Below are 57671 nucleotides of genomic sequence, written 5' to 3' on the forward strand. Positions count from 1 at the left end.
ACTTTACCTCTTCTGTCGATTTCAATTTTTTGCAAAGCTGGCATGTTCATTGGGAAAACTCTCTGAACTCCAACATCACCACTCATTTTTCTGATGGTAAAAGTTTTTGTTCCTCCTGTTCCTCTAATTTGTAGAACTACACCTTTAAAGAACTGGGTTCTGGTTTTAGCACCCTCTCTAATTTCGTAATAAACAGTGATCGTGTCACCTGCTTTGAATTTAGGAAATTCTTTTTTTGCAATGTACTTGTCTTGTACGTACTGTAATAAATCCATTTTATTGTAATAAAATTTGTTTTGTCAAGCTAAGCAACGTTCACGTCCTTCGTCAGAGGTTGGTTAACAGGTTGCAAAAATACTATATTTTTTCATTCTGACAAACATTTCATTTGCAATATTTTAAAAGAATTTAGATTGGAATTAATTGTCAGTATTCACAATGCATTCTTTGCGCCCGTTGCTAAGTGAAACGCCCTTGCGCTCGCAATTATTTGCATTACTTTCATTTAAACCTTTGCGTCCCGATGCCTATCGGGATTGCGTTTAAAAACAATTTCTTTTAAACTTAAAATTTTGGTGAATTATCAGTGTACTTAAGTCATACAAGTACTGATATATTTTAAACAAAGGATTTTAATAACATATCTCATTATTTCTATTTAAGTCATATCTTCGTTTTCAAAACTAAAACCTGAAACTGATATTTTAATTCCGTTTTTTGCTCTTCTAAAGTTAAACTATGAATTCTGAAAACCAATGGCCCTTATACATCAGCATCGTTTTGGTGGTTTATATGTGCGTTATTTTATTCTTCGTGATTCGCGGAGCGAGCAAAGCGAAAAGCATCAGCGATTACGCCGTTGGAAATATAGGCTTTCCTTCCTGGATCGTCGGACTTTCCCTGGCAGCCTCAATGACAAGTGCTGCGACTTTTGTAATTAATCCTGGCTTTATCGCACTCTATGGTTTTGGCGGAATTCTTTCCATGGCGATCATTTTACCACTTGCAGCGTTCGCATCGTTAATTTTCTTTACCAAAGGCTTCGCAAAATATGGCAAGTTGATCAAGGCAAAGACCATGGCAGAATGGATAGGGAATCGTTTCAATAATAAAGCCTATAAGTTTTTCTTCGCCGTTGTGGCGATGTTGCTCATCACTTTCATCGTTTTAATTAATGTTGGTTTAACGCAGGTTATTTCCAAATCAATTGAGGTAGAACCATTTTATGTCTTGCTCGCAATCACCATTTTCGTATTCGGCTATATGATGTTTGGTGGGGCGAATTCTATGGTTTATACGAATACGATTCAAGCGTTGATTATGGTTGTGGTTGCTTTAATGATGATCTTTTCCGGCGTTGATTTATTTGAAGGTGGATTCAGTGGTTTTGTTGGAAAACTGAATGCGATCGATCCGAATTTGACCACAACATTTAATACCACAAGTCCGCTTTATCGGGATTTCTTTGAAGTCGTCATCTGCCAGGCAATTGTCGGCGTTGCGATCGTTTGCCAACCACATATCATGACTAAATCTTTGATGTTAAAAAATCCTGAAAAAGTAAACTCTTATTTATTTTTCGCGATTTCTGCCATGATCATATTTTTCATCATTGTGGTTGCTGGACTCTATGCAAGAATCATGTTTCCTGATTTAATGAACGATGGAAGCAAAATGAGAATGGATGAAATTATTCCCAATTATGTGGTTAAAAGATTTTCGGCCGCGGCTGGAATTATCGTGATCGTTGGATTGATTTCTGCAGGATTATCAACTTTAGAAGGATTAATTCAATCCTTATCGATCACCGTAACTTCAGATATTTTAGAGCCTTTATTTGGTGACAAGGTTTCCAATAATGGATTGGCAATTAATAAAGTGGTCATTGTATTTCTTGCCATCGTCAGTTTTTATCTTTCCTGGAATCAAATTAAATCACCCAATTTAAGCGTCGGGATCTTTGGTCAAATGGGTGTTTATGGTTATTTTGCGGCAGCATTTGTTCCCGTACTATTCGGAACTTTTGTAAAAAATGTCAAGTCATCTACCGTATTTATTGCTTCAATTATAGCGATCTTGGTTCACTTCGGAATTTTCTATTTAAAGTTGACTCCTTACATGAAAGGTCCTGTTGGAAATCCTGGAGCTTCTGCCGCGATTGCGATTGTTTCATCGGTTGTTGTCGCAGTGATTTTACATACCTTTAATAAAAATAAAGTGATTGCATGAGTGTTTTAGATTGGATTGCGAAATGGGCAGATTATTCGCCACAAAAAATTGCCGTTGCTGATCTAGAAAGCGGCGAGGAGTTTACCTACCGCGAACTTCATTTGAGAGCCAATGAAATGGTGCATCTTTTAAAAGAAGACTATAAAGAAGGTGACCGAATTGCCGTCTTGATGGAACATTCGATTAATTTGATCGCACTTTTTTCAGCTTGTCAGAGATTGGGTTTAATTTTAGTTCCTTTAAATTATAAACTATCCGCGCCGGAAATTTTAAATCAATTAAAAGATTGCGAACCGTCGTTGGTCATTTATAGTGAGTTTTTTTCCTCCCCGATATCTTTAATCAAAGATTCTTTCGAAACCATTACGCTGGCAGATTTTAATCATCAGGTTTCGAAATTTGCAGGAAAGGATTTGGCTTTATTGAACGGAATTAATGAAGAACTGCCCGTGTTCCTTTTTTACACTTCTGGTACGACAGCCGAGCCGAAAGGTGTGATGTACACCAATAAAATGTTGTTCTGGAACAGTTTGAATACAACAATGCAACTCGGGATTTCTGATGACGATATTACGTTGTCGATTTTACCGCCGTATCATACTTCTGGCTGGAATATTTTTGTGACTCCTTTGCTTCATAATGGCGGCAAGATTTTAATTCTGAGCAAATTCAATGCTGATAAAATTCTGCATCATTTACAGCTTCAAAAGGTGACTTTGATGATGGCGCTTCCAACCATTTTGCAAATGATCTCGAAGTGCGAAGGTTTTTTAACTGCTGATCTTTCTGATCTGCGATTTATTATTTCGGGAGGTGAAGCCATCAGTAAAAATATAATTGAACTCTGGAAAAAAGAAAAGAAAGTAGATATTCGTCCTGGTTATGGTTTAACGGAAGCGGGGCCGAGCATTACTTCACTTCATCAGGATTTCACCTTAACCAAACAGAATTCAATTGGCAAGCCTAACTTTTATGTGGAATTGGATATAGTCGATGACAAAGGGAATTCTTTAAAAAACAATCAGCCAGGTGAATTAAGAATTAGAGGGAATATCATCACGCCCGGTTATTGGAACAATTCTGTCGCGACCAAAGCAAAAATTAAAAATTCCTGGTTTCATACAGGAGATTTGGCGTACAAAGACGAAGATGGTTTCTATTACTTAAAAGGTAGAATCGACGATATGTACATTTCCGGTGGTGAAAATATTTTCCCACAAGAAATCGAAAATGTACTCAATCAACATCAATTAATTTTACGGTCGTTAGTTATTCCGATGAAAGATGATGTTTGGGGAAAAAAGGGCGTGGCTTTTTTGGAAACAAAACAAGAAGTTTCGGAGGAAATTATTCGGGAATTTCTAAAAGATAAGCTGGCCAGATTCAAACATCCAAAAGAATTTGTTTTCTTGAAAGATTTTCCCGTAACTGGTTTTGGTAAAGTTTCCCGTAAAGATCTAAAGAGAATGTATCAAAATCAAAAACAAAAAAGTAATTCTTAATTGGTAATCGTCCTTTTATATTTATAAAAATAAATTCTATTAAAGGTCGGCGATTCCATCAAAAAATAATTAAACATAGATGTCGATATGAAAAATATTGTTCTCCTTTTACTCAGCCTGTTTTTTTTGCAATGTTCTGTTCAAAACACAAAGACTAATACCAACTCGATGAAAGACCTACTTTTACCTTATCATTTTTCCACCAATTATCTTCAGTTAAAAGAGGGTGAAATTGCTTATCAAAAAGAAGGAAAAGGCAAACAGGTTCTGGTTTTTGTTCACGGTCTCAGCAGCAATTCCGATGCTTGGTATAGGAATATTGAAGAGCTTAAAAAGGATTTCATCTGTATCGCAATCGATTTGCCAGGTTATGGTAGATCGTATAAAAATGCGGATGAGTTTACCGCAACTTATTTTGCTGACATTTTAAAAGAATTTACTGAGAAACTGAAAATTAATAAATTTACTTTAGTTGGTCATTCTATGGGCGGACAAGCTTCGATTAAATTTGCTTCAAAGTATCCCGAAAAATTAGACAAACTGATTTTAATTGCACCAGCAGGAGTTGAAGAATTTAACGAGTTTGAAGGCAATGCTATGAAAATGGTGATGAACCCTAAAACGATCATGGCAACTTCCGAAGAACAAATCGACCGTAATTATTTGCTGAACTTTTATAAAATGCCGAAAGAAGCAGACCAAATGATTCAGGACCGAAAGAATATTGTAAAAGCTTCAGATTTTGAAGCGCATGCAATCGCCATTCAAAAAAGTGTAACCGGAATGTTGGATGATAAAGTTAAAGATGATTTAGCTAAAATTATAACATCCACTTTAATTCTTTTTGCTAAAAATGATATGCTGATTCCGAACAAATATTTACATCCAACATTGACGATTGATGCTTTATCAAAAACGGCTCAAGAGTCTTTTAAAAACAGTAAATTGGTCATGATTGATGAAGCGGGCCATTTTCTTCAATTTGAAAAACCTGCGGAAGTCAACAAAGAGATTAAAGAATTTATGCTAGATAAATAATGAAACCGAAATTAAAAGTTTTTGAAGATTTCAGCAAAGCGCTTTTGCCACATGAAGCGAAATATCTGCAAAGTTTAGGTAATTTTCAGGAAGAAGATAAACGGGAGATTTTTCAAAATTTAATTCATAATTCTCTGGAACCGGAAGATGAGAAGTCTTTCAATACAGACTTCGATAAAAGGAAATACCATCACATAAAAACCTGGGCTGAGAAGAAACTAAGCCTGCGTGACGTTGATCAAGTGGCTGAATGGCTGCTTGATTTTAATAAGAAATTAGCACTTGATCTAATCACTTCAGCCGAAGAAAAAGTGCTGATCGACTACGTCAAAAATTACAAAGGCATCACCTTCAATTTTCAAATTTTATATCAAACCATTCGGGATTATCGGTCTTATTTGCTGATCAGAATGCGCTATGATGATCATATTATCATCTCTGATTTTCTTGAAAAATACGGTAAATCCTACGATCGAGCTAAGGAAATAGAGGAGAAGCTTTATCAGGCAACCATCGAAATTACCGACCAGTTTACCCGCACTTCCGAAACTTCTGTTCATTGGGAAAAGTGGCTGAAAAAAGTATTCGAAACTGAAACCATCAATGGAAATAATCGCTACAAAGCTTTTATTCTTTTGGCTTTTATGTACAACACGACTGGGAATCTCAAGCAGTTACAGGAGATTTTTGACCAGATTGATGATTTTTTTAGCCAAGGAAATTTGTATTGCCGAAGACTTTTGTACAACTATTATTCAAGTCGGGTTTTGCTTCATTCCAAACAAAGAAAGTATGAAGAAGCTATTTATTTTGGCAAACTTTCTTTAAGACAAACCAATGAAGATACTTTGATGTATGTCAATAATTTAGTTTCCATTTATTTGCGTCTCAGTCAGCATAAAGACGCTTTAGATTTATTAGAATCCTATCATTCTGTTTATGAAAAAACGCAAAACAGCCTTCAACGAATTATTTATATTTCATACTATTTACGGGCTTTAAGTGAGCTTAATTTAAATAAAAAAGCAGAGAATATCGGCATCTATTTCCTTCAAAAATATGAATCGGAAATCCTAAAATTAAGATGGCATCATTTCTTCACTTCTTATCTGAATGTGTTGTATAAAAATGAAAATTACACCACCATTTTGCAGCTGGATAAAAAGTTTAATCTTCCTGAATTGGAGCGTTTACGCAAAAAATCAGAAAACTTTGTACCTAATCTGCTTTGGGTCATTACGACCGCTTCCTTTTTAGAAAATAAAATTTCGAAAGAGAAATATTTCAATATGTTGACTGAAAGTTTAACCAAGGTCAAGGTCACTGAAAGCAATCAATATCTCATTCAGGAAAACGCAGATCTATTGTCTAAAAATCTTCCGGAACTTAAAACTTTTTTTAAGTCATACCTTAACTAGAATTCCATTTGATAAACGTTTAATGATGGTGATCTTTATTAAATGCTTCCTTTATTAACCAAGTCATACCTTAAAATTTTTAATTCTGTTAATTTTCGTTAATGAACTTCGCTTATCATTGTACAGATAATTAAAAAAATTAATAGGATTATGAAAAAATCAGTCATTTTAGCATCTTTCTTGAGCGTCGTTTTTACGAGTGCACAAGTAGCTGATACCGTAAGAGTAAGAGATATAGACGAGGTAACTGTTTCTGCCAGTAAGAAATTACAGAAATTGGTAGATGTTCCTGCAACCGTAAATATCATCACCGCGAAAGATATTGCACAGTTCACCAGTTTCAATGTCGGTGAATTGGCTGCGAGACAGAAAGGAGTTGATTTTGTAAGAGCTGGTGTTTTAGGAACCGGAATCAATATTCGTGGTTTTAACTCGGCTTTTAACTCTAAAAACTTACAGGTGACTGATGATCGTATTTCCACTTTAATTGCAACCGGACTTCCTTTCGGAACATTCAGTACCGTGATTAAAGAAGATATCGATAGAGTAGAAATCCTGTTAGGACCAAACGGAACACTTTACGGTCCGAATGCTCATAATGGTTTGGTGAATACTTTAAGTAAAAATCCTTTCCGTTCTCAAGGAACGACCATCGCATTAGGGATCGGAAATCAAAATGTATTTACGTCCAGACTTCGCCATGCTCAGGCAATCGGTGAAAAGTTCGCGTTTAAATTAGCTGCTGAACATACGCAGGGAACTGAATTTGATTACACAGATTCTGTCTACGTAAACAATAAAGCGTACAAAGAACTTGATTTAGACAGAGATTTCAACAGTACGAAATTCAATACGCAATTAAATTATAAAGTAGGTTCGTTATCAGAATTGGTGGCGTACTACGGACACAGTAACAACAACAATATTGGAGTGACCAGTGCGGGTCGTAATGCAATTAAAGACTGGAATATTGACGAATTACAATTGAAATTTATTCACCCAAGATTTTTCTTAAATTCTTACTATCAGTGGAGTAATACCGAAGATACGTATGCGATGAACCAAAGAACGCAGAATTATGTGTCGTTCATTAATGCAGGTTTTTCTGATGCTGTTGCAAGAGAAAGATCTTATGACGAACAGTGGTTTGGTGCAACTCCGACGGCAGGTTTAGCCTTGAAAAGAGGCTCGAGATTCAAGGATGATTCCAAAAGATTCGTAGCCGAAGGTCAGTACAATAATACCTGGGGCGCGTTTACTTTAATTGGTGGTGCACAGTTCCAGCGTGATATGGCTTTCACTAAAAATACTTACATGCTTGATTTTGATGGACCGATCAACGTAAACCAAGTTGGTGTTTATGGACAGGCAGAATACAAAATGAATGGCTGGGGATTCTTGGCGGCGTTGAGAGTTGATAACCACGATTATTATGGAACCAACCTTTTACCAAAAGCAGCGATTACCAAAAAATTAGGCGACGGAACTTTCCGTTTAACGTATGGTAAAGGAATGGCAGTGCCTTCATTATTAAATTTAGAAGGATATTTATTTGGAGGTCTGATTCTCGGAAATGGGGTTGGATTTACTTTGTCTGACGGAACGCAAATCAAACCTTTGGAAGTTGAAACCATCAATTCATTTGAAATGGGTTACAAAGGAGATATCGCCAAGAAATTCTACATGGATGTAAATGCTTACTATAATTTATCTGAGAACTTCATCAGTCCATTAACGCAATTAGCAACGAACGGAAGAACGGTTACTAAGAGAGGAGATCAGGCGATTTCTTCGATTGCCGGAGCAAATCCAGGCTTCGTTTTAACATATTCCAACTTCGGAAAAGTGGATACGTATGGTGTAGATTTAGGTTTCAGCTATTATGTTACAGATGCTTTAAAAGCGGTGGTTAACTATTCATATTTCGGACGTAAATTGGATAAAGACGATTTAAATAACGACGGAAATAAAGATGGTAAAGTACTCGATACCGATTTGCCGATCAACACGCCGACCAACAAAATGTCCATTGGATTAAACTATTCTACGCCGACTTTCTTTGGAGCAGTTTACGGAAGATATGTGCAGAAATATGACTTCTTCTCTGGAGTTTCTACCTCTGCAAAAACGCAGGATCTGGACGGTAACGGAACCATAGATATTACAGAAAACGCTTATTATGCAGCGGGAAGAACTTGGAATTACGGACAGTTGGGAGGTTTCACCGTAGATATGAACGCAGGCTATAACTTCAGCAACGGAATGACTTTAGGAGCAAATGTAACCAACTTATTCAATGTTGATATCAGAGAATTTGCAGGTTCACCTTTCATTAAAAGATTGGTTTCACTAGAGTTTAAATACAACTTCGATTTCTTCAAAAATAAAAATAACTAATTTTTTCATCAATGGCTTTAACAACCATTAATGGGATTGATGTAGACTATGCAGATGTAGGAAAAGGAGATGTCGTGGTACTTCTGCATGGTTTAGGATCAACAAAAAAAGACTGGGATCTTCAGATCCCGGTTTTATCCCAGAAGTTGAGAGTGATCGCACCTGATTTTCGGGCCCACGGAAATTCTGAACGGGTTCCAAAAAAACAAGGGGTAGAAGTAATGACCGAAGATATTTTTCAGTTGTTGAAATTTTTAAATATTAAAAAAGCAAGTTTTGTAGGTTTTTCAATGGGTGGCGCAGTTTGCTTTAATATGGCTTATTCGCATCCCGAAATGGTCGATAAATTAGTCATTGTCAATTCTGGGCCAGACTTTAATAATGCGAAAGATTCAGGCGTAGATCTGCTCGCTGCACGAACCAAAATTATTAAAGACCAAGGGTTTGAAGCGCTGGCCGAAACTATTTCCAACGGAATGTTTCCCGAAGAAAGTCAACAGCAATGGCGAAAAGAATTCTACCAAAGAATTATCGATAATGATGAAGATGCTTATCTTTATACGTTCGGTTCTTTAATGGAATGGGGTTTAGATGATAAAGTTTCAGAAATTAAACATCCGACTTTAGTGATCGCGTCCGACATGGATTATACTTCGGTGGATTACAAAAAAGGGTACGCCAACAAAATGGAAAATGCTAAATTAGTAGTCATCGAAAATTCCCGTCATGGAATTGTTTTAGATCAGGCAGAAAAATTGAATCAAGAATTGCTAAAATTTTTATAAAATGAGTCGTAATGTTTTAATAACAGGAAGCACCAGCGGAATCGGTTTAGGAATCGCCGAGGCTTTTGCGAAGAATGGTGACAACATTGTTTTTAATGGATTGGAAGAAGACGGCGCAGAAATCGCAAAATCGATGGGCGAGAAGTATGGCGTAAAAACGGTTTTCAAAAACTCTAATCTCATGACTCCGGAAGGCGTTCAGGAATTGGTAGATTTCGCTTATGCAGAAATGGGTTCGGTTGATGTTCTCGTGAATAATGCCGGAATACAGTATGTTTCTCCGATTGAAGATTTCCCGATTGAAAAATACCAGCAAATTATTGCTTTGAATATGAACTCGGTTTTCTATGCTTCAAAAGCAGTTTTCAAAAAAATGAAAGATCAAAAATTTGGACGCATTATTAATGTTTCTTCCGTTCACGGAATCCGTGCTTCTGAGTTTAAGTCGGCTTATATTACCGCAAAACATGGAGTAGTGGGTTTGACGAAAGTTTTGGCTTTGGAAGGCGCACCTTTTAATGTGACTTGTAATGCAATTTGTCCGGGTTATGTGAAAACGCCACTCGTTGAAGGACAGATAAAAGATCAGGCAAAAGCGCACCATATGACCGAAGATGAAGTCGTAGAAAAAGTGATGCTGCAAAAACAAGCGGTAAAAAGTTTCGTTCCGATTGAGAAATTAGGAGAAATTGCCGTATTTTTAGCTGCAGAAAATGCAACCACGGTTTCTGGCTCAATGTTTACGTTAGACGGAGGGTGGAGTGCACAATAAAAGTGAAGATTATGATTGATAAAAGAGTAAAAAATGCCAAAGAAGCGATCGCTGGAATCAGCGATGGAATGACATTGATAGTAGGTGGATTCGGCCTTTGTGGAATTCCCGAAAATTCGATTAATGCTTTGGTAGAAAGTAATGTCACCGATTTAACCTGTATTTCTAATAACGCTGGGGTTGATGATTTCGGGTTAGGATTATTGTTACAGAAAAAACAGATCAAAAAAATGATCGCGTCTTATGTTGGAGAAAATGCAGAATTCGAAAGACAAATGCTTTCTGGTGAACTCGATGTAGAATTAACACCACAAGGCACTTTGGCCGAAAAATGTCGCGCGGCCCAACATGGAATACCAGCTTTCTACACGCCGGCAGGTTACGGAACAGAAGTCGCTGAAGGAAAAGAAACCAAAGATTTCGATGGCAAAATGCATATTTTAGAACATGCTTTCAAAGCAGATTATTCCATTGTAAAAGCGTGGAAAGGAGATCACGCTGGAAATTTAATATTCAAAGGAACTGCCCGAAACTTTAATGCGCCGATGGCGGGAAGTGGAAAAATCACCATCGCAGAAGTAGAAGAATTGGTTGCGCCAGGAGAATTGGATCCGAACGAAATTCATATTCCCGGAATTATGGTTCAACGTATTTTCCAGGGCGAGAAGTTTGAGAAGAGAATTGAACAGAGAACAGTTAGAAAAAGAAGTTAAAGTCTTCCAATGAAGATTTTAAATGATGATTGAAACGAAACATTTCCCGAAAGGGAAATGTTTTTTTTGTGGAATAAAAAGTTAATTTTTTTAAAGGTGAATCAGTATCCATTTTCTGATGAAGGATTGTTATAATCTCAACTTCTTCTTTCTCCGCATTTATTTTGTAGAATAAAAAATGTGATTTTATTCGTGATCGGAAATAGTCTTTTCTGATCTTGCTATAATCTTTTCCCGCCTAAGGGTTGATGGCGATATATTCAATTTCGTTAATCGGTAGATTAAAATATCGGTCGGCCTGCTCACTTGACCAGGTTTCAAAAGTATAAAGTCAAATTTTTTCTAAATCTTTTGCAGTCTCTTTACTTACTTTAAATTTTATGATTCAGGAATCTGTTTCTCATGGATGTTATTCAAAAAATTTTCTCGATCAAATTTTTCAATAAATCCGGAATTTTCTCCTTTTTGAAATTCTTTAATCAATTCGGATTTTTTGATTTCTTCATATTCAAAAAGTCTCAAAGCTGCTCTTACTACTTCACTCGTTGAAGAATATTTCCCGGTTTTAATTTGTTGGCTGATAAAAGTATCGAAGTAATCGCCCAACAAAATGGATGTATTTTTTGCCATTACTTTTTAATTTGTACTCAAATATACCGATTTTTGCTATGATGAAAATTTCAATTATATTATAAGCAACGAGAAGTTTGAGAAAAGAATTGAACGGAAAACAATTCAAAAAGGGTTTAGAATTTTAAGAATATAAATAATGATAAGAGTATTTCTCGGCAGAGAAATGTTTTTTTTACAAAATAATTCGAAAATAATTTTTGTTTTAAGTTAAATTTAACGCTTTCCATCAACCATTTTATCAGGATTCTGTCTTGTATCAAAAACATCGCTGATGATGATTTGAGCACCTTCCACTTTATAGATAATCTTGTAATTACCACTCACAATATATCTGAAATCTTTTTTTAATTTTTGAAGATGAATTTCTTTTTGACCTGAAGTTGGATGATTGATGAGTTGTTTTGTAGCGTTTAAAATTTGTACCCGGATCTTATGTGCAACTTTCTTACTGGCTTTGATAGTGTAAAAATCAAAAATAACTTTTAGATTTTCTATGGCGAAATGGGTCCAAATTATTTCCATAGCTTACCATTTAGCAGAAATTTCTTCTAAATCATTTTGAGTTTTAAACTTTCCATTTTTGAAATCTTTTTCCGACTTTTGAATTCTATTAATTAATTCTTCTTCTGTAAATTTCTTAAATTCTGAATTTTTCCCGCTTTTACTGAGAATTAAATTTTCTATTTTCTCGAGAAAATTTTCATCTTGTATTTGAGCGAGGTAGGAAATTAAATTTAATTTTCGAGTTTGTAAATCCATAATTGAATTGATTTATTTCAAATGTACAAATTCTTTCTAAATACAAAATCGACACTTAGAAAAAAGAATTAAGGACAGAATAGTAAGGAAAGTAATTTAAAATTTTCTTAATTTTTCATTCCTGAACAACATAACTCCCACAACGACCATCGTAATAAAACTTGAAAACCAAAGATAAAATCCAGCTCCAAGTTTTGTGATGGCTGTCGTCTTACCACTTTCACCGTCCATTACCGAATCCAACGTTGTAAAGTAAATGGCAAGCAGTAAAGATAAAGTAACTGGTATAACTGCAAATTTCTCCTTATTCAGGACCAGAAAAGCACCAAAAATATAAAGTGGATTTGCCAACCAGATAAGCGTTAGAAACAATCCTCCTCCCAAAACGGCCATCCATCCTGAAAGGAGTATGAAAAACGAACTTGAATAAATATCTGCCTTGGGATTGGCAACATAAAAAGGTGTAAAAAACATGGATAGAATATAGAGTGCGATACTCAAGACGGTCAACCAAACCTGAGGACTTTTTATTTCTTTTTTAAACATGATGGATTAATTTGCAATCATGTAAATCAAATCATTAAAATTTAATTATCCAAATTCTTACGATTTTCGTTCCCCGATCTGCTGACGCCACATGGCGTAATATAAACCTTTGTCTTCCAGTAAATCATGGTGAGAACCCATTTCAATTACCTTTCCACGTTCTAAAACGTAGATCCGGTCTGCATGCATAATGGTGCTTAATCGGTGGGCGATCAATATCGTGATCTGTGCTTTCTCGGCTGAAATTTCTCTGATCGTCGTGGTGATCGCTTCTTCCGTAATGCTGTCCAGTGCCGAGGTTGCTTCATCAAAAATAAGCAAATGTGGTTTTCTCAATAATGCTCTGGCAATGGCAATTCTCTGTTTTTCACCGCCGCTTAATTTAAATCCACCCTCACCAATAACGGTATCTAAACCTTCTTCAGCTCTTTCTATTAAAGCTGTAGCGCTGGATTTTCTCAACGCCATACTTAAATCCTGATCAGTTGCGTTCGGATTGACGAAGAGCAGATTTTCTTTGATCGTGCCGGCAAAAAGTTGCGTATCCTGCGTCACGAAGCCGATCTGGTTTCTCAGTTCATCAATATCGAATTCATTTCCATTGATATTATTGTAATAAATAGAACCTTCATTCGGCCGGTACAATCCGACCAGTAATTTTACCAACGTACTTTTTCCCGCGCCACTCGGTCCCACAAAAGCAATCGTTTCCCCATTTTTTACTTCAAAGGAAATATTGTTCAACGCTTTATAGCTCGCAGACTGATGTTTGAAATCAACTTTCGTGAATTTTAAGCTGTTGATCGCACCAATTTTCTTTGGGTTAACCGGTTTTTCTTCCGTCTTCTTCTTCATCAAAGTATCGAAGTTAAATAAGGAAGCTTCGGCTTCACGATAAGAGATGATGATATTTCCGATTTCCTGCATCGGACCGAAAATAAAGAATCCATAAAACATTAAGGATAAATACTGTCCGGGCGTGACGATGTTTTTAAAAATCAGAAACAGCAAAGTCAACGTGATCATTTGTTGTAGAAAATTCACTAAAGTACCTTGAATAAAACTTAACGAACGAATGCTTTTCACCTTCCTCAATTCCAGACCTAGAATTTTGTAGGTATTGCTGTTGAGTCTTTTCACTTCTTGTTGCGTCAGACCCAAACTTTTTACAATTTCAATATTGCGCAAACTTTCAGTGGTGCTTCCCGCCAAACTGGTGGTCTGAGCAACGATATTTTTTTGAATTTTCTTAATTCTTTTACTTAATAAATTGGTGATAAAAGCAATGAAAAATATTCCCACCACATAAACCGGCATGATCGCCCAATGGAGCTGAATAGCATACACAGAAACGAAAATAATACTGACTAAAATCCCAAAGAAGATATTGATAAAGTTATTGATGAATTTTACCGAATCTTCTCTAACTTTTGTCAGGATCGATAGGGTTTCGCCACTTCTTTGATCTTCAAATTCCTGAAAAGGCAAAGCCATTGAATGTTGCAATCCATCTGTGAAAATATTAGCTCCAAATTTTTGGGTAATGACGCTTGAGGTGTAATCCTGAAAAGCCTTTGCAATCCTGCTGACCATCGCGACACCGATTAACAATCCAATGAAATAAAAGGCGCCGTGGTACATGGAGGTTCCGTATAAATATTCCTCCAGGCTTCGGCTTAAAAGCTTTTCTTTGTCGAAAAAGTTAGGATTGGTCACCAATTGATCCAGGATCTTTCCGGTGATGGCAGGACCAAACAAAGAGAAAACCTGATTGATGGTGGCCAAAGCTAAAGACAAAATCAGCAGCCATTTATGCGGTTTTAAATATCGTAGAAGTGTTTTCATTTTTAAAAATAGTAGGGTGCAAAATTAGAGATATTAATTGGTTTGTTTAGGTCATACTATAGATTGTCTCAATACCATTTGTATAGGAATTGAAAAAGCAATAAATTGCAGTTCAAGTTTACATTATGCTTACAAAAGAACAAATCGCGCAGCGCATCTCCAAAGAAGTAAAAGATGGCTATTATGTTAACCTCGGAATTGGGATTCCGACCTTGGTTGCTAACTTTGTCTCTCCAGATCTTTCTGTGGAATTTCAAAGTGAAAACGGAGTTTTAGGAATGGGACCTTTTCCATTTGAAGGGGAAGAAGATCCAGACTTAATTAATGCGGGAAAGCAAACTATTACTACACTTCCGGGTGCTTCATTTTTTGATTCAGCGTTCAGTTTCGGAATGATCCGTAGTAAGAAAGTAGATCTGACTATTTTGGGTGCAATGGAAGTTTCCGAAAAAGGCGATATCGCCAACTGGAAAATTCCCGGTAAAATGGTGAAAGGAATGGGTGGCGCAATGGATTTGGTTGCTTCTGCTGAAAATATTATCGTGGCGATGATGCACGTTAACAAAAAAGGCGAATCGAAAATTCTGAAAGATTGTACACTTCCTTTAACAGGAGTAGGTTGTGTTAAAAAAGTCGTCACTGAAATGGCAGTTTTAGAAGTCACCCCAAACGGTTTTAAACTTTTGGAAAGAGCGCCTGGTGTTTCCGTGGAAGATATTAAGAAATCTACCGAAGCCGATTTGATCATCGAAGGTGAAATTCCTGAAATGCAGTTTTAGAATTAAATCATTTATGATACTAAAGAAATCCTTTTCAGTTTTGAAAAGGATTTCTTTCATTTTCTCCCGCAGATTTTGAAGATTAAGCAGATTTAAAACTGGAGCGAATTCAATCAGCGTTATCAGCTAAATCTGCTTGATAATTTTCTTATGTATATTCTTTCTAAGTCAGAATAACAAATACACGTATCTAAATATTTGTCATGCTGAGCTTTTCGAAGCATTTTAAACTTTAAACTGCGTTTACAAGGTTCATCCATTACGGCCGATGGTTATTTCGTTTCAGGACAAAAGAAGATGACAAAAGAAGTTATCTCTATTCGTGGGATTCTTCCTTCGTCAGAATGACAAGTGCAGATATTTAAATATGTGTCATGCTGAGCTTGTCGAAGCATTTTAAACTTTAAACTGCGTTTCCAAGGCTCGTCCACCACGGCCGATGGTTATTTCGTTTCAGGACAAAAGAAGATGACAAAAGAAGTTATTTCTATTAGTGGGATTCTTCCTTCGTCAGAATGACAATCGCTCCTATTTAATATTTGTCTTGCTAAGCTTTTTGAAGTATCATTAAAAATATTACTTCAAAATCTCTTTCAAAAACATCAACGTATGATTCCAGGCTCTCATTGCCATCACAGGATTATAATCTTTCGATTCTGGGTTCGTGAAGGTATGTTTCGAATTGGAATAGGTAATGATTTGCCAGTCAGCTTTACCATCATTCATTTCGTTCACCAATTGCATATAATCCTCAGGTTTCACACTTTCATCATCCGCTGGATGTTCCACTAAAATTTTTGTAGAAAGTGGCTCGTTCATTCTTGCTGCATCTTTTGCTAAACCGCCATGAATAGAAACCACACCAACAACCGGCATATTTCCTCTTGCTGCTTCCAAGGCTCCACTTCCGCCGAAGCAATAACCGATTACCGCAATTTTCTCTGGATTGGCACCGCTCTTTTTTAATTCTTCTAAAGCCAAAGAAATTCTTTTTTGATAAGCTTCGTAATTTTGTTTGTAATATCCAGCAGTTTTACCAGCTGAAGCATTATCGGTCGGAATATTTCCTTCGCCGTAGATGTCAGCGATGAAGGCGATATATCCTTGTTTCTCCAATTCAGCCGCAGCCATTTTTGCTTCATCGTCAATTCCTTTCCAGGCAGGTAAAATTAAAACTCCGGGAAGTTTTTTTCCTGCATTGGAAGTTACCAATCCATTGAGTTTTTGAGTGCCGTCTTTGTAGGCGACTTTCTTAAGGTTCTGACTAAAGATCGTTCCTGAAACCATAATTGTTGCTGTTAATACTAGGGTTTTGATCATATTTTCTAATTTTTTTGATTGATAAATTTACATATAAATACAACGGTCTCAACTGAAAAGAAAATAGAATTTATCAATCTTGATTTCTGCCATTTTTATGAACGTGTTTTGTGGAAAAAGATATTGTAATTTATGTAAATTAAAATGCTGATTAAACCAAATCAATGCCTATTTTAATCGAATCTCTGACCAATTGTAATTCCGACGGAATGTCATTATTATAAAAAGTAGATTATACCGTATTAAACGCCGAAGGCGTGATATTTTGAACTGACTAATAAGGATTACAACTAAAATATAATTTCACTCTTACAGAGTTTAATAAATACTCTGATATTTCTTTATAATCATTTTACTCCTTCGGAGTTATTGGTATTGTTTAGCGTCAAAATGAAAAATGGCTAACACCTTATTTCGTATCCTATGCATCAAATTATAAGAAGGATAAGATTTGGGTTTCCCGAGGATAATTCTACTCTTACAGAGTTTAATAAATATTCTGATATTTCTTTATAATCATTTTACTCCTTCGAAGTTATTGGTATTGTTTAACGTCAAAATGAAAAATGGCTAACACCTTATTGCGTACCCAATGCATCAAATTTGAAAAAGGATAAAATTTGAATTTCCCGAGGATAATTCCACTCTTATCGAGTTTAATTAATAATCCGATATTTCTTTATCATCATTTTACACCTCGGAGTAAGTGGCTTTTTAAGTCAAAATAAAAAATACCTAATACCGTATTCACTACCGAATGCGTGACATCTTAAAACGGTTAATAAAATTTGGATTCCTAAAAAAACATTTAACTCTTTCAGAGTTTTAATTAATATTCTCATATTTCTTTTATGATCATTTCAATCTTTCGGAACTATACTTTTTCTCAAGGAGTCCGAAATTTTTTATTTTTCTAAAAGGAGACTTTCAACATTATTTTAATTTGTAATTTTAAGCCTCTTAAATAAAAATCATGTCAAAATATAAAATTCAAAAATCACCGTTTATTGTTCCTACCACTGATGGAAAATTAATAGAAGAAATTTGGGGAAATTCCACCGGAAATTCTGGAATATCCATCGCACATATGGTAGCACCGCCGAACTGGAGCGAACCTTTTCAAACACCAGAATTCGATGAATTCACGTACATCATTAAAGGAAAAAAGCAATTCGAGATTGATGGAGAAGTAGTTGTTTTAGAAACTGGACAAAGTATTATGATTGAGAAAGGAGCAAGAGTTCGATACAGCAATCCGTTTGAAGATCCTTGCGATTATTTAGCAATTTGTCTTCCGGCCTTTTCTATGGATTTAGTCAACAGAGAAGAGGATTAAACACAAAGTCACAAAGAAAACTTTAGAAAAATATTAACAGAAGTTCACAAAATTGAAAACCTATAGATTTTCAAGCTTTTGTGAACTTTTAGAAAGAGAAATCTTCAACTTTTCAAAAATAAAACCTTTGTGACTTTGTAGTTAAAATTGAACCCCTATTTCTCTCAATTCTTTTTCCAAATTGGTGTTCTCTTCAATGTGAACACAGATAAATCCTAAGCTTTTTGCAACCTCAATATTCTTGGCGTTATCATCGATGAACACCGATTCTTCGGCTTTGATTTGATAGCGATTTAATAACAGGTTCCAAATTGTTGGATCGGGTTTGATCAGTTTCTCAGTTCCTGAAACCACAATTTTCTCCTTAAATATTGTAAAGAAATCATAGTTTTCTAAGGCGTACGGAAAAGTTTCTGCCGACCAGTTGGTCAAACCAAAAAGCTCATACTTCGAATGTTCCAGTTTGCGTAAAACTTCAACGTTATGCGGAATGTCAGATTTCAACATTGTTATCCAGTTGTCATAATACGCCCGAATTTCTTTTTCCCATTCCGGATGTTTGGCCACCTGAATTTCTGTTCCTTCCGCTAAAGTTCTGCCACGATCCTGCTCTCCATTCCATTCATCGGTGACGATATTTTTCAGGAAATACTCCATCTTATCATCATCGTTAAAATGATCTTTAAAAAAATAACGCGGATCCCAATCCATCACCACGCCGCCGAAATCGAAAATAATATTTTTAATATTCATTTAATATTTATTTAAATTGTTGACTTATTGAGAGTGAATTCCTTAGTCGTTCTAAATATAATTGAACCTAAAGTAATCACTAAAAGGAGATGAAGATAAAATGAATTCAGCACCAGATCGGTATAACTCATTTTGAAATTGCTCAGAGAAATAAGAAGTAGAATTTGTGCACCGTAAGGAATAATTCCCTGGACATAGCACGCAAATATATCGAGCACAGACGCACTCTCCTGAGGTTTTAGTTCATAGTTGTCGGTAATCTCTTTGGAGACTTTCCCTGAGATTAAAATCGCAATGGTATTATTGGCGACGCAGAAATTAGTAACACTTACCAAACCTCCAATTCCTAGTAAAGCAGTTTTTTTGGAGCTGATAATTTTACTGATGTTTCTTAGAAAAAAATTAATTCCGCCCGCTTTTTCAACCAATGCTGCCAAACCTCCCGTCAGAAGAGAGAGTAGGAATATTTCGGTCATACTGGTAAAACCTTCGTAGGTGTTTTTTGCAAAATCCATGAGTCCAAAAGTTCCGAAACCCATTCCTAAAATTCCCGCGAAAAGCAATCCTGAAAAGAGAACAACGAAAACATTAAGACCAACAATCGAAAGAGCGATAACCAGTAAATAGGGGAGAATGAGTACGAAATTAAAATCCTTTTGTTCCATAACCACCGCCGTCGTTTCTTGGTTAAATCCGATAGCAACTAAAATAATGATGGCAATAATCGCCGCTGGCAAAGCCAGTTTAAAATTAGCTCTGAATTTATCTTTCATGTCACAACCCATACTTTGAGTTGCGGCAATGGTGGTATCAGAAATTACGGACAGGTTATCTCCAAATATTGCTCCCGAAAGCAAAGCTGCACCAATCAAACCAAGAGGAGAGCCACTTTTTTCAGCAAGATCAATTACAATTGGGCCCAGAGTGACGATCGAACCCACCGACGTCCCTGAAGCAAAAGATAGAAAAGACGCGATCACAAATATGCCCACTGGAAAATATTCTGGCGAAATATAATTTAAACCTAAATTGACAATGGTATCTACACTGCCGGTTGCTTTTGAAACGGTTGCAAAAGCTCCGGCTAAAAGATAAATGATGCACATGGTTAATATTTTACCATCGCCGCAACCTTTTAAAAAAGTATCAATCTTCTCATTCACTTTGCCTTTCAACAAAACAAAGGCGGAAACAATTCCGATCAAGGCGGCGATAGGCGAGGGCAAAGCGTAGAAATCATTATTGTAAATACCTGCTCCCAAAAAAACAATTACAAAGAGGAGTAAAGGTAAAATGGAGAGCACGGAGCCGGTCGTTTTTGTCATGGTGCAAAACTAAGGTTCAAAATGTCAAAATGCAATAATCTTACAATTAAAAGTTAATGTAGTGTTGCAAAGAGATCGGCCTTAAAATTCGCCCTTGTAAAATTCATATTTCCCGTCGATTAATTTCGCATAAATATGCTGCAATCCATTACTCAGAATAATTTCTTCTGCCTGTAAAATCGAATTATATCTTGCCGCTTGTTCAAAGGTTTTCTCAGTGAGTTTAATTTCAGGCGCTTTGCATTCGACCAAAACTTTAGCTACCGTTTTTTCGGTGACCATCAAATCAATTCTCTTCGTTGTTCCGTTCAAAACCAACTTTTTTTCTAAAATTAAAGACGATAGATTCCGACCTTTAATGTAATGGAAATAATGCACCCAATGTTGTCGCACCCATTCTTCGGGCGTGAGCATTAACCACGACTTTCGAACCAAATCATAAATAAAAAACTTATCTTTGTCTCTCTTGATTTGAAAGTCAAAATCCTCCTTAAAATTCAGTTTCGCCAGTTCCATTTATGAAAGAATTAGATTTAATCCTCAAAAATATTAAAAATAAAGAGCTTTTACCTATTTATTTTTTCCATGGTGAAGAACCTTTTTTTATGGATGTGGCTTTGAAGTCATTTGAAAACGATGTTTTAGAGGAAGATGAAAAGGCGTTTAATCAAACCGTGGTTTACGGAAAAGATACTACCTTTTCAGAAGTGCTTTCTTTAGCGCGGCAATTTCCAATGATGGGCGACAAACAGGTCATCATCGTAAAAGAAGCCCACGATATTGTGCTTACAGAAGCTGAAAGCAAGGCGTTATTGACCTACGCTGAAAATCCGGTCGAATCTACCATTCTGGTTATCGCTTACAAGTATAAAAAAGCAGATGCACGAAAAGCATTTTTAAAAACGCTGACCAAGAAAAAAATGGTCTTTCTGAGTGAGAAAATCAAAGATTACAATATTGCAAAATGGATTGATACCGAACTTAGAACATTAGGGTTAAAGGCAAAACCCAATATCCCAAATTTACTGGCAGAATATTTGGGAGCCGATCTATCCCGAATTTCAAATGAGTTGTTGAAGCTCAAAATGATTTTAAAAGAAGGAGAAATTCTGGACGAAAAAATCATAGAAACCAATATCGGAATCAGCAAAGATTTCAACGTTTTTGAATTGATTAAAGCCCTCGGAAAAAAAGATGAAATCAACGCTTTCAAAATCTCTCATTATATGGGAAAATCAAAAACCCACACTTTTGTGATGACGACCGGAAACTTGTACAACTTCTTTTCTAACCTCATCATTTTTCATACGATGAAAGCAGAATCTCCACAAAATCAGGCAGCAACCATGGGAATCAATCCTTATTTTTTAAAGGACTTTGGTGAAGCAGCGAGATGGTATAATCTTAAAAGTTGTACGCGGGTGATTTCTATTTTACGCGAAATCGATCTCAAAAGCAAAGGCTTGGGCGCCATTAACATGACGGATAGTGATTTGCTGACGGAAATGGTTTACAAGATTTTGCATATCGATCAGTACAAGGTAAAATTATAATACAGTTTTTTTTGGGTCCCGTCTTAAAGACGACATCTTCCACTCCCACTTTTTTACTCCACTGCGTTTCATAAAAAGAGCTTCATTCAAGCCGGGTCGCAACGTGGATTTACATTAACCCATATTTATAAAATTAAAAAATTGCTCTATGAAGAAACTCGTATTTTTTTCTTTGTTTCTATTTTTGTTTTCGTGTAAAACGAACCGTAATTCGACCATCGAAGATGTTTCCCAGCCTAATAAAAGTGTTGATTATTTTGACGCGTCCAGAGACCGAAAAATTCCGGTTGCTTTTTATTACAACGAAAGTTTAGCATTTAAAAAAATGCCTGTCGTTATATTCAGTCATGGCTACGGCAGAAATAATCCCGACAGTAACTTGGACTACAACTATTTGCTCTCCAATTTAGCTGAGAAAGGATATTTCGTCGCCAGTATTCAACATGAACTTCCAACTGATGATCTAGTTCCTTTAGAAGGTAAACCGCAAGTGGTGCGACGTCCAAACTGGGATCGCGGTGCCGAGAACATACTGTTTGTTCTGAATCAATTAAAGAGAGATTTCACCAGGCTCAATTATCAAAAAGTCACTATCGCTGGACATTCCAATGGCGGCGACATGAGTGTTTTGTTTGTGGAGCAACATTCAGATCTGGTTTGGAAACTGATCACTTTAGACCAAAGGAGATATCCTTTCCCTCATCTCTCAAAACCGAAAATGTATTCGTTGCGTTCCAGTGATCAACCAGCCGACGATGGTGTTTTGCCAACTTTAGAAGAACAGAAAAAGTTAGGAATTACGATCATTAAACTTCCGAATACCATTCATAATGACATGGATAAAAGCGGTACGATAGACCAGAAAAAAGAAATTCTAACCTACTTTGTGAAATTTCTAAACGAAAACTAAAACGGTGCAATTGACAAAATTCATCACCAAAAGCTTCGTTACCCCAAAATAAATCACGATTTTTGACAACTTAAAAATCAATTTTAAATCTAATAATAAATAATGGAAGACAATATTTTAGACTGTGTGATTGTAGGTTCAGGACCAGCCGGTTTTACAGCAGCAATTTATGCAGCCAGAGCCGACTTAAAACCAGAATTATTTACCGGTTTAGAGCCAGGTGGACAATTAACCACAACCACAGAAGTTGACAATTTCCCCGGCTATCCCAACGGAATTACAGGTCCTGAAATGATGATGGATCTGCAAAAGCAAGCCGAAAGATTCGAAACCAAAGTTCACTATGAAATGATCACCAAAGCCGAATTTTCTCAGGAAGTTGGCGGCGTTCATAAATTGTGGGCGGGAAATAGAGAGATCTTGGCGAAGACCGTTATTATTTCCACCGGAGCTACAGCAAAATATTTGGGCTTAGACGATGAGAAGAAGTACATGGGTGGTGGAGTTTCTGCTTGTGCAACATGTGACGGATTTTTCTACAAAGGAAAAGATGTGATCGTGGTCGGAGCCGGAGATACTGCCGCCGAGGAAGCAACTTATTTGGCGAAGTTGGTGAATAAAGTAACGATCTTGGTGCGTAAAGATTATATGCGTGCTTCCAAAGCGATGATTCATCGTGTGAACAACACCGCAAATATCGAAGTGAAATTCAATCATGAATTAACTGGAATTGAAGGTGAAAATAATTTAGTGGAAAGAGGTGTCGTGATTAATAATCTAACTCAGGAAACTTCAAAGATCGATGTTCACGGAATTTTTATTGCCATTGGTCACAAACCTAATACAGAAGTATTTAAAGGTCAGATCGATTTAGATGAAAACGGATATATCAATACTATTCCTGGATCTTCGAAAACAAATTTACCCGGAGTTTTTGCCGTAGGTGATGTTCAGGACAGCCACTACCGACAGGCGATCACTGCAGCCGGAAGTGGATGTATGGGCGCCATGGATGCTGAGAAATATTTAGGAGAACTGGTATAGTTATAAAAGAGCCAGGTAAAAAGAGCCAGGTAAAAAGTAAAAGAAAACCAGATGTAATAGTCCAGACTTTTATTTTATAACTTAAGCTGACACCCAGCACCAAACATCTAACACCGAACAAACCACCCCATCAGAAATCTCTTCTACATATTCATAGGAGGCGGATTAGGAAGTGTATTGCGCTTCCTGATCTCCAACTATACCCAGAAGTTATGGAATGTAAATTCCTTTCCGATGGGCACTTTTGTGGTGAATATCATAGGCTGTTTCCTGATCGGCGTGCTTACTTCTTATTTCCTTAAAGTGGATAATTATCTGAAGTTTTTGTTGATCACCGGATTTTGTGGTGGCTTTACTACTTTCTCTACGTTTTCAGCCGAGAACTTCTCTTTGTATGAAAATGACAACTATCCGATCTTGTTATTTTACATATTATTGAGTGTGATGGTAGGTTTAGGCGCGGTTTACCTCGGTTTACAGGTGGCTAAAAATTAATTTTCACTTTGATAATGAACAGATTAAAATTTTTTTCGAAAATAATTTGGTCACTATCGAAAAGGTCTTTATATTTGCACCACTGAAAAAGAGAAATCAATTTTAGTTGGAGAACTGGCAGAGTGGTCGATTGCGGCAGTCTTGAAAACTGTTGACTGTAACAGGTCCTGGGGTTCGAATCCCTAGTTCTCCGCCCAAAATTCCTAAACTTAATTGTTTAGGAATTTTTTTTTGCTTTTAGGAATTGTTCTCCCGCCGACAATATGAAAAGTTCAACCTGTTATTTTCCGTTTGATGAAGTGTAGAGTTATTCCCGATGTATTCTCCATTGAAGCTGATCAATTTCTGCAATTAATTTGGAAAGATTTCAAATGCCGCTCTTTGTCAATTTTAGCCTTGGACTGACTACTTCCTAAATTTCTACAACGCAAGCTTCTGACTGATTTATTTTCAATTGTTTTCCAGATAATTATAGGTTTCGACCGGATTCCCGAAGGGAAATCGGAGACCTAGTTGGGATTCTAGATGTAGCAATAAACTATGTTGAAGTGATTTCCTCCCGAATTTTAAAAAAAGTATTTTTGCAAACTTTAAGATTTTAAAAAGAAATTCAATCTTCACCTCGGCCTGAAACAAAGAAATGATAAAAACCTCTGCACTCAATAAATCCTTCAATCTTTTACTGATCGTCCTCCTGAGTATTGCTTTACATTCTTGTGGCGCAAACTCGGGTGCTGCTCGCTCTTCTTATCAATCTACAACAGTTTCTTATTACGCAAACAAATTTAACGAAAAAAAAACTGCAAGCGGCGATGTTTACAGACATTCCAAAATGACGGCCGCTCACAAAACCTTATCTTTTGGGACCAAAGTAGAAATCATCAATACCGAAAATTCGAAAAAAGTATTGGTAACAATTAATGATCGAGGTCCTTTAAAATCAGGTAGAGCCTTCGATTTGAGTCAGGGTGCTTTCAAAAAAATTGGGAATTTGAACGATGGGATTTTAAAGGTGAAATATAAAGTACTGCGATGATGACTGTAAGGTAAAAAGGGTTGAAACAGTTTTTATTTGGGATTGCTTATTTTGCTTTAAGTAAAATTTCACTTGGCAACGTGTGATCTTTGTAAATAGTTGAAAACGAGTGTAGTTAATGTTTATTGGTTTTTAAGAGGTTGTATATAGAAAAACCTAGTTCTCCCCATAAAATTCCTAAACCTAATTGTTGAGGAATTTTTTCTTTGATTCCCACGAAGTTTGCCTTTGTTCCGCGAATCTTAAAAGTGCCGGAATGGACATCAAGTCGAACACAATCGAAACTTTGAAGTCTTCATTCGCACAAACGATCCATATTTAACAGATGCTGGCATTTTGCAGTTCGACTAAAGCTGGCACCGGTTCCAATGCGAAAAATCCGGTAGAAAGAGATGTTTTTAGCTACCGATTTCGGAATCATTAATTTTTTATTTTTTTGTATTCACTGTAAAAAGTGAATTACGGGAGAAATGTGTAACTAACATCAATGACTTATTTGCTATAAATAAGGAGCAATCACTTCATGTTATTTCATTGTTTGCATAAATGTACCCTGTTGTACTATCCCTTCACGCGGAATAACCATTTTATTTTCCTATTTTTGAAAGCCTTCAAAAAAACTAAATGACTGCACCTATAAATCAAAACCCGGAACAGATAGCGCGAGATAAAATCGATGCGATGTTGCGTGAAGTTGGTTGGGTTGTTCAGTCCAAAAATAAAGTGGATATCCATGCAAGCAAAGGAGTTGCTGTACGAGAATATCAAACTGATGTTGGTCCGGCTGATTATGTTCTTTTTGTTGATAGAAAACCTGTTGGGATTATAGAAGCGAAACGGGAAGACGAAGGTCATAGATTGACTGTCGTAGAAGAACAATCCGCCAATTATGCCAATGCTAAATTAAAATATTTAAATAACGATCCTTTGCCTTTCGTTTATGAAAGCACTGGAACAATTACCCGTTTTACAGATTATAGAGACCCAAAACCAAGAGGTAGAAATGTTTTTAGTTTTCATAAACCGGAAACCGTTGCCGAATGGTTAAAAAAAGGAAAAAGTTTAAGAGAAAGATTATTTCAGATTCCTGCTTTGGATGAAACAGGATTTCGTCCAGCGAAAATTGTCGCCATCAATAATCTGGAGCATTCCTTCAAAAAAAATAGACCAAAAGCCTTAATTCAAATGGCGACTGGTGCAGGAAAAACTTTTACTGCTGCAAGTTTTGTTTATCGTTTGTTGAAATTTGCTGATGCAAAACGCATTTTGTTTTTGGTTGATACCAAAAATTTGGGTGAACAGGCAGAACAAGAGTTTATGACTTTTCAGCCGAATGATGATAACCGTAAGTTTACCGAATTATACAATGTTCAGCGTTTGTCTTCCAGTTATATTTCTTCTGATAGCCAGGTTTGTATTTCTACCATTCAACGATTGTATTCTATTTTAAAAGGAGAAGAATTGGACGAAAGTTCGGAATTGGAAAATCCCAATGAAAATACGTGGTTGCAAAACAAAATGGCAAAAACCAAAGCCGTTCCTGTAGAATACACGCCAAACGTTCCAATTGAACAGTTTGATTTTATCGTTATTGATGAAGCGCACCGTTCAATTTACAATCTTTGGAAACAAGTTTTAGATTATTTTGATGCTTTCCTTATTGGTTTAACGGCAACTCCCGACAAAAGAACGTTCGGGTTTTTCAATGAGAATGTGGTGAGCCAATATACTTATGAAGAATCGGTAATTGATGGAGTGAATGTTCCCCAAGAAGTTTATCTCATTGAAACTGATATTACCCAAAAAGGTGCTTTAATAGAATCTGGATGGTTTGTTGATCGTCGTGATAAACTCACACGTAGAAAAAGATGGCAGCAGGAAGATGAAGATACCGACTACAAAAGCAACGATTTAGATAAAAAAGTAGTCAATCCAAGCCAAATAAGAAATATCATTCGGGAATATAAAAGAGCATTGAAAACGACCATTTTCCCAAATAGAATTGATGAACATGGCGATTATGAGGTTCCAAAAACTTTGGTGTTTGCCAAAACGGATAGTCATGCAGACGATATTATTAAAATCATCCGTGAAGAATTTGATGAGGGAAATGATTTTTGTAAAAAAGTAACGTACAAAGCCGAGGAAGATCCAAAATCTGTTTTGAACCGCTTCCGAAATTCTTATTATCCACGTATTGCAGTTACGGTAGATATGATTGCGACTGGAACAGATGTGAAACCTTTGGAAGTGCTTCTGTTTATGCGTGATGTGAGAAGCATCAATTATTTTGAGCAAATGAAAGGTCGTGGAACGAGAACCATTAACCCTGATTCTTTGCAACTCGTTTCTAAAACGGCAAAAAGTAAAACCCATTTCGTGATTGTAGATGCAGTTGGTGCTACAAAATCTAAAAAAACGGATAGCCGACCGTTGGAAAGAAAACCTACCGAATCTTTGAAAGATTTATTGGAAGCAGTTACGATGGGAGTTGCAGAAGAAGATTTGTTTTTGTCTTTAGCCAACCGATTGATCCGATTAGAAAAGCAAATTACCGACAAAGAAAAAGACCAATTATTAGAATTTTCTGGTGGTAAAAATTTAAAACAAATTACTAAGGAATTGATTGTTGCTTTTGACCAAGACGAAATTGAAACCAAAGCACAGATTGAAATAGAGAAAGTTCCGGTGCAAGAAAGAACTCCTGCTTTGCTAGAACAAGCCAAGAAAAAAGTGCAGGAAGAATTGATTTTGCAGGCAAGCAAAACCTTCAACGGAAAGTTTAATGAATATGTAGATAATGTGCGAAAACAGCACGAACAAATTATAGATGCCATCAACATCGATACCGTTACCAAAAGCGAATGGGAAACCACTTCTGTAGATAAAGCCACCGAAATTGTAAAAGATTTTACCGCCTATTTGGAAGCCAATAAAGATGAAATAAAAGCATTGAGCATTTTCTACAACCAACCTTACAACCGCCGAAACATCACTTTTAAAATGATAAAAGAAGTGATGGAAAAACTGACATTAGAAAAACCACTTTTAGCACCAGATTATGTTTGGGATGCATATAACACTTTAGATTCTGAAAAAAGCAAACAGCCAAAAGACGAACTCACTGCCTTGGTTTCTTTGATTAGAAAAGCGTGTGGAATAGACCAAAAACTCACACCTTATGATAAAACCATTGATGATAATTTTAATAAATGGATTTTTAAACAACACACCGGACAACACAACCGTTTCTCCGCAGAACAATTGGACTGGTTGCGCATGATTAAAGACCACGTGGTAAGCAGTTACCATATTGAGATAGACGATTTAGACTTCACGCCATTTGATGCAAAAGGTGGAAGAGGAAAAATGCATCAATTATTTGGAAACGAGATGAATGAGATTATTAATGAACTGAATGAAGTTTTAGCAGCGTAGATTTATGGAATTAGAAAAATCAAATGTAATATCGAAATCTACAGCGAATAGATTAGGAAAGGATATTAGAAATCTTATTGAAAATAATCAAGACCCGAGTGAAGAACAAATTAATCTATTACAAAATTACAGGACTTCTTTTAAGGATGACCTTTCTGTAGTGGTATCAATTGTTTCTGATATTGCGCAAATTGGAGGTACAGACAGTATTACAGCTTTTAGAGTTAAAAGAATAGAATCTATTTTATCTAAAATTAAGCGAGAACCCACTATGCAACTAGGAAACATGGGAGATATAGCAGGTTGCAGAATTATCTTGTACAGAGATGATAATATTAATACCGTAATCTCACAATTACAATTAAGATTTAATGTTCTCAGTATAAATGATTATATAAAAAATCCGAAAGAAGATGGTTACAATGGTTATCACGTTTATATAGAAAGTCCAATTAATCCAAAACGCAAATTAGAAATTCAAGTAAGAACTAAAGAAACACATATTTGGTCATCACTTGTTGAAATTATAGATCATGTTTATAGTTTAAAACTCAAAGAGGGAGAAAAACATGAAGATTTACAAGAATTTCTTTTTTATCTATCAAGAAAGAAAAAATTAGACATTACTCAAAAGCAGAAAATAATTAACATTGATAAAAAACATGAAATATACTCTAATTTATTTGGTGTTTTTTTAAAAAACTACTCTAGAATTCGACTTGAGTGGTTAAATGTGACAAGTTTTGAAGATAAAAGGTATTTTATATTTGAAGTGAAAACTGATAATACATCTGCAATATATTCTTTTCAAAACTACGAAGATGCTGAAGAAAGCTATTTTGAATTATTTAAAAAGGAAGATAAATCTAATTTTGTATTAGCTCATATTGAAAAACCTAAATTCAAAAGAATGTGTTTGGCATATGCAAGTTACGTGATGATCCATCATGATTACCTAAATGATTGGAATGATATAATCCTTGATCTTTTGAAATTAAAGCAGATTAACTCTAACGAAAATAATAATAATCTATTAGAATATTTCAAGAGAAATTTACATGATCAAGTAAAATTAATTGAGCAGGAGATGGAAGAAGTAAATAAATATGAACAAAATGCAGATGTTAATCTAGATAGCCTTAAGGAATGGAAAGAAGAGATTAATGAAAAGCTTAATCTTTTACCAAGAAATACTGTTAATGGAAATATTAATAAAGGAAATAAAAGTATGAGCTTTTTTGACAGAATTATGAAAAAAATAAATAGAAGCAGGTGAGAAAAGATTGGGCAGAATGTACTTTTGAAGATTTATTAGATTACGTACAGCCAACAAAATACATTGTAAAAAGTACAAATTACAATGATGATTTCAAAACTCCTGTTTTAACTGCTGGAAAAACTTTTATAAAAGGTTATACAGATGAAACGGATGGCATTTTTGATAATTTACCAACTATTATATTTGATGATTTTACGACTGCAACACAATTTGTAAACTTTAAATTTAAAGTAAAATCATCTGCAATGAAAATATTAGTACCAAAAAGCAAATTGGTAAATATACATTTGATTTTTTATGCGATGCAGGTTAATCAGATTAGAAATGACACACATAAAAGATATTGGATTTCAGTTTTTGCTAAAAAGAAATTCCAACTTCCACCTTTAGTGGAACAAACTGCAATCTTTAAAAAAATAGAAGAATTGTTCAGCAGTTTAGACAGCGGAATTGCCGACCTCAAAAAAGCACAAGAGCAATTGCTTATTTATAGACAAGCGGTTATGAAAAGAGCGTTTGAGGGACAATATACTGAAAGAAAGATTATTGATATTGCTTACGTAAATACTGGTGGTACGCCAAAAAGAGGAAATACAGACTTTTGGAAAAATGGTACAATTCCTTGGGTTACGAGTACTGTTGTAAATAATGATTTTGTTACAGAACCGTCAGAATATATAACTGAAAAGGCAATTAAAGATACGAATTGTAAGATTATTCCAAAGGGTTCTTTACTTGTGGCGATGTATGGTGAAGGAAAAACTAGAGGAAAATGTTCAGAATTAAAAATTGATACCACAACAAATCAAGCATTAGCAGGAATAACAATATTTGACGAATTTAAAGATTCAAAGCAATTTGTTAAATGGTTTTTTATTAAAAATTACGAAGAAATAAGATTACTTTCTAGTGGTGGAGTTCAGCCTAATTTAAATTTATCAATAATAAAAAATACTATAATCCCTTTCCCTGATCCAAAAGAACAAAAAAAAATCGTCCAAGAAATAGAATCGCGTTTATCGGTATGCGACAAAGTAGAAGAAAGCATTGCAGAAAGTTTAGTAAAAGCAAAAGCCTTAAGACAAAGCATTCTAAAAAAAGCATTTGAAGGGAAATTGTTGAGCGCAGCAGAAATTGCAAAATGCAAACTAGATAAGGATTATGAACCTGCGGGAGTTCATGAGAATGTTTCTGTAAAAAATGCAAAAAAAACTGTATTTTGAGTACGTGTAAAATGGGGTCACTAGTTAAAGTGAATGATTGGTTAACAAAAAATCGATCGGAATTTGCTCCTGTTATACTTTGGGAATTGTGCTGTAAAATTTATGAAGAAAAATGCTTCTGCGCGGATGCTTCAATCTTTTTTTCAGAAAGTGATTTACTTTCATCCCTTCTTCATTGTTTACAGACGCTCTGTCTTTCGAAGGGTTAAAAAGAGAATGCCACCCTTTCCGGTGGCATTCTGCTTAGTTATTATCAGGTAAGAAACTGTATTCCTTCGCGTATTTCAGCATCTGTTCCGCAAAAGTTTTAGGATATTTCAAGACATAGTCCGTCGCTTTGCCATTGCTACCGATAACTGGCGTGATATAAGGATTCACAAATCCACGGTAAGGTGCTTCGTCATATTTTGCATTCCGCGCCAGTACTTCTTTGTGAATGGCCTGATCTACTTTCACTCCATAATTCTCCACCAGATTTTTGGCGGCATTATAATCTCCCTCGGATTTGATGCGCTGTGTTTCGCGTAAGAGTTGACCAAACAGATCATGCAATTTACCGTAATCAGTAATGTTGAAATAAGTTTTTCCATTACGTACTACTTTTTCGATGACGTTATCTTTTTTACCTTTCGCAAAAACCCACGCACTGACCCATTGGCGGTTCCGCATGTGTGATTCTTCAATCTCGGCACCCGGGTCAAGTCGCACCAGTTGCATCATCAATCCGTTTCGGATATAATTATCATATGCTGCCATGCCCAATTCTTTCCAGTTGTCTGTTAAACCTAATTCCTGCAACTTCGGATCGTAAAGGAAATAAAGTCCAACCAGATCCGCGCGTCCTTCTTCCATCGTAGAAGCATAACTTTTTAAAGTTTCTTTCGGCGTACCTACACCAGGATTGATCTGGCCCGAAGCGTGACCTACCACTTCATGAAGCGCAGTGTGAAGCTTGCTTGATAGTTCACCATATTTTTCGGCCAGGCGAAGTTCTTCCTCATCGTTAACGAATTCTTTTAAACGACCTGAGCCTCCCGCCTGATTGTAGGCGTCGATGATGTTACCCAACGAGATAGACTTTGAGCCGTGTTCCGCCCGGATCCAGTCTGCATTCGGAAGGTTAACTCCAATAGGCGTACTCGGTGAAGAGTCTCCAGATTCTGAGGCGACGATGACCGTTTTATAACTGACGCCTACCACATTCTTTTTCTTATGTTGCGGCAGTAGCGGCGTATGATCTTCAAACCACTGCGCTTCTTTGGAAAGGACTTCCATCTTTCGCGACATATCAAAATCTTTGATCTGAACTACACTCTCGTAGGAACCTTTATGACCTAAAGGATCGCTGTAGACTTCGATAAAACCGTTATTGTAATCAATATTGCCATCAGTTGCTCCGACCCACGCGATATTATAATCATCCCACGCTTTTAGATCACCGGTTTTATAATATTTGATCAACAGCGCTAAAGCATCTGCCTGCTTTTGATTTTCGGTGACGGTCTTGGCTTTTTCTAACCAATAAGTGATCTTGTCAATGGCCGCTCCATACATGCCGCCACTTTTCCAAACTTTTTCAATTAGTTTTCCGTTTTCTTTAACCAATTTAGAATTTAAGCCAGTAGAAAGCGGACGATTAGTATCCGGACTTTTCATATTGGCATAAAATTGTTCAGCTTCGTCAGAAGTGACGCCGTCGCCATAAAAATTAACAGCAGAACCACGAAGTAATCCTTTGCTCAAATCCAGATTCACCTTTTTGGAATCTGTCGTATTAAAAATGATATCAGCGACCTGCGCATCGAGTTTGGTGCCAGTCGTTTTTAAAAGTTCTTCAAAGTATGTTTTTGAAAAAGTAGGTTTGATCTTTTCGTTGGAGTAGTGGTGATGAATGCCGTTGGAGAACCAAATCCTCTTTAGGTAGATCTCGAAATTTTTCCAGTCTGCAGTGTCCTTATTGCCATTATAACTCTGGTAGATATTTTCCAGCGCACGGCGAATTTTCAGGTTGTGTTGATAATTCTGATCATAGCTGATATCTCGGCCTGCATAACCCGCCTGACTCAGATAGTAGACATATTCTTTTTCCTTTAAAGTTAAATCGGTCCAGCCCGGCACCTGATATTTAAGTACTTCGATGTCGGCAAAACGGTCGATGCTATTTCCACTATTTTGGGCAACTTGTTCTTGGGTAGTCGACTCGGAGGCACTATTTTGCTGCACCGTACAGGAAAATAAAAGTACGGAAGCGAGCGCAAGGAGTGTGATTTTGGATTTTTTCATAATCTTTCTTTACACAAATATATTTATTTTAAAATCAATGAAAAACTGATCTTCAAGATTTGAGATCCTTAGAACGCTTCTAAATTGAACCAGAGATTTTCCATCGGAAGATCAATTCTCCAAATACAATTCTATTAAACTTGTAGTTTTTGGCTTTAAGAAAAATAAAGATATGAATCCAAAACTTATCTGCTTTGAAATTTCACCAATTCCCTTTGTAAGACATCCTAACAAAAACTAAAAGGAACGTACAACTTTAACCCGAGCGGCATCTTACATTGAGATAAAAAATAGAAATCGTTGAAACAAAAAGTACGAAATTTAAAATTCAATTGTTATGCTTTATTCTCAAATTTCTACCTTTACTTTTACAGTTATTACATATTCCTTCTTTACCAACTTTAAAATCACCTTATGGAAAAAAATTATGACTACCAGAAAAGTTTTAAAAATAAAGTCTGGATCGCGGCGGGAATTCTGCTTTTAATAATTTTAATCGCCTATTTATTTGCTACGCTTCTCAACTTATTGCTTCTGGTTCTGGCTGGTGCCTTAATGGCTATTTATTTTCATGGTTGTGCAGATCTGCTCAAACGTAAATTAAAAATAGGTTCACCTTATGCTCTTATTCTTTGAGTAGTTTTTAATGTAGTGGTGATCGGACTTTTCTTTTGGTTTGTGGGCGATCGTTTAAATTCACAGTTGGATGAACTATCAACCAAACTTCCGCAAACAGTTGAAAATGCGAAACAATGGCTGTCTGAAAAACCTCTTGGACAAAAAATTCTTAATTATGCTACAAACACTTTGGATTCAGGTAAAACTGGTGCCGTTATTAAGACCTTTTTCTCTTCTACATTTGGAATATTAAGCGATCTTTATATTGTGATTTTATTGGGTATGTTTTTTACAGCCAGTCCTGCAATTTATCGAACTGGAGTTATTCATCTGATACCGACTGGGGGAGAAGCCACTGCCGAAAACTTATGGAACGAAATCCATCAAGTATTAAAAAACTGGTTAAAAGGTCAAATTTTCGGTTTCTTTTTCATCGCTATCCTGACAGGATTAGGTCTCTGGCTGCTGGGACTGCCGTTGGTTTTAGCGCTAGCATTGGTGGCTGGATTACTTAATTTTATTCCGAATTTTGGACCTTTGATCGCGCTCATTCCTGCCACTTTACTGGGATTAATGCAAGGCCCCAACACTGCTTTATTGGTAGTAGGACTTTTCACCTTGATTCAGATTATTCAAAGCACTGTAACGCAACCTTTAATTCAGAAAAAAATGGTCAGTGTTCCACCAGCCTTATTGGTTTTCGGACAGGTTGCGATGGGTGTTATTGCTGGCTTTTGGGGCGTTTTATTAGCAACGCCGTTGGTAGCAATTGTGATGACTTTGGTTAATAGATTGTACGTGGAAAAACAAGAAGATCAATCTGACTAAATTGAAATTTGATGATCTTAAGAATTCATTATTGTTAAAACATAAACAGTTCGCAAGAAATCAATATCTTAAATGTTTAAACAAAATGTTGCGAGCTTTTATTGATACTACTCTTATCTACGTAATGATGGCCAAAAAATCCTGATTTAAATTTGTAAAAATTTCTATTCATCTCTATTTCACGCTTCTTTTTTGAACTTTTGAAAGAAGTACATCAGACAATCTTTGTGACTTTTGTGGTCGCAGCACAATGAATATTAAACTAATTTAAAAAGGCAGATCAATACTTTCCGGTTTCACAAAATCTTTCGAATACGGATTCTCCAGGAAACTTAAAAAAGGTTTTTGAAACTGTATAATATCTTCACTTTGAATTCCGTAAACTGACCAGTAATTGGTGAGCAATTGTGCAAAAACTTCATCATCCCAAAATCCAAACACAGGTCTATCGGCATTTGCGGTGATAGGTATTGCTTCTATTGTAATTCCATTCTCTGTGTTTTCAATTTTGTATTCTGGTTTATACTGCAGAATATAATCGGAGTAATGAAATCGGGCGAACAACTCTTCAAATTGTATTGGATGCAAAACATGACCGTCCATTTTTTCTAGAATTTCTTTCTGCTTTTCGCCAATTATTCCATTATCCTGCAAACACGCAATCAGGCCAAAACCGTTGACACCAAATTGGAACAATAGATTAACGGTATCATCGCGATAACTAAAAATGTCAGCCGAATATTTTAAAGGGAATACAGCAATAGTCCAGGGTTTCTGGTCTACAAAAGAGATAGGCTCGACAATCGATTGCAGCATTAAATGCAAATTTCCAAAACGTTCCCGTAAGGTAGCCGACAAGTCAAAAGGTTCTCTTAATCGCATCATGCGTGCGCTTTCGTAGCGCATTTCGTAATACAACATTCCATAAACCATGCGACCGGTCCAGAGAAAAAGCTCCTCTTCATCGAGAGTCTTTATTCCGTCGTAGCCATTTTGATAGGCAGCCTGAACCTTTTCTTCTAACGCCTCGAATGCTTTTTTTACGCGTGGTGAACATGGCAATTGAAGATCTGCATAAGTGTAGGACTTCGATTTATCCATCATTTCAATTCGGTCGGTGCCAAATTTAAAATGATCCATCAACCACAGCGGATAAACAGTCATTTTTTCGGTGGTTAAATCACCGGTTAAAAAGCAAAATTGATCGTCGAATATTAAATCCTGAAACGGATTATAAAGCGCTACTGACATAAATAAATTGAAAATTAAGTGTAAACTTTTTGCAAAGATAACCATTAACTCCCGCTTCGTTTATAGGAATAGCACAGAAATAAAGTTTGAAATAAAAAAATCAAGGAATTGTTGAACAGACTAATTTTGAAACGTAAACTTTAATCACAAAAAGAATTTGCGTTAGTATCTTTCGAAATGCAGCGTTTTACCGATCCATTGCCATTTCCAATAGCCGCGAACAATCAATTCGCCATCCGCTCTAATTTCGGCGTACGAGTCCCAGGTTCTACCGCTGGAGGCATCATAAATTTTTCCGTTTTCCCATCTTTTGGTGGCAGAATTAAAGTGCAGACCGTCCAAAACTTCCATTCCAATTATTTTTCTATGTCTCATCTTGGGATTAGGATTGCGGTGGTCAACACTGGCGTGCATGGGTTTTCCACTTCCCAGTTTAATGTCGTACCAGATTACTTTGGCCTTAAATGTCCCACCTTCTTTATATACTTGAACTTTTACACTTTTATCGGTGGCCATCCAGTTTCCTAAAATATCATCCATTTTAGTTTGAGCGTTGACCGTTGAGCATAGTATTAAAAGAAAGAAGATTGAAGATTTGATCATTGTGATTTTAAGTTTTAAAAGTAATAACGAAGGACATAGTTGTTTTATGATTTTCAAAAAGAATACGATTATTATTTTAATTTAATTTTAAAAATAATACTCTTTTTTGAGAAAGTAGTGGCTGAAATAGCACCTATCCATTATCGAGCCATTTCTTCGTCGGCAAAAATCGCATTATTTTTGATATTTCCAAAGAGGATATTTTAATTTTTACATCAATTTTATTTTTAATCAGCCGCCGCTAAACTTTAGAGAGGGAGTGAAGACCAATATTCCGGACGCAAAGACATGAATTTATTCGTGCCGATATGAAGTAAATGATTGATTATTTGGTTTTAAACTGATAAGCTTTTCTCAATTCACGAATAGATTCTTTGTAGCGATTTCTCAATTTTCAGCGAAGTGTTTAATTGATTCTTTGGACTCATCTTATTAAAAAATGAACAAATTAAAATTTATTGAACTAGTTCAACATGTTCTTTTTCGTCGCCGACCTAACTTTGCATCATCATAATAGAGGTAGAAATATTCGTTGAAAATTATAAAGTATTTCAGATAGATTTACAACAACCTCCTTAATACAAACAAAAATTGATGAAACAAGAAATTAACAACAAAACGGCCTTACTGCTGATCGATATTCAAAATGATTATTTCCCAGGCGGAACCATGTAATTATCAGCGCCCAGTGAAGCGGCAGAAAAAGCAGGTAAAGTGCTTTCCTTTTTTAGAAAAAACGAAATGCCGGTTATTCATATTCAACATATCGGCGTTCAGGAAGGAGCGACTTTCTTTTTACCGGAAACCAAGGGTGCCGAGATTCACCAAAGTGTAGCTCCCTTGGAAACGGAAAAGGTGATCGTCAAAAACTACCCGAATAGTTTTAGAGAAACTGAATTATTAGACTATTTAAAGGAGAAATCTATTTCAAATTTAGTAATTTGCGGCATGATGACCGACGTTTGTGTAAGTTCAACGACAAGAGCTTCTATGGATTTTGGTTTTCACAATACAATCATCACAGATGCAGTGACCACGAGAGATCGGGAACTGAATGGCAAAGTAATTCCAGCTGAACAGATCACCGAATCTTTTTTGGTGGGACTGAATGCCTTGGGCGGATTGTATGCAGCACTTGAAACAAGTGAAAGCTACATCAAACAATACTGAAACAATATGGGGTCGTTCCCTTCTTTTGAAAAAAACATTCTGAAATACGTTGATTTGTCGGAAGATGAGTTAGCCCATTTTATATCTTGTTACACGCTTGAAACCGTAGAAAAGAACAGAGTTATTTTAAATGAAGGCGAAGTGTGCTAATTTGAAAGCTATGTGCTCGAAGGTTGTTTTAAAGTTTTTTATCAGGACGAAAACCTCAAAGAACATATTCTTTATTTTGCAATTGAAGATTGGTGGGTTTTAGATATCGGCAGTTTTGTTTCTGGCAAATTTTCGAAATTAAATATTCAGGCGTTGGAAGATTCTGTGATTTTAAGCATCGATCGCGCTACGAAAGAGCAATTGTATATAGATATTCCTAAAGTGGAAAAGCTCTTCCGAATTATGAATCAAAAGTCTTTATCCTCCATGCATCTAAGAATGATCAGCATGCTTCACAAAACGGCGGAGAGAAGGTATCTTGATTTTATGGAAAGATATCCAACCCTTAATCAAAGAATTGCGCAACATCAGATCGCTGCCTATTTAGGAATTTCTCACGAATTCCTGAGTAAAGAAAAAAAAAGGCTCCTGCGTAATTAGCAATTAAATTTCCTACTTAAAAATTATTAAAGATTAAAAATACCGTTCACGAAGAAGGTGCAGTATAGCACTATGCCTTCAATTAAAATTTTTACAATGATGATCATACGAAAAAACATTTTTATCACAACTTTGCTACTTTTTATGACCTGCATGGTGTCGGCGCAATATGTACAGAAAGAAAACAGTCTGAATCAGGCGGGAGCTTTAAAGTTAGCAGAACAAGCCGGACTTGAAGCTCAAAAATTAGATAAAAAAGTATCGGTTGCTGTCCTTAATTCTTCTGGCGTGACCCTTTTACTTCTGAAAGCAGATAACGTAGGACCACACAATACAGAGGCTTCCCGAAGAAAAGCGTTCACTTCATTATCGACAAAAACGGCAAGTTATGACCTGATGAAAAATGCAGCAGGTAACGAAAGTGCGCGAAATTTAAATACCCTTCCAGAATTACTTTTATTAGGAGGCGGAACACCAATCTGGAAAGATGGTGAACTCGTAGGAAGCTTAGGCGTTTCCGGCGGTGGAAGCGGCGAAAATGATCACAATATCGCCTTGAAAGCCGTACAACAGTTAGGATTTAAAACAAGTAAATAAATAAAATAATTAAAATGAAATCAAGAAATTTTTTAATCGTACTTATGCTTGCCTTTGCAAGTTTCAGCTTCGCCCAAGAAGCAAAATTTCAATTGTCAAGTCACATCTTAGATGTTACTAAAGGCGAACCCGCTCCCGGTGTTAAGATCGCTTTAGCAAAACAGGACAAAGCCGGAAACTGGATGACTGTAGACGAAAAGGTCACCGATAAAAATGGTCGGATCACCGATTTTTTAAAGGAAACAAAAGGAGTTTCTAATGAAGGAATTTATAAGTTGACTTATTTTACAGCACCTTATTTTAAAAGTTTAAACCAAAATTCTTTTTACCCTTTTATTGAGGTCGTATTCGAGATCAAAGGTGAAAACCATTTCCACGTACCGATTACCTTATCTGCCTACGGATATTCTACGTACAGAGGGAATTAATATTTTTCATAATAATCAATCAATTTCAAAACCCTGGTTATGCTGGGGTTTTGTTGTTCTCAAATTTAAAAACAATGTTTTTGACTTACAGATAGATCATGAGATTTTTCTGTCTATAATGATTATTTTAAATGAACATCGCGCTGATAATAATGGTTCGCTGATTCTCCCTATTTTTGCACGCTGAAAAAACAGCCATCTACCATCCCTAAACCACATTCTCAGGAAAGAATTTTACTTCATGAAAAAACACAAAGCCGCTCGGTTTTTGATGATATCAACTGTTTTATTTGTACAGCTTATATTTTTATTAATGATTATTAAAGAGCAATATGAATCGAATAATTTTGCGACCATCCTTTCCATAATCGCAGTGACCTTAGTACTGATATCAGGGTATAAATATTTGGATTTACATCATGAAGAATATGTTTACGAAAATATTTCTGTCGTAGTTTGGGTACCGATTGGAGCGGTGATTTGCTATTTGTTGAATACATCAACCGATCTCGGAAGTGTTTTATCAGTCGGCATTACGGGTGCAGTTGCTTCCTTGTTACCTTCCATCGATAAAAAATCAGACTATTTTAACAAGTTACCAGCCGCTATTTATTGTGGAGCTTTCATAGGAATGTCGAGTGTCAAAATTGCACCATCGATTGGTTTTGTCATTGCTGCCGGAATTTTAGCAGGTCTCTTTTTTATGCTTGCAAAAAATCTATTCGTTGGGATTGGCGGAAAATTCGGAAGTATTGCCTTCGGCAGTATGGTCATTATCTCTTTAATTAATTGGTTACTATGAACGATTTAATCATGACAACCGTCGCTGGAATTCTCGGTGCGACACTTACTTTTTGTGTAAGTGAACGTTATCAACTGGGTCCGATTCGGTCTTCCGCTTTGCTGTCGATTGCGGTCGGATTGTTTTTCTACAGTTTCCCGAACATCTTTAATCCTTATCTCACCAAAAATATTCCTTTGGTCTTTATGGGAACTTCCTTCATCGGTATGGTTTCCGCTAAATCGTACGGAAGTTATTTTCGTTTGGCTGTTGCCGGCAATTTATTCAGTATTATTTACTGCAACAAAAGTCTTTTCTTCGAAGGTTTTGGTGGTGCGCTTGGAGCCCTGGCTTTTATTTCTTTATTAACGGTCATCAGTGTGTCTGATTTAATTGCCAGAAAAACGAAAATGAAAAGAGTTTACGTCCGCGTTAGAAGAAGAGGTTGGACGTATAAAAATTAGCATCGATTAAATCATATTTTCAAACGCAGCATATTATTTTTCAAACATTTTTTTAGAATTAAATTTTCTTTGCGCAATCTTATACACGATAACTCATTATTAAAAGGTCAGCTTTAAGATTTTAAAATTTTTAAAAGGTGGTCAAACTCTTGCTAAAATCGATTGTGAATTTAGATAGTTTCAATCGAATTACTGAAATTTAAAAATGAACGTTCATTCTTTTTTTTGTATCTTTGTACTATCAAAAAAAGTAAACGAAAATGAAAGTAATTTTTTGGGTGATTGTAAGCATCCTTTTAGCAGTGTTAATGATGGTTGCCGGCATTCAGCATTTATGGAATCCCGAATTCTATCTGCCTTTTGTGCCGTCCTATTTACCTTTTCCGCTAGCCATCGTTTATTTATCAGGAGTGGTGGAGTTGCTTTTGGGAGTGGTCACTTTATTTTTAAATCAAAAATATACCAAATATGGCATTTTAGGAATTGCGATATTAATGGTGATTTTCTTACCGCTTCACATTGAAGATGCTTTGCGGGAACAACCTGTTATTGGAAGTCCGACTTTTGCGTATATCAGATTAGCAATTCAGTTTCTATTAATTTGGCTTTCTTGGAATTCTTACAAGTTTACTTCATCTAAAAAGGTTTTAAACAATGCTTAAGAAAGAAAAGATCACCGATAAAAAAAGTGCTTTATTGAATGCGACTTTGACTTTGGTCAATAATCACGGCTTTCATAACACCCCAATGTCTAAGATCGCCAAACTTGCGGGCGTGTCACCAGCAACGATCTATCTTTATTTTGAACATAAACAGGATTTAATTAATACGCTTTATTTAGAAGTAAAAGAATCGTTCAGTGCCTGTGCTTTTGAAGGCTATCAAGAGGAATTGTCCGTGAAAAAAGGCTTTGAACTCATTTGGTTTAATATTGCCAATTACAAATTAAAACAAATAAACGAAGCGACTTTTTTGTCCCAATGTGACAACAGTCCCATGATTGATGAGGCGATCAGAGTAGAAGGATTAAAACATTTGCAGCCTTTACTTAATCTTTGGGAAAAAGGAAGAAAGGAAGGAATCATTAAGCCACTTTCTGATTACATTCTTTATGCTTACACCATTTATCCGCTTTCTTTTTTACTGGAAATGCAAGACCGTGAAATTTATAGCGTTAATGAAAAAATCAAGAAAGAAACTTTTCAAGCGGCTTGGGATGCGATTCGGATATAATATTTTTTCCACTGAAAAAGAATGAACGTTCAGTTATTAAAGCTGTTTCAATATTTTTTGACAATAAGAACTTTTAATTTTAAAATTATAAAAATGAATAAAACAATCATACTCAATAGTCGTCCGGTTGGGAAACCTCAACAGTCAGACTTTAAAGTGATCGAGGAAGAAATGCCAGAAATCAAAGACGGCGAAATTCTTTTGAAAACTAAATTTGTTTCCGTCGATCCTTACTTAAGAGGAAGAATGAGTGATGCAAAATCCTATGTTCCTCCTTTTGAACTTCAAAAAGCAATGAGTTCTGGAGTCGTCGCAGAAGTAACAGAGTCTCAAAATGATCAATTTAAAGTAGGAGATTTTGTCTCAGGAATGTTAGAGTGGAAAGAATTTCAAAATTCAAAAGGAGAAAATCTTTTAAAAATTAATGACCAACTCGCGCCGCTTTCTAATTATTTAGGAGTTTTGGGAATGACTGGATTAACCGCTTATTTCGGACTCACCGAAATTGGGAAACCACAAAAAGGAGAAACTATTGTTGTTTCTGGAGCCGCTGGAGCCGTCGGAAGCACCGTTGGTCAAATTGGAAAAATATTGGGTTGCCGCGTCATCGGAATTGCGGGAACTGATGAAAAAGTAGAATTACTAAAATCTAAGTTTGGTTTTGATGATGCTATTAACTACAATACTACAAAGGACATGACCAAAGCAATTGCCGAAGTTTGTCCGGATGGAGTTGATGTCTATTATGACAATGTTGGCGGAACGATTTCCGACAGCGTGCATGCGAATATCAACAGATTAGGCCGAATTATTGTATGTGGTGCCATCTCCGCTTACAATGATACTTCAATACCGCAAGGTCCGCGTGTTGAACATTTTCTGATCCGTAAAAGTGTCTTGATGCAAGGCTTTATCGTCAGCAATTACGCCGAGAAGTTTCCAGCCGGAATGAAACAATTGTCGCAGTGGTTGTCGGAAGAAAAACTACATTCTGAAGAAACCATAGTTGAAGGTTTTGACAATATTCCTCAAGCCTTCCTCAATCTTTTTGAAGGGAAGAATACAGGAAAAATGATCGTAAAAATATAAACAGAAAAACAAAAATATGAACAATTTTAAATACAGAAATCCAACAAAAATATTGTTTGGTAAAGGTCAGATAGAAAATCTTTCGACAGAAATCCCTGCTAACTCAAAAATACTGATGCTTTACGGAGGCGGAAGTATTATGAAAAACGGAATTTACGAACAGGTTACAAAAGCACTTTCAGAATATGAAGTTGTAGAGTTTGGTGGAATTCCGGCCAATCCAGAATACAGCGTTTTATTAGATGCTTTGAAAGTCATCAAAGAAGAAAACATCACTTATCTTTTAGCAGTTGGTGGCGGTTCTGTGATCGACGGAACCAAGTTTTTATCAGCTGCAGCTTTATATGAAGGCGATACGCCTTGGGATTTATTGACCAACAAAAAACCAGTGACCGAAGGTTTGCCTTTCGCAACGGTGTTGACGCTTCCTGCAACAGGTTCAGAAATGAATTCAGGATCGGTCATTACGAGAGCTGAAACGAAAGAAAAATTAGCGTTTGGTGGACCAGGATTGTTTCCAATATTTTCTGTTTTAGATCCGGAAGTTATCAAATCGATTCCACAACGTCAACTGGCGAATGGGATTGCTGATGCGTTTACGCACGTTTTAGAACAATATATGACGTATCCAATTGGTGCGAAATTACAGGATCGTTTTGCCGAAAGTATCATCCAGACGTTGGTTGAAGTGGCTCCGACAATTATGAAAGATCCATCCGATTATGAGGCAGCATCCAATTTTATGTGGAGTTGTACCATGGCTTTGAATGGCTTAATTCAGCAAGGAGTTCCTGGCGATTGGGCAGTTCACTCGATGGGTCACGAATTGACAGCGCTTTATGGCATCGATCACGCCCGAACTTTGGCCATTTTAGCTGGAAATCATTACCGTTATAACTTCGAAAACAAGAAAGAAAAATTAGCGCAATATGCTGAACGCGTTTGGAATGTTACGGAAGGAACTTTGGAAGAAAAAGCGCACGCTGGAATTAACAAAACCGATGAGTTTTTCAAATCGTTGGGAATCGATATTAAATTATCAGATTACACCAAGGATTATGAAGAAACGGGTAGTATCGTTGCAAAACGTTTTACCGAAAGAGGCTGGGATGGTTTAGGAGAACACAAATCTTTGACTCCGAATGACGCTCAGAAAATTATCGAAATGAGCTACTAGAAAGTAGATCTTACAAGAAATGTATTGTGAATTTCATTGCGGACTTTGCTAAGTGCAACGCCTTTGCGAACTTAAATAAGGATGTGAAACAGTATTTTTAAAAAAATCTTTGCGACACTTTGCGTTAAAAATTTATTGTTCAATATGAATATTCAAAAAATTATTAAAATTTAAACACTTAAAAAAAAAGATATGAAAATATTATTTGTCTTAACATCTCACGATCAATTAGGAAACACCGGCGAAAAAACGGGGTTTTGGATCGAAGAATTTGCAAGTCCTTACTATTATTTAGTAGATAAAGGCGTTGACGTTATTTTAGCTTCTCCAAAAGGTGGACAACCACCAATTGATCCTACGAGCGACAAGCCAGAAAATCAAACTGAATCTACAAAAAGATTTAAAGGTGATTCAGCACTTCAGGAAAAATTGAGCAAAACGCATCAACTTTCTGAAGTTTCATCAGATGATTATGATGCCGTATTTTATCCAGGTGGTCACGGACCATTATGGGATTTGGCAGAAAGCGAAGTTTCCGCAAAACTGATCGAGAGTTTTTACAACTCCGATAAACCGGTTTCTTTTGTTTGTCACGCGCCCGCAGCTCTGAAACATGTAAAGAGCACAAATGGAGAACCTTTGGTTACAGGTAAAAAAGTAACTGGATTTACCAATACAGAAGAAGCTTTGGTACAGTTAACCGATGTTGTTCCATTCTTGGTAGAAGATATGTTGAAAGAAAATGGCGGAATCTACAGTAAAGCTGGCGATTTTGAACCGTATGCTTTAGAAGATGGTTTATTGATCACCGGTCAAAACCCAGCTTCATCTGAAAAAGTAGCTGAAATATTATTAGCTCAACTTCAAAAATAAAAACCATTTAGTTTCGAATAATTAATAAAAAGTTCCAAAGTGGTTTTCTACTTTGGAATTTTTTTTATGATTACGAATCGGTTTAAATATTTTTCAAACAGAAAAGGCATTCTATTATTACCCATTAAAATCTTCGGAAAAGTGTATAAAGAATAGTTTGTATATTTTGCAACCTTTTGATTCAGTTATTTTTGCATTTCTCTTTTGCCACTTTTGTGGTTAAAAAATAAATCTTTTTAAAAGCTTACAAATTCTTTTTGCTACATTCGTTTTTCATAACTAAAGCATGAACGAAAATATTTTAGGTTTGGTCGCGGGTGGAATTACTTCCGTAGCCATGTTGCCCCAACTCATCAAAGTTTTAAAAAATAAAGATGTCGAAGATTTATCTTTATTAATGATTCTATTCCTGATTATCGGACTCTCCTTATGGGTTTGGTACGGTTTCATCAAAGAAGAACTTCCCATCATCTTATCGAATGCTTTCGCCGTTTTGGTCAATGTTTTTCTCTTAATCTCTTATTTCATGTACCGTAAAAAATAATTTTTTTCTTATGATATTTCTGAAATTGGTGTAAAACATTTGTGTTTCTTTTTACTTCTTATTAATCAAATCAATCTCCTTCTTCAAACTCAAAAACATCTCCTTTACCGTCATCATATCCAAAGTTTCATTCTCAAATTCTGAAGTGTTAATACTGCACGCATATTCCCAGATCTCCACCAGCTCAGAAAGCTTAATATCATAAGGTTTGTACAGCGGATTATCGGAACTCACGGTGATGTTTCTAGCTGTTTTCTTTTCAAACCTTTTATAAACAACACCTTCATTTTGGGTAATGAAAATATAAGTTTTATCTTTCTTTAAATCAGTCACATTTTCCACATATTTCCCCACGATGAATGTTCCGTTTTTAAAAGGCGGCATAGAATCTCCACTTGCCGGAAAAGCCCGAAATTTTCCGTTCCGTAAAAAAGGTAAGGAAATCGTTTGCAGCTTTTCAATATATTCAGGATCGCTGTAACCTTGCAAATAACCCATCTGCGCTTTTTCGGGAATAATTTCTATCTTATTTTCCCCTTTTTCATCTACTGTGATTGGAAGGATCGTCCGATTGTCTGGGAGTTTCATCATCTTTTCTAAAGAGTATTTACTTAAGTCCAAACCCACCAATAAATCGATGCTGATTCGGTAGTATTTAGACAGACGAATTAGGATTTCGATAGGCGGTTCACTGGAGCCATCTTCATATTTTGCGTATCGCCCGCGGGTAATTAAAAGGTCATCTGCAATTTTTTGTTGAGCATATTTTTGCTGACCTCTCAGATGCCGCATGTTTTCTGATAAAATTGACATTGCTATAAATTATAGCAACAAATATACAAATTTTTGATATAAAACGTACTAATTTTGTACCCATGAATCGAGCAATTGCACATATGGATTTGGACACTTTTTTTGTGTCCTGCGAAAGATTACAGGAATCAAAACTAGAGGGTATTCCTATCATTATTGGTGGTGGTGACCGTGGAGTAGTGGCGTCTTGCTCTTATGAAGCGCGTCGTTTTGGTGTGCGCTCAGCGATGCCGATCAAAATGGCTTTGAGGTTATGTCCTGAAGCCAAAGTGATCCGCGGAGATTATGAACGCTACTCGAAATTTTCCAAAGAAGTCACCGAAATTATTCAGGAGAAAGTTCCTGTTTTAGAAAAAGCAAGCATCGATGAATTTTATATGGATCTGTCCGGCATGGATCAGTTTTTTGGCTGTTATCAGTGGACGAAAGAAATTGCTGATTCGGTCACGAAAAATACAGGTTTGCCGATCAGTTTTGCTTTGTCCACAAATAAAACCGTTTCAAAAATTGGCACTGGCGAATCTAAACCAGTCGGAAGATTAGAAATCCAGGCTCAAAATATAAAACCATTTTTAAATCCGTTATCCGTCCGAAAAATTCCAATGGTTGGTGATGTCACTTTTCAATTGCTTTCCCGCGTTGGAATCCGAACCATTCAGACTTTAGCCGATATGCCCGTTTTGGTTTTGCAGCAAATGATTGGCAAAAATGGGGGTGAACTCTGGAAAAAAGCGAACGGAATTGATTTGACTCCTGTTGTCCCGTATTCCGAAAGAAAATCACTCTCCAGCGAACATACTTTCACGAATGACACCATGGATCTATTCGAACTCAAAAGGTTAATTTCAGCCATGGCAGAATCTCTCGCTTATCAATTAAGAAAAGAAAAGTGGCTGACTTCCACCGTCGTTTTAAAAATCCGATATGCTAATTTCGATACTGAGACCAAACAGTGCAAAATTTCTTACACTTCTATTGACCACACTTTAGCGCGGGTCGCATTAGATTTATTTGAAAAACTCTACACCCGTAGAATGCGGCTTCGATTGGTTGGTTTGCGATTTACCAATCTCGTTCACGGAACGTATCAGATGAATTTATTTGAAGACAGCGAAGAACTCATGAATCTTTACCAAGCCATGGATCGCATGAAAAATCGGTTTGGCAAAAATGCTCTGGGACGCGCTTCCGGATTTGATTTGGCTTCTGTTTAAATGTATAAAATTGTGTCACACTCAATAATCATCAATAAAATAAATCAGATAGGTTTCGTTATGACGAAACTTTGTTTACCTTTGAATTAACCGAATATCTAATGAAAAATCTTTTTGAAATTATCTTTTTAGAGGAAGCATTTGAGTTTTTAAGTGGACTTGAAAAGAAGCATTATGAGAAAATTCTTTACAATATTCGTAAATCTCAAATCACTCATGATCCCGAACTTTTCAAAAAATTGACCGATGATATTTGGGAATTTAGGACGCTTTATCAAGGTCTTCAATATCGGTTTCTTGCATTTTGGGATAAAACTTCTTCAACACAAACACTGGTTATTTCAACTCATGGATTTATAAAGAAGAGTAGTAAAGTTCCTGATAATGAAATTCGAAAGGCAGTTAATTCGAGAACTAAATATTTTGCAGATCAGCAGTTAAAAAACAGAAAAAAATGAAAACATATACTTTAAACCAGGTTCAGGATCAGTTAATAGGAGAAATCGGAACCACTCAACGTGACCTATTTGAGTATGAACTTCAAATGGATCTAATTGGTAAAGCAATTAAGGAAGCCAGAATTGAAAGGAATTTGACGCAAGAAGAGTTAGGAAAATTAGTAGGGGTACAAAAGGCTCAAATATCACGATTAGAAAGTAATGCCAGTAATGTCACAATAGATACCTTATTGAAAGTTTTTACTGCTTTAAAAGCTAGGGTGAAATTACAGATAGAATTGCCCAACTTAAATATTAGTTTGGGAGAATAGTGGAGTCAAACTATTATTAAATGTATTTTAAAAGATGCTTCGACAGGCTCAGCATGACACTGATATTCATTAGGTGCTGGATTCAATATTTATTTAAAAAGTTACAGAAGCATTTATTTAAAATTTTTTTAAGAGGTTAAAAAAGCCTTTATAAATTTCAATTTTAGAAGGAAATCTTAGTGGTCTTAACTTCTTCATCGAGATCTTAATGGTAAAAATATTTAACCAAACATCGGTCTGACCTCATGCAAATTTCAGAAAATTCTGATGTTTTTTTAAAGATTCAAATAGAAAAAAAGGGAACGTGTTTGATTTCAAATAATACCTCAAATTTTTGTCTCTCATCTATTAGTCTATTATCTCTCATCTAAAAAAATGTTCCTCAATTCCCACACTTATCACAGTCTCCGTTACGGCATTTTATCAGTTGAAGAACTGGTGAAGCAAGCCGTTGATGCTGGTGTGAAAAAACTGGTGTTGACCGACATCAATACCGTTACCGCGATTTATGATTTTAAAAAAGAATGTGAAAAATTTGGAATTAAACCAATTGTAGGCGTAGAAATTCTAAAAGAAAACCAACTCCTTTATATTACTATTGCAAAAGATGAAACCGGAATTGCAGAGATCAACCGTCTATTAACCAATCATAATTGCGATGAAGTAGAACTTCCGCAGATTTCTCCAGATTTTCAGAAAGTGTTTGTTATTTATCCATTGGGAAATATTCCGGAAGTCTTAAAGGAAAATGAATTTGTCGGCGTTCGTGCAGAAGAACTGAACCTTTTAATTCGTCCAGAGTGGCAAATGTTTCTGGATAAAATGGTCGTTTTGCATCCGATTACTTTTAAAACTAAAAAAGAATTTAATCTGCATCGAATTTTAAGAGCTATCGATCAGAATACTTTGATTTCAAAACTCTCGGAAAGTGATTGCTGTTCGCCGAATGAAGTTTTCGAACCTGTTTCAACTATTCTGGAGAAATTCAAAAGATATCCCAAGATGATTCAAAATACCCAATTCATTCTTGATAATTCTGAATTCAATTTTGATTTTAAAACACCGAAAAATAAAATCTACTTTACTGAAAATAAAGAAACCGATGCTGCACTTTTAAGAAAACTTGCATACGAAGGTTTGGATAAAAGATACCCAGAAAGAACGCAAATTGTCATCGATCGGATTGAGAAAGAATTGAAAGTTGTTACTGAAATGAATTTCGCGGGCTATTTTCTAATTACTTTAGATATTGTAAAATACAGTAGGAGTCGTGGTTTTCTGCATGTTGGACGTGGAAGTGGAGCGAACAGTATTGTGAGTTACTGCCTCGGGATTACAGAGATTTGTCCTATTGAATTGAATCTTTATTTCGAACGTTTCCTGAATACCCAACGTAAAAATCCACCCGATTTTGATATCGATTGGAGTTGGCGGGAACGGGACGAAATTCTAAAATATATTTTCGAACGCTACGGAAAAGAACACGTCGCTTTTTGTGGAACGAATGTCGAATTTAAATACCGCTCCATTTTTCGGGAAGTGGGGAAAGCTTTTGGGTTGCCGAAAGAAGAACTCGATGTTCTGGCGAAAAATCCGATGGCGACTCATGATGAAAATAAAGTCGTCAAACTTGTACAGAAATACGGAATGCTGCTGGAAAAATTTCCGAATCAACGCAGCATGCATTCCTGTGGAATTATTATTTCCCAGGAACCAATTACCAATTATACCGCTTTGGAAATGCCACCGAAAGGTTTCCCCATCGTACAGTTTGATATGAATGTGGCGGAAGATATCGGTTTTGAAAAGTTTGATATTCTTTCTCAGCGCGGTTTGGGAACGATCAAAGATACTTTAGACCTCGTCAAGAAAAATCAGGGAATTGATATTGATATTCATAATACGACGCTTTTTAAAAATGATAAAAACTGCAATGATTATTTAAGCATCGGAAAAACAATCGGCTGTTTTTATATTGAAAGTCCCGCCATGAGAGGTTTGCTTCGACGTTTAAAATGCGAAGATTATAAAACTTTGGTTGCTGCTTCTTCCATTATTCGTCCGGGTGTGGCGAAAAGTGGCATGATGAAAGAATATATTTTTCGACATAATAATCCTACAAAGTTTGAATATTTCCACGATGTTTTTAAAGAGCAACTCGGTGAAACCTACGGAATAATGGTTTATCAGGAAGATGTGATTAAAATCGCCTTGCATTTCGGTGGCGTTTCTGCTGATGACGGCGATGTTTTAAGAAGGGCGATGAGTGGAAAAAGTCGGTCGATTCAGAAATTACAGGAAGTTCGGGAGAATTTTTTTAATTCCTGTGCGAGAAAAGGTCACCCCGAACAGCTTTCACAAGAAGTGTATCGACAGATCGAATCTTTTGCGGGTTATTCTTTTTGCAAAGCACATTCTGCTTCTTATGCCGTAGAAAGTTATCAGAGTTTATATTTAAAGGTGAATTACCCGATCGAGTTTATGGTTTCGGCCATCAATAATGGCGGTGGTTTTTACCGCACAGAAGTGTATGTTCATGAATGCAGAATGGGTGGTGGAAAAATTCATAATCCGTGTGTGAATAAGAGTTTATTTGAAACGACGGTTTATGGCGAAGATGTTTTTTTAGGTTTCATGCATATTGAAAAACTCGAAAGCAGAATCGCTAATTTTATTCCGGAAGAAAGAACAAAAAATGGAGATTACATTTCCTTAGAAAACTTTATCAAACGTGTTCCGGTGGGGATTGAAACTTTACAAACCTTGATTTTTGTAGGTGCTTTTCGATTTACGGGAAAACCTAAAAATGAATTATTGATTGAAGCGCGATTGCTCATAATCCATTTCAAACCGGAATATCGCTTGCCGACTTTTTTTGAAACTCCAGTCCAGGAATACCAACTTCCGGTGTTGAAAAGAAATCGTTTTGAAGACGCTTTTGATGAAATAGAAATTTTGGGATTTGCCGTCTCTTGCAGCCCATTTGATCTGTTGCAAACGAAATACCGCAGCATCATCATGGCAAGACATTTACCACAGCATCATAAACGACAAGTGAGAATGTTGGCGTATTTAATTTCGCGGAAACATGTTCCGACTAAAAAAGGAACCATGTTTTTCGGAACCTGGATTGATGCAGAAGGAAACTTTTTCGATACGGCGCATTTTCCGGATAATTTACAAAAATATCCTTTTCAGGGTGGCGGTTGTTATTTGTTGTTGGGACAGGTTGAAGTTGATTTTCATTTTCCTACGATTACCATTTTCAAAATGGCGAAAATGCCTTTTATTCCTGATCCGAGATATGCTGAAGATCAGCAGAAAAGTTATGAAGTTCACAAAAAGATCAATGAAGATGTAAGTATGACGACCAGAAATCCTTATCCACAAGAACATGAGATTGGGTTGCCGCGGAATAAGATGGTGGTCGTGAAATAATAAAATATCTTAATAATTTTTTGCCTCTTGAAATAATCATTACTAAGAATATTATCGTTTTATAAAGACTTTGAGGATAATTTTTAAATTTGTTTAAAACTTTGATGTGATGAAATCTACACGGGAAATTTTCAAAAATAATCCTTCCTTACTTCAAGAGCTAGAAGTGATAGAACTTTTGGAATATTGCGACGAACTGGAAACTGAAATTGTAGAATTCAAATTTGAAAAATCAAACAGCAAAGAATTAGCAATGCTCGATATGCTGCAGGAAGTGATAAAAGGATGCAATGACCTGGAAAAAGAACAGACGGAACATGACCGTTTTGGATATGAAGCGCCGCAATATCAGGAAGCAATTTTAAGTTTAAAAAAATATATTTTGGACCGTTGCAGAGAGGAGAAAATCTGGCTTTAAGATGCGTGATTTTACTTATAACTTATCACTGCTACAATAATTTGGTTTAGATTATTTTCATCTTCCCCCAATCACGATTTTCAAGATGGCCAATATGCCTTTCATCCCAAATTTGAGATATGCTGAAGACAAACACAAAAGTTATAAAGTCTACAAAAAAGATCAATGAAGTTGTGAGTATGACGACGGAAATCCTTATCCACAAGAACATGAGATTGGGTTGCCGCGGAATAAAATGGTGGTGAAGTAAGGTGTTGAGGAATTATGTAAACGCAAAGACAAAAAAATTCGAATAAAAAATGCTACTGAATTACTTGTGCAAAGAGGGCTTTCTAACTTTTTTAAAGTTTAATTTTTACTGAATAGTCAAGTTTATTTTTCGTCCAAGACCAATCTCAATGAGTTTGTAAAGTGTTGAAAGTTGAATGTCGCTGTGTCCATTTTCGATTCTTGAAATAAAACTTTTTTTAGCACCGATTTTATCCGCAAGTTGTTCTTGGGTCATATTGGCAAGTTTTCTTTCTTCTTTAATTAATTCGCCAATTGCAAAAGATTTAGCTTTAATTTCAAAGTTAGTTCTGGTTTCTGTACCTGTTTTACCATGTCTTTTGTCAAGATGTTCGGCGAAGGTTTTTATGTTTTTATTTTTTGTTTCCATCTTTAATGTCTTTTTGGTCGAGAAAGTATTCTTCCATTATTTTCTCTGCTTTATTTAATTCTTTTGTGGGAGTTTTCTGACTTTTTTTCTGAAATCCATTAAACAGTACTACTAAATTTCCTTTATCGAAACAACAGAATATTCTGTAGATATTACTTTCATACTCAATTCTAACTTCAAAAAGTCCTTTTATACCTTCGATACTTCTAAAAAATTTAGTTGGAACCCTCTCAAGAATAGTTATCATAAAAAGTACTTCGTCAATTTTGTCCTTTACTTTATCGGTAAGGGTTTCAAAAAACTCTTCAAAGTAATGTTTATATAAAACGATTTCTCTAATTGCTTCCATGTGCAAAGTTAACTAATAATGGTACAGGTCACAATAGAAAATGATTTTCTTTGGGAAACTAAATTAATAAAAATAAAACGTATCAAATTGTCTAGATTCTTATTTTTAAATTGCATCTACAGGCCGACTTGAGTGGAGCTCATTTTTTTTCGCGTTGGCAAAATCGTTGGTAAAAAATAGCGCGAATCTCGTCCTGAAGACGAGAGAATTGTCCGTCCAAATAATAATTCAGAAATAGCGCTTTTGATTAAAGATGAAAAATCTGAATGAGAACGAAAGAAAAGAAAACCCCTGATTTAAAAATTAAAACTATCTTTAAACTTCAAAAAATTAAACATGAAAAATTCTAAGTATTTAATACTTCCGCTGGCTTTTGCGCTATTGCAAAGTTGTGCCGCCAATCTTTCTTATTCGGGTTCGCCGTTTCAGAAATCATATGAATCGATAACGTCTGATGAGTTGAAAACTCATCTGTACATCGTGGCTTCAGACGAAATGGAAGGTCGGGATACCGGAAGTGAAGGTCAGAAAAAAGCTGGAAAATATTTGATTGAACAGTATCAGAAGATGGGTGTCTCTCATCCGAAATCCATGAGTTCTTATTATCAGATTGTTCCGAAAGAAGCTTTAAATGGACGAAGAGGAAGCTTACCACAATCAGAAAATATTTTGGCATTTATCGAAGGTTCAGAAAAACCAGAAGAGATCATTGTGGTTTCTGCGCATTACGACCACGTCGGAATGTCGAATGGTGAAATTTATAATGGCGCTGATGATGACGGAAGTGGGACGGTGGCCTTGTTAGAAATGGCTCAAGCCTTTCAACTGGCGAAGAAAGCTGGAAACGGACCGAAACGTTCGATTTTATTTTTACACGTTACGGGTGAAGAACACGGACTTTTAGGCTCTAAATATTACGCTGATAATCCGATCTTCCCAATGGCAAATACGGTCGCCAATTTGAATATCGACATGATTGGAAGATGTGATCCGGGAAACTGTGGGAAAGACTATGTGTACGTGATTGGATCGGAAATGTTGAGTACTGATTTGAAGAAAATTAATGAGGCAGCGAATAAAGAAACGGTCAATTTAGAATTAAACTATAAATATGATGATCCCAATGATAAAGACCGTTTGTACTACCGTTCTGATCATTACAACTTTGCAAAAAACGGAATTCCGGTGATTTTTTATTTTGATGGAATTCATGAAGATTACCATAAACCAACCGATACGCCAGACAAAATCGATTATGTGTCTTTGAAAAAACGTACGCAGTTGGTGTTTGCCACAGCGTGGGAATTGGCGAATAGAAAAGATAGAATTGTAGTAGACAAAAACGGGAAGTAAAAATATTTTCAATTACTAATAATTACAGAGAATCAAGTTTAACTTGGTTCTTTTTTTTTGAAGTAGAATAGGGGTGAATCTTTACCAGACTCCGCCCGCTTTCTGTTGCAATCTTTTCCCGCCACTTCGTGTTGGGAAAAGGATTTCCACGTCAATCGGGACTAGAAGAAAGAGCAGTTATTCTGTCAAAGATCCTCAGGAATCTAAGCCTTCCAAAAACTGTTGGGCGTTCCTGAAGTGATGTTCTTTTTTATCAGCATCCATTTTTTGTAAGGAATAATACATCATCGACACGCGCGGGTTGGTTTTGAAAAACTCTTGTTGCTTATTGACGAAACTCCAAAAAAGGCCATCCCAAATTTGATCCCATTCTCCCGCAGGATAATCGCTCATTTTTTTAACATAATTGGAGCCGCTCAAATAGGGTTTGGTCGCAAATGTTCCACCATCTGCAAACTGGCTCATCCCATAAATATTGGGAACCATCACCCAATCGTACGCGTCGATAAAAAGTTCCATAAACCAGCGATAAACTTCTTTGGGATCAAATTCGCAGAGGAGCATGAAGTTTCCGAGAATCATCAGTCTCTCGATGTGATGACAATAAGCGTTCTTTAAAACTTTTTGATGGTGTCATCGATGGGCGGAATTCCAGTCGTGCCGTCATAAAAACTTTTCGGATTTTTCGGGTGAAGTTGAAGAAGTTTTGGGTGCGGGAAAATCTTCCTTAATTCCCTCAAAATGATAATTGGTTGGATGTTCTTTAAAAATAAAGTTTTCTGTCGAAATCATTTTATTTAAAGTTGCAAACTCTCCGACGTAAATTTTTAAATCTGGAATATTCTTAGATAATTCTATGGCGAAATCGAGCGTTTTTTTAGTAACAGGAAATTTTTCGAATAAAGAAGGTTCCAATAGAAGTACTCTTTGGAAATGTTCTGTTTGATGCCAAGTCGGATCTAAATTATAGTAAGTGTAGATCAATGTTTTTTCGTCTACCAAAGAGGGACTTTTAAAACCAGTGAGATCTGTTCGGAGCGAAAATTTCTCTGTTTTTTTTAAAATCTCTGGAGTTTGCAAACTTTCAAATTCCGAATAATCGACATCTAAAAAAGTATTCTTTTCAGTTCCGCCAAAATATTTATTGAGATTATCCTGATTCGCAAAATATTTCTTTTTAGAAAAACTTCCGGCAACCCATTGCCAACTGAGATGATTACTCGCCAGATCGCCGTCCAGCAAATTACTGTACAGCCATTTCGCGGGTTCGGACCAGTGACAATGCGCAATATTACAACAAACGGACGCTAAATACATTCGCAAATGATTGTGAAGATAACCTGTTTCGTAAAGGGTTTTTACGGCGTCATTTAAAATTTGAATTCCAGTTTCACCCTTTACAATTGCGGTGGGAATTCCATGATTTTCTATCTGTTCCTGCGATTGTTTCAGATCGGTAAAGATTTCGTCTCCTTTTTGCTTCCAGACATTTTGAAAATAATCACGCCAGGCTAACTCCTGAACCAAACGTTCGACTTCAAACCACTCTAAATTTAGAGTTTTCACATGGTCGAAAACGTCTCGCGTCGAAATGACGCCACGCGAAATGTAGGGACTAAGTTTTGTGACAGCGCCATCTTTGAAATTTCTTGAACTCCCATATTTAATGGGATCAATTTCTTGAACTCTTTTTAAGATGGAAGGAAGATCTGTGGGAAATTCGATAGCAAGTGTTTTTATTTAAATTGTACCGACTATTTCGGAAGTAGAAATTTAAGAAAAATTATTCAGTTGGTAAGATATTGAACAATAAAGCCAACTTCGAATAGCTGGCTTCAATTATTTAAAATGGAATTTATTTTAACAAAAAATTATTGAGGTATATTTATTATGAAAACGGTAATACTAATTCCCGTTAGATGAATTAATGAAATAACAATTTTTTGTAATAAAGTTATTCTTAATTTAAACCAAACTATTATTAATAAGTAAAGAATGCTCAAAAACATTATAATTAATACAACTAAATCCAATCCAGGTCCGGCTAAACTTGTCGGTGCAAAATTACCCGCTAAACAAAGTAAACCCAGTCCTAATAAATAAAAAATAATATGAATTACTGGTTTCTGTAATTTGGAATTCATTTCAGTTTCTCAATCAAATATTTCCCTGTATGCGATTTCTTATTCTTCACTAAATCTTCGGGCGTTCCGGCGAAAACAACTTCACCACCGTATTTCCCGGCTTCTGGACCGATGTCGATAATATAATCAGCGGTCTTAATAATGTCGGGTTGGTGCTCAATTACAATTACTGAATGGCCCAATTCAATCAAAGCTTGCAGCGATTTTAATAATTTATTAATATCGTGGAAATGCAGTCCAGTCGAAGGTTCATCAAAAATGAACAGTGATTTATCTGTCGTCGCACCTTTTACTAAAAACGACGCCAATTTTACTCTTTGCGCTTCACCGCCAGAAAGGGTAGAAGAGCTTTGTCCTAATTGTAAATAACCCAAACCAACTTCCTGCAAAGGTTTTAGTTTCGTTACTATTTTTGGTTGTTCGTTATCTTTGAAGAATTCTAACGCTTCGTCAACGGTCATGTGGAGAATATCTGAAATATTTTTTTCGTCAAATTTAATTTCGAGGATTTCATTTTTAAAACGTGCTCCGTGGCAGGTTTCACATTCAAGTTCGATATCGGCCATAAACTGCATGGAGACCGTAATTACGCCTTCACCTTTGCAATCATCGCAACGTCCACCGTCAACATTAAAGGAGAAGTGTTTCGGCATTAAACCTTGCATTTTCGCCAGTTTCTGTTTCGAGAATAAATCGCGAATATCGTCGTACGCTTTTAAATAAGTCACCGGATTTGAACGCGAAGATTTACCGATCGGATTTTGATCGATAAGTTCAATGTTTTTAATCAGTTTGGTTGGGAAATCTACCGAATCGTAATCTCCTTTCTTTCCACCCATTCCGAGTTGTATCTGAAT

57 protein-coding genes, 1 tRNA gene and 1 pseudogene (1 of these 59 running past the window's edge) are annotated in these 57671 nt (G+C 36.0%); 39 read left to right on the plus strand and 20 right to left on the minus strand.

What is annotated here, in order from left to right; translation table 11 throughout:
* Positions 1 to 275: 50S ribosomal protein L19 (gene rplS / locus ACEYOS_RS12835; protein ID WP_373797589.1), on the minus strand; the 275-nt coding region annotated here is incomplete at its 3' end.
* 463 nt (positions 276 to 738) lie between these two features.
* Here rplS and ACEYOS_RS12840 point away from each other — a divergent pair.
* From ACEYOS_RS12840 to ACEYOS_RS12875, 8 genes are all read left to right on the plus strand, one after another.
* Positions 739 to 2229, plus strand: coding sequence for a sodium:solute symporter (locus tag ACEYOS_RS12840; protein ID WP_373708133.1), 1491 nt, complete (start codon positions 739 to 741; stop codon positions 2227 to 2229).
* Positions 2226 to 3731 carry a class I adenylate-forming enzyme family protein gene (locus ACEYOS_RS12845; RefSeq protein ID WP_373708134.1) on the plus strand — a complete coding sequence of 502 codons (1506 nt, stop codon included), beginning with the start codon at positions 2226 to 2228 and terminating at the stop codon, positions 3729 to 3731. The genes ACEYOS_RS12840 and ACEYOS_RS12845 overlap by 4 nt, the downstream gene beginning before the upstream one ends.
* Positions 3732 to 3899: 168 nt before the next feature.
* Entirely contained in the window at positions 3900 to 4769 is an 870-nt protein-coding gene (locus ACEYOS_RS12850; protein ID WP_373708135.1) for an alpha/beta fold hydrolase, read from the plus strand.
* Entirely contained in the window at positions 4769 to 6187 is a 1419-nt protein-coding gene (locus tag ACEYOS_RS12855; RefSeq protein WP_373708136.1) for a hypothetical protein, read from the plus strand. The genes ACEYOS_RS12850 and ACEYOS_RS12855 overlap by 1 nt, the downstream gene beginning before the upstream one ends.
* A 150-nt stretch (positions 6188 to 6337) precedes the next feature.
* Positions 6338 to 8584, plus strand: coding sequence for a TonB-dependent receptor plug domain-containing protein (locus ACEYOS_RS12860; RefSeq protein WP_373708137.1), 2247 nt, complete (start codon positions 6338 to 6340; stop codon positions 8582 to 8584).
* An 11-nt stretch (positions 8585 to 8595) separates the two neighbouring features.
* Positions 8596 to 9369 carry an alpha/beta fold hydrolase gene (locus ACEYOS_RS12865; RefSeq protein ID WP_373708138.1) on the plus strand — a complete coding sequence of 258 codons (774 nt, stop codon included), beginning with the start codon at positions 8596 to 8598 and terminating at the stop codon, positions 9367 to 9369.
* A 1-nt stretch (position 9370) separates the two neighbouring features.
* Positions 9371 to 10141, plus strand: a complete 771-nt coding sequence (locus ACEYOS_RS12870; protein WP_373708139.1) for a 3-hydroxybutyrate dehydrogenase — start codon at positions 9371 to 9373, stop codon at positions 10139 to 10141.
* Positions 10142 to 10152: 11 nt separating this feature from the next.
* Positions 10153 to 10854 carry a CoA transferase subunit A gene (locus ACEYOS_RS12875; RefSeq protein ID WP_373708140.1) on the plus strand — a complete coding sequence of 234 codons (702 nt, stop codon included), beginning with the start codon at positions 10153 to 10155 and terminating at the stop codon, positions 10852 to 10854.
* On the opposite strand, the gene ACEYOS_RS12880 is transcribed toward ACEYOS_RS12875, so the two are convergent.
* From ACEYOS_RS12880 to ACEYOS_RS12905, 6 genes are all read right to left on the minus strand, one after another.
* On the minus strand, positions 10838 to 11071 hold the full coding sequence (locus tag ACEYOS_RS12880) for a type II toxin-antitoxin system RelE/ParE family toxin (protein ID WP_373708222.1): 234 nt from the start codon (positions 11069 to 11071) through the stop codon (positions 10838 to 10840). The genes ACEYOS_RS12875 and ACEYOS_RS12880 overlap by 17 nt on opposite strands.
* Before the next feature lie 161 nt (positions 11072 to 11232).
* On the minus strand, positions 11233 to 11484 hold the full coding sequence (locus ACEYOS_RS12885) for a type II toxin-antitoxin system ParD family antitoxin (protein WP_373708141.1): 252 nt from the start codon (positions 11482 to 11484) through the stop codon (positions 11233 to 11235).
* A 216-nt stretch (positions 11485 to 11700) separates the two neighbouring features.
* Positions 11701 to 12009, minus strand: coding sequence for a type II toxin-antitoxin system RelE/ParE family toxin (locus ACEYOS_RS12890; protein WP_373708142.1), 309 nt, complete (start codon positions 12007 to 12009; stop codon positions 11701 to 11703).
* 3 nt (positions 12010 to 12012) lie between these two features.
* Complete coding sequence (locus ACEYOS_RS12895) at positions 12013 to 12246, minus strand: hypothetical protein (RefSeq protein ID WP_373708143.1); 234 nt, start codon at positions 12244 to 12246, stop codon at positions 12013 to 12015.
* Between the two features lie 96 nt (positions 12247 to 12342).
* The gene (locus ACEYOS_RS12900) at positions 12343 to 12792 is read right to left on the minus strand and encodes a hypothetical protein (RefSeq protein ID WP_373708144.1); all 450 of its coding nucleotides are present in this window, start codon (positions 12790 to 12792) and stop codon (positions 12343 to 12345) included.
* A gap of 57 nt (positions 12793 to 12849) precedes the next feature.
* Positions 12850 to 14637: an ABC transporter ATP-binding protein gene (locus ACEYOS_RS12905; RefSeq protein WP_373708145.1), complete on the minus strand. Its 1788-nt coding sequence runs from the start codon at positions 14635 to 14637 to the stop codon at positions 12850 to 12852.
* A 125-nt stretch (positions 14638 to 14762) separates the two neighbouring features.
* On the opposite strand from ACEYOS_RS12905, the gene ACEYOS_RS12910 reads away from it, so the two are divergent.
* Positions 14763 to 15416, plus strand: coding sequence for a CoA transferase subunit B (locus ACEYOS_RS12910; RefSeq protein WP_373708146.1), 654 nt, complete (start codon positions 14763 to 14765; stop codon positions 15414 to 15416).
* Positions 15417 to 15992: 576 nt separating this feature from the next.
* Here the strand turns inward: ACEYOS_RS12910 and ACEYOS_RS12915 are convergent.
* The gene (locus tag ACEYOS_RS12915) at positions 15993 to 16736 is read right to left on the minus strand and encodes a dienelactone hydrolase family protein (RefSeq protein WP_373708147.1); all 744 of its coding nucleotides are present in this window, start codon (positions 16734 to 16736) and stop codon (positions 15993 to 15995) included.
* Between the two features lie 973 nt (positions 16737 to 17709).
* Between ACEYOS_RS12915 and ACEYOS_RS12920 the strand changes: the two genes are divergently transcribed.
* Positions 17710 to 18072 carry a cupin domain-containing protein gene (locus ACEYOS_RS12920; protein ID WP_373708148.1) on the plus strand — a complete coding sequence of 121 codons (363 nt, stop codon included), beginning with the start codon at positions 17710 to 17712 and terminating at the stop codon, positions 18070 to 18072.
* Positions 18073 to 18213: 141 nt separating this feature from the next.
* Here ACEYOS_RS12920 and ACEYOS_RS12925 read toward each other — a convergent pair whose 3' ends face one another.
* The 3 genes from ACEYOS_RS12925 to ACEYOS_RS12935 all read right to left on the minus strand — a co-directional run bounded on the left by ACEYOS_RS12925 (position 18214) and on the right by ACEYOS_RS12935 (position 20666).
* Positions 18214 to 18825 carry an HAD family hydrolase gene (locus ACEYOS_RS12925; RefSeq protein ID WP_373708149.1) on the minus strand — a complete coding sequence of 204 codons (612 nt, stop codon included), beginning with the start codon at positions 18823 to 18825 and terminating at the stop codon, positions 18214 to 18216.
* An 11-nt stretch (positions 18826 to 18836) separates the two neighbouring features.
* On the minus strand, positions 18837 to 20150 hold the full coding sequence (locus tag ACEYOS_RS12930) for a Na+/H+ antiporter NhaC family protein (RefSeq protein ID WP_373708150.1): 1314 nt from the start codon (positions 20148 to 20150) through the stop codon (positions 18837 to 18839).
* A gap of 81 nt (positions 20151 to 20231) precedes the next feature.
* The gene (locus ACEYOS_RS12935; RefSeq protein ID WP_373708151.1) at positions 20232 to 20666 is read right to left on the minus strand and encodes a type I restriction enzyme HsdR N-terminal domain-containing protein; all 435 of its coding nucleotides are present in this window, start codon (positions 20664 to 20666) and stop codon (positions 20232 to 20234) included.
* 2 nt (positions 20667 to 20668) lie between these two features.
* On the opposite strand from ACEYOS_RS12935, the gene holA reads away from it, so the two are divergent.
* The 9 genes from holA to ACEYOS_RS12980 all read left to right on the plus strand — a co-directional run bounded on the left by holA (position 20669) and on the right by ACEYOS_RS12980 (position 31128).
* Positions 20669 to 21703 (plus strand): DNA polymerase III subunit delta, encoded by a 1035-nt coding sequence (holA, locus tag ACEYOS_RS12940; protein WP_373708152.1) that lies wholly within the window; start codon positions 20669 to 20671, stop codon positions 21701 to 21703.
* A gap of 148 nt (positions 21704 to 21851) precedes the next feature.
* Positions 21852 to 22613, plus strand: coding sequence for an alpha/beta hydrolase family protein (locus ACEYOS_RS12945; protein ID WP_373708153.1), 762 nt, complete (start codon positions 21852 to 21854; stop codon positions 22611 to 22613).
* A gap of 102 nt (positions 22614 to 22715) precedes the next feature.
* Positions 22716 to 23657 (plus strand): thioredoxin-disulfide reductase, encoded by a 942-nt coding sequence (trxB, locus tag ACEYOS_RS12950; RefSeq protein WP_373708154.1) that lies wholly within the window; start codon positions 22716 to 22718, stop codon positions 23655 to 23657.
* 153 nt (positions 23658 to 23810) lie between these two features.
* Positions 23811 to 24152 (plus strand): fluoride efflux transporter CrcB, encoded by a 342-nt coding sequence (gene crcB, locus ACEYOS_RS12955; protein ID WP_373708223.1) that lies wholly within the window; start codon positions 23811 to 23813, stop codon positions 24150 to 24152.
* 108 nt (positions 24153 to 24260) lie between these two features.
* A tRNA-Ser gene (locus tag ACEYOS_RS12960) sits at positions 24261 to 24345 on the plus strand.
* 447 nt (positions 24346 to 24792) lie between these two features.
* Complete coding sequence (locus ACEYOS_RS12965) at positions 24793 to 25188, plus strand: septal ring lytic transglycosylase RlpA family protein (protein WP_373708155.1); 396 nt, start codon at positions 24793 to 24795, stop codon at positions 25186 to 25188.
* 624 nt (positions 25189 to 25812) lie between these two features.
* Positions 25813 to 28626, plus strand: coding sequence for a type I restriction-modification enzyme R subunit C-terminal domain-containing protein (locus tag ACEYOS_RS12970; RefSeq protein ID WP_373708156.1), 2814 nt, complete (start codon positions 25813 to 25815; stop codon positions 28624 to 28626).
* Between the two features lie 4 nt (positions 28627 to 28630).
* Positions 28631 to 29902, plus strand: a complete 1272-nt coding sequence (locus tag ACEYOS_RS12975) for a hypothetical protein (RefSeq protein ID WP_373708157.1) — start codon at positions 28631 to 28633, stop codon at positions 29900 to 29902.
* The gene (locus ACEYOS_RS12980; protein WP_373708158.1) at positions 29899 to 31128 is read left to right on the plus strand and encodes a restriction endonuclease subunit S; all 1230 of its coding nucleotides are present in this window, start codon (positions 29899 to 29901) and stop codon (positions 31126 to 31128) included. Before ACEYOS_RS12975 ends, ACEYOS_RS12980 begins: the two co-directional genes overlap by 4 nt.
* A 243-nt stretch (positions 31129 to 31371) precedes the next feature.
* Here ACEYOS_RS12980 and ACEYOS_RS12985 read toward each other — a convergent pair whose 3' ends face one another.
* Positions 31372 to 33411, minus strand: coding sequence for a dihydrofolate reductase (locus ACEYOS_RS12985; RefSeq protein WP_373708159.1), 2040 nt, complete (start codon positions 33409 to 33411; stop codon positions 31372 to 31374).
* A 414-nt stretch (positions 33412 to 33825) separates the two neighbouring features.
* On the opposite strand from ACEYOS_RS12985, the gene ACEYOS_RS12990 reads away from it, so the two are divergent.
* Together ACEYOS_RS12990 and ACEYOS_RS12995 are read left to right on the plus strand one after the other, a co-directional pair.
* A complete protein-coding gene (locus ACEYOS_RS12990) occupies positions 33826 to 34047 on the plus strand; it encodes a hypothetical protein (protein ID WP_373708160.1) in 222 nt (73 codons plus the stop codon).
* A gap of 18 nt (positions 34048 to 34065) precedes the next feature.
* Entirely contained in the window at positions 34066 to 34857 is a 792-nt protein-coding gene (locus tag ACEYOS_RS12995) for an AI-2E family transporter (protein WP_373708161.1), read from the plus strand.
* Between the two features lie 267 nt (positions 34858 to 35124).
* Here the strand turns inward: ACEYOS_RS12995 and ACEYOS_RS13000 are convergent, their stop codons facing one another.
* Both ACEYOS_RS13000 and ACEYOS_RS13005 read right to left on the minus strand, forming a co-directional pair.
* Entirely contained in the window at positions 35125 to 36108 is a 984-nt protein-coding gene (locus ACEYOS_RS13000) for a hypothetical protein (RefSeq protein WP_373708162.1), read from the minus strand.
* A 162-nt stretch (positions 36109 to 36270) separates the two neighbouring features.
* On the minus strand, positions 36271 to 36711 hold the full coding sequence (locus tag ACEYOS_RS13005) for a DUF2147 domain-containing protein (RefSeq protein ID WP_373708163.1): 441 nt from the start codon (positions 36709 to 36711) through the stop codon (positions 36271 to 36273).
* Positions 36712 to 37413: 702 nt separating this feature from the next.
* On the opposite strand from ACEYOS_RS13005, the pseudogene ACEYOS_RS13010 reads away from it, so the two are divergent.
* From ACEYOS_RS13010 to ACEYOS_RS13065, 12 genes and pseudogenes are all read left to right on the plus strand, one after another.
* Positions 37414 to 37881, plus strand: a pseudogene (locus tag ACEYOS_RS13010) (cysteine hydrolase family protein); the annotation flags it as partial.
* A gap of 162 nt (positions 37882 to 38043) precedes the next feature.
* On the plus strand, positions 38044 to 38472 hold the full coding sequence (locus ACEYOS_RS13015; RefSeq protein ID WP_373797590.1) for a Crp/Fnr family transcriptional regulator: 429 nt from the start codon (positions 38044 to 38046) through the stop codon (positions 38470 to 38472).
* Between the two features lie 144 nt (positions 38473 to 38616).
* Entirely contained in the window at positions 38617 to 39069 is a 453-nt protein-coding gene (locus ACEYOS_RS13020; RefSeq protein ID WP_373708224.1) for a heme-binding protein, read from the plus strand.
* Positions 39070 to 39083: 14 nt separating this feature from the next.
* A complete protein-coding gene (uraH, locus tag ACEYOS_RS13025; RefSeq protein ID WP_373708165.1) occupies positions 39084 to 39497 on the plus strand; it encodes a hydroxyisourate hydrolase in 414 nt (137 codons plus the stop codon).
* 241 nt (positions 39498 to 39738) lie between these two features.
* Positions 39739 to 40299, plus strand: a complete 561-nt coding sequence (locus ACEYOS_RS13030; protein ID WP_373708166.1) for a hypothetical protein — start codon at positions 39739 to 39741, stop codon at positions 40297 to 40299.
* Entirely contained in the window at positions 40296 to 40742 is a 447-nt protein-coding gene (locus ACEYOS_RS13035) for a hypothetical protein (RefSeq protein WP_373708167.1), read from the plus strand. The genes ACEYOS_RS13030 and ACEYOS_RS13035 overlap by 4 nt, the downstream gene beginning before the upstream one ends.
* Before the next feature lie 260 nt (positions 40743 to 41002).
* Positions 41003 to 41404 (plus strand): hypothetical protein, encoded by a 402-nt coding sequence (locus tag ACEYOS_RS13040; protein WP_373708168.1) that lies wholly within the window; start codon positions 41003 to 41005, stop codon positions 41402 to 41404.
* Positions 41397 to 41975, plus strand: coding sequence for a TetR/AcrR family transcriptional regulator (locus ACEYOS_RS13045; protein ID WP_373708169.1), 579 nt, complete (start codon positions 41397 to 41399; stop codon positions 41973 to 41975). Before ACEYOS_RS13040 ends, ACEYOS_RS13045 begins: the two co-directional genes overlap by 8 nt.
* A gap of 93 nt (positions 41976 to 42068) precedes the next feature.
* Entirely contained in the window at positions 42069 to 43064 is a 996-nt protein-coding gene (locus ACEYOS_RS13050; protein WP_373708170.1) for an NADP-dependent oxidoreductase, read from the plus strand.
* A 16-nt stretch (positions 43065 to 43080) separates the two neighbouring features.
* Positions 43081 to 44241 (plus strand): iron-containing alcohol dehydrogenase, encoded by a 1161-nt coding sequence (locus ACEYOS_RS13055; RefSeq protein WP_373708171.1) that lies wholly within the window; start codon positions 43081 to 43083, stop codon positions 44239 to 44241.
* A gap of 192 nt (positions 44242 to 44433) precedes the next feature.
* On the plus strand, positions 44434 to 45114 hold the full coding sequence (locus ACEYOS_RS13060) for a type 1 glutamine amidotransferase domain-containing protein (protein ID WP_373708172.1): 681 nt from the start codon (positions 44434 to 44436) through the stop codon (positions 45112 to 45114).
* A gap of 286 nt (positions 45115 to 45400) precedes the next feature.
* Positions 45401 to 45658, plus strand: a complete 258-nt coding sequence (locus ACEYOS_RS13065) for a SemiSWEET transporter (RefSeq protein ID WP_373708173.1) — start codon at positions 45401 to 45403, stop codon at positions 45656 to 45658.
* 51 nt (positions 45659 to 45709) lie between these two features.
* On the opposite strand, the gene ACEYOS_RS13070 is transcribed toward ACEYOS_RS13065, so the two are convergent.
* Complete coding sequence (locus ACEYOS_RS13070; protein ID WP_373708174.1) at positions 45710 to 46471, minus strand: XRE family transcriptional regulator; 762 nt, start codon at positions 46469 to 46471, stop codon at positions 45710 to 45712.
* 62 nt (positions 46472 to 46533) lie between these two features.
* Here ACEYOS_RS13070 and dinB point away from each other — a divergent pair, with 62 nt between their 5' ends.
* The 5 genes from dinB (at position 46534) to ACEYOS_RS13095 (ending at position 52310) form a co-directional block, all read left to right on the plus strand.
* The gene (gene dinB, locus ACEYOS_RS13075) at positions 46534 to 47685 is read left to right on the plus strand and encodes a DNA polymerase IV (RefSeq protein ID WP_373708175.1); all 1152 of its coding nucleotides are present in this window, start codon (positions 46534 to 46536) and stop codon (positions 47683 to 47685) included.
* A gap of 101 nt (positions 47686 to 47786) precedes the next feature.
* Positions 47787 to 48143: a type II toxin-antitoxin system RelE/ParE family toxin gene (locus ACEYOS_RS13080; protein ID WP_373708176.1), complete on the plus strand. Its 357-nt coding sequence runs from the start codon at positions 47787 to 47789 to the stop codon at positions 48141 to 48143.
* The gene (locus ACEYOS_RS13085; protein WP_373708177.1) at positions 48140 to 48454 is read left to right on the plus strand and encodes a helix-turn-helix domain-containing protein; all 315 of its coding nucleotides are present in this window, start codon (positions 48140 to 48142) and stop codon (positions 48452 to 48454) included. The genes ACEYOS_RS13080 and ACEYOS_RS13085 overlap by 4 nt, the downstream gene beginning before the upstream one ends.
* A gap of 375 nt (positions 48455 to 48829) precedes the next feature.
* Positions 48830 to 51892: a DNA polymerase III subunit alpha gene (locus ACEYOS_RS13090; RefSeq protein ID WP_373708178.1), complete on the plus strand. Its 3063-nt coding sequence runs from the start codon at positions 48830 to 48832 to the stop codon at positions 51890 to 51892.
* Positions 51893 to 52001: 109 nt separating this feature from the next.
* A complete protein-coding gene (locus ACEYOS_RS13095; protein ID WP_373708179.1) occupies positions 52002 to 52310 on the plus strand; it encodes a hypothetical protein in 309 nt (102 codons plus the stop codon).
* Positions 52311 to 52665: 355 nt separating this feature from the next.
* Here the strand turns inward: ACEYOS_RS13095 and ACEYOS_RS13100 are convergent, their stop codons facing one another.
* A complete protein-coding gene (locus tag ACEYOS_RS13100; protein ID WP_373708180.1) occupies positions 52666 to 52968 on the minus strand; it encodes a helix-turn-helix domain-containing protein in 303 nt (100 codons plus the stop codon).
* Positions 52952 to 53317, minus strand: a complete 366-nt coding sequence (locus ACEYOS_RS13105; protein ID WP_373708181.1) for a type II toxin-antitoxin system RelE/ParE family toxin — start codon at positions 53315 to 53317, stop codon at positions 52952 to 52954. Before ACEYOS_RS13105 ends, ACEYOS_RS13100 begins: the two co-directional genes overlap by 17 nt.
* Positions 53318 to 53653: 336 nt before the next feature.
* On the opposite strand from ACEYOS_RS13105, the gene ACEYOS_RS13110 reads away from it, so the two are divergent.
* Positions 53654 to 54670: a M28 family metallopeptidase gene (locus tag ACEYOS_RS13110; RefSeq protein WP_373708182.1), complete on the plus strand. Its 1017-nt coding sequence runs from the start codon at positions 53654 to 53656 to the stop codon at positions 54668 to 54670.
* A gap of 195 nt (positions 54671 to 54865) precedes the next feature.
* Here the strand turns inward: ACEYOS_RS13110 and ACEYOS_RS13115 are convergent, their stop codons facing one another.
* From ACEYOS_RS13115 to uvrA, 3 genes are all read right to left on the minus strand, one after another.
* Positions 54866 to 55252 carry a hypothetical protein gene (locus ACEYOS_RS13115; protein ID WP_373708183.1) on the minus strand — a complete coding sequence of 129 codons (387 nt, stop codon included), beginning with the start codon at positions 55250 to 55252 and terminating at the stop codon, positions 54866 to 54868.
* Between the two features lie 81 nt (positions 55253 to 55333).
* A complete protein-coding gene (locus ACEYOS_RS13120; protein ID WP_373708184.1) occupies positions 55334 to 56236 on the minus strand; it encodes an FAD-binding domain-containing protein in 903 nt (300 codons plus the stop codon).
* 574 nt (positions 56237 to 56810) lie between these two features.
* On the minus strand, positions 56811 to 57671 hold the final stretch of the coding sequence (uvrA, locus tag ACEYOS_RS13125) for an excinuclease ABC subunit UvrA (protein WP_373708185.1). 1926 nt of this gene lie beyond the right edge of the window; 861 of the gene's 2787 nt are visible here — the last part of the coding sequence; the start codon falls outside the window, past its right edge; the stop codon is at positions 56811 to 56813.

The sequence above is a fragment of the Kaistella sp. genome (assembly GCF_041824135.1).
GTDB lineage: Bacteria > Bacteroidota > Bacteroidia > Flavobacteriales > Weeksellaceae > Kaistella.

Coding starts and splice junctions, on each gene's coding strand:
- ACEYOS_RS12855 (WP_373708136.1), top strand. CDS start 4,769: ATGAAACCGAAATTAAAAGTTTTTGAAGATTTCAGCAAAGCGCTTTTG.
- ACEYOS_RS12875 (WP_373708140.1), top strand. CDS start 10,153: ATGATTGATAAAAGAGTAAAAAATGCCAAAGAAGCGATCGCTGGAATC.
- ACEYOS_RS12965 (WP_373708155.1), top strand. CDS start 24,793: ATGATAAAAACCTCTGCACTCAATAAATCCTTCAATCTTTTACTGATC.
- ACEYOS_RS12865 (WP_373708138.1), top strand. CDS start 8,596: ATGGCTTTAACAACCATTAATGGGATTGATGTAGACTATGCAGATGTA.
- ACEYOS_RS12970 (WP_373708156.1), top strand. CDS start 25,813: ATGACTGCACCTATAAATCAAAACCCGGAACAGATAGCGCGAGATAAA.
- ACEYOS_RS12885 (WP_373708141.1), bottom strand. CDS start 11,484: ATGGCAAAAAATACATCCATTTTGTTGGGCGATTACTTCGATACTTTT.
- ACEYOS_RS13110 (WP_373708182.1), top strand. CDS start 53,654: ATGAAAAATTCTAAGTATTTAATACTTCCGCTGGCTTTTGCGCTATTG.
- ACEYOS_RS12900 (WP_373708144.1), bottom strand. CDS start 12,792: ATGTTTAAAAAAGAAATAAAAAGTCCTCAGGTTTGGTTGACCGTCTTG.
- ACEYOS_RS13060 (WP_373708172.1), top strand. CDS start 44,434: ATGAAAATATTATTTGTCTTAACATCTCACGATCAATTAGGAAACACC.
- ACEYOS_RS12845 (WP_373708134.1), top strand. CDS start 2,226: ATGAGTGTTTTAGATTGGATTGCGAAATGGGCAGATTATTCGCCACAA.
- holA (WP_373708152.1), top strand. CDS start 20,669: ATGAAAGAATTAGATTTAATCCTCAAAAATATTAAAAATAAAGAGCTT.
- ACEYOS_RS12935 (WP_373708151.1), bottom strand. CDS start 20,666: ATGGAACTGGCGAAACTGAATTTTAAGGAGGATTTTGACTTTCAAATC.
- ACEYOS_RS13005 (WP_373708163.1), bottom strand. CDS start 36,711: ATGATCAAATCTTCAATCTTCTTTCTTTTAATACTATGCTCAACGGTC.
- ACEYOS_RS12915 (WP_373708147.1), bottom strand. CDS start 16,736: ATGATCAAAACCCTAGTATTAACAGCAACAATTATGGTTTCAGGAACG.
- ACEYOS_RS13055 (WP_373708171.1), top strand. CDS start 43,081: ATGAACAATTTTAAATACAGAAATCCAACAAAAATATTGTTTGGTAAA.
- ACEYOS_RS13095 (WP_373708179.1), top strand. CDS start 52,002: ATGAAATCTACACGGGAAATTTTCAAAAATAATCCTTCCTTACTTCAA.
- ACEYOS_RS13050 (WP_373708170.1), top strand. CDS start 42,069: ATGAATAAAACAATCATACTCAATAGTCGTCCGGTTGGGAAACCTCAA.
- ACEYOS_RS13105 (WP_373708181.1), bottom strand. CDS start 53,317: ATGGAAGCAATTAGAGAAATCGTTTTATATAAACATTACTTTGAAGAG.
- uraH (WP_373708165.1), top strand. CDS start 39,084: ATGAAATCAAGAAATTTTTTAATCGTACTTATGCTTGCCTTTGCAAGT.
- ACEYOS_RS13070 (WP_373708174.1), bottom strand. CDS start 46,471: ATGTCAATTTTATCAGAAAACATGCGGCATCTGAGAGGTCAGCAAAAA.
- ACEYOS_RS12870 (WP_373708139.1), top strand. CDS start 9,371: ATGAGTCGTAATGTTTTAATAACAGGAAGCACCAGCGGAATCGGTTTA.
- ACEYOS_RS13115 (WP_373708183.1), bottom strand. CDS start 55,252: ATGATTCTCGGAAACTTCATGCTCCTCTGCGAATTTGATCCCAAAGAA.
- ACEYOS_RS13090 (WP_373708178.1), top strand. CDS start 48,830: ATGTTCCTCAATTCCCACACTTATCACAGTCTCCGTTACGGCATTTTA.
- ACEYOS_RS13100 (WP_373708180.1), bottom strand. CDS start 52,968: ATGGAAACAAAAAATAAAAACATAAAAACCTTCGCCGAACATCTTGAC.
- ACEYOS_RS12975 (WP_373708157.1), top strand. CDS start 28,631: ATGGAATTAGAAAAATCAAATGTAATATCGAAATCTACAGCGAATAGA.
- ACEYOS_RS12850 (WP_373708135.1), top strand. CDS start 3,900: ATGAAAGACCTACTTTTACCTTATCATTTTTCCACCAATTATCTTCAG.
- ACEYOS_RS13000 (WP_373708162.1), bottom strand. CDS start 36,108: ATGTCAGTAGCGCTTTATAATCCGTTTCAGGATTTAATATTCGACGAT.
- ACEYOS_RS13035 (WP_373708167.1), top strand. CDS start 40,296: ATGAACGATTTAATCATGACAACCGTCGCTGGAATTCTCGGTGCGACA.
- ACEYOS_RS12945 (WP_373708153.1), top strand. CDS start 21,852: ATGAAGAAACTCGTATTTTTTTCTTTGTTTCTATTTTTGTTTTCGTGT.
- ACEYOS_RS12985 (WP_373708159.1), bottom strand. CDS start 33,411: ATGAAAAAATCCAAAATCACACTCCTTGCGCTCGCTTCCGTACTTTTA.
- ACEYOS_RS13045 (WP_373708169.1), top strand. CDS start 41,397: ATGCTTAAGAAAGAAAAGATCACCGATAAAAAAAGTGCTTTATTGAAT.
- ACEYOS_RS12925 (WP_373708149.1), bottom strand. CDS start 18,825: ATGAATATTAAAAATATTATTTTCGATTTCGGCGGCGTGGTGATGGAT.
- ACEYOS_RS12840 (WP_373708133.1), top strand. CDS start 739: ATGAATTCTGAAAACCAATGGCCCTTATACATCAGCATCGTTTTGGTG.
- ACEYOS_RS12895 (WP_373708143.1), bottom strand. CDS start 12,246: ATGGATTTACAAACTCGAAAATTAAATTTAATTTCCTACCTCGCTCAA.
- ACEYOS_RS13040 (WP_373708168.1), top strand. CDS start 41,003: ATGAAAGTAATTTTTTGGGTGATTGTAAGCATCCTTTTAGCAGTGTTA.
- ACEYOS_RS13065 (WP_373708173.1), top strand. CDS start 45,401: ATGAACGAAAATATTTTAGGTTTGGTCGCGGGTGGAATTACTTCCGTA.
- trxB (WP_373708154.1), top strand. CDS start 22,716: ATGGAAGACAATATTTTAGACTGTGTGATTGTAGGTTCAGGACCAGCC.
- dinB (WP_373708175.1), top strand. CDS start 46,534: ATGAATCGAGCAATTGCACATATGGATTTGGACACTTTTTTTGTGTCC.
- ACEYOS_RS12930 (WP_373708150.1), bottom strand. CDS start 20,150: ATGACAAAAACGACCGGCTCCGTGCTCTCCATTTTACCTTTACTCCTC.
- ACEYOS_RS12905 (WP_373708145.1), bottom strand. CDS start 14,637: ATGAAAACACTTCTACGATATTTAAAACCGCATAAATGGCTGCTGATT.
- ACEYOS_RS12910 (WP_373708146.1), top strand. CDS start 14,763: ATGCTTACAAAAGAACAAATCGCGCAGCGCATCTCCAAAGAAGTAAAA.
- ACEYOS_RS12920 (WP_373708148.1), top strand. CDS start 17,710: ATGTCAAAATATAAAATTCAAAAATCACCGTTTATTGTTCCTACCACT.
- ACEYOS_RS12860 (WP_373708137.1), top strand. CDS start 6,338: ATGAAAAAATCAGTCATTTTAGCATCTTTCTTGAGCGTCGTTTTTACG.
- ACEYOS_RS12890 (WP_373708142.1), bottom strand. CDS start 12,009: ATGGAAATAATTTGGACCCATTTCGCCATAGAAAATCTAAAAGTTATT.
- ACEYOS_RS12990 (WP_373708160.1), top strand. CDS start 33,826: ATGGAAAAAAATTATGACTACCAGAAAAGTTTTAAAAATAAAGTCTGG.
- ACEYOS_RS13085 (WP_373708177.1), top strand. CDS start 48,140: ATGAAAACATATACTTTAAACCAGGTTCAGGATCAGTTAATAGGAGAA.
- ACEYOS_RS13080 (WP_373708176.1), top strand. CDS start 47,787: ATGAAAAATCTTTTTGAAATTATCTTTTTAGAGGAAGCATTTGAGTTT.
- ACEYOS_RS13020 (WP_373708224.1), top strand. CDS start 38,617: ATGACCTGCATGGTGTCGGCGCAATATGTACAGAAAGAAAACAGTCTG.
- ACEYOS_RS13030 (WP_373708166.1), top strand. CDS start 39,739: ATGAAAAAACACAAAGCCGCTCGGTTTTTGATGATATCAACTGTTTTA.